The sequence below is a fragment of the Lentzea miocenica genome (genome assembly GCF_033949945.1).
GTDB classification, from domain to species: Bacteria; Actinomycetota; Actinomycetes; order Mycobacteriales; family Pseudonocardiaceae; genus Lentzea; species Lentzea miocenica.
Genome location: NZ_JAXAVW010000018.1, coordinates 1 through 56,159 on the forward strand (window position 1 = coordinate 1; position 56,159 = coordinate 56,159).

The following is a 56,159-nucleotide window of genomic DNA, read 5'->3' on the forward strand; positions in this document are numbered from 1 at the left end:
CAAGCCAAGGACGCCTCGCCTCGTCCCCTGCGCGAGCCTGCGTTAGAGGTGTTCCTTGGTCAGCTTGCGCCACAGCGCGGGGAGTGCGGCTTCTGTCTTGTGCGCCAGCTCCACTTCCTTGCCGTACAGCAGGCCGAACGTGAAGCCGTTCTCGTCGCCCCGGCCCAGTTCCAGCAGGACGGGGCGTGCCACCACGGAGTCCTGGTGGTCGCCGAGGAGGGTTTGCACGTCCTTGGCTCGCTTGCGCAGGTGGGTGGCGTGGGAGCCGAGGGCTGGTTCGGCCACTTCGGCGCTGTAGCGGAGGCGTTTGGCTGCCTTGCGGGCTTCGTGGAGGGGTTCGTCGTTGTTGTTGGCTTTCAGCGCGGCTTCTACGCGGACGTCCAGGCGGTGGCGGGCCTTTTCCACGAGTTTGGGCAGGACGTCCTTGGCCTTGCCGGATGCCAGTTTGGTCAGTGGGGGTGAGGTCAGGAGCGTGTCGATCGCGTTGAGGAGGTCGAAGTAACGCCTGTCGTCCAGGGCGGCCACGGAGTCCTTGTGCGCCTTGGCTTCCAGCGGGGCGAAGTGGCGGGTCATGCGGGCGGCGACGTCGCCCAGGGCCAGTTCTGGGGGGAGGGTGTGCAGGGCGTCTTCGAAGCGGGTGCGGAGGACTTCCAGGTCGCGGGAGGTGCCGAGGACTGAGGCCAGCCACTTGAGTTCGTCGGTCAGGGTGCGGGTGGCGTCGCGGTCGACGATTTTGCCGAAGGCTTGGAGGGCTGAGCGCATTCGGCGGGTGGCCACGCGCATCTGGTGGACGGCGTCGTCCTCGTTGCGGCGGACGCGGGGGTCCTGGTTCTGCAGTGCTGCGCGTTGTTCGTGGAGGTAGGCGAGGACTACTTCGCCTGCGCTGGACTTCTTGGTGATGGTGGGGATGGCGTCGCGTTTCACGCCGATCACCTGGGACAGCTTGGACTTCGAGGAGGACGGGTGGATTCCTGCCTCGCTGAGGTGTTGTTCGACGGTGTCCAGGAGTTCGCGGTCGCCGCCTTCGCCCAGTTCGACTTCGATCTCACGCCAGGAGGTGGTTGTCGTTGAGGAGCCCATGGTTTGGGCGGTCACCACGTCGTCTACGACCTCGGCGAGGAGTTGGCCGTTGTTGTTGGTCAGTTGCCAGCGGCGGCGGTTGGTCCTGATCTCGGCCACCGGGCCCAGGCCGTTGCCTCGGGTGTGGGCTCGGACCAGGGAGGAGAGGTCCTTCGGGGGGTGCTTCACCGCGCGGCCAAGGGGGACGCGGACCTCTTGGCGGGTGTCTGCTTCGCCTGCTGGGAGTTTGAGGTGCCAGCCCTCGTCGTCGCCGCCCACGCGGCGGCGCAGGGTCACGCCGGCGCGGGCCAGGCGGTAGTCGTCGGTGTCGAAGTAGGTGGCTTCCAGGTCGAAGACTTCCGGGCCGGTGGCCACGCCGGTGATGTCCGTGAGGTCCGGCAGACTCGCGTCCGATGGTGCCTCGTACTTGCGTTCGGTCTCAGTAACGGAGGTCGCCATTTTCTATTAATACCTCGTTTCGTCGCAGTTCACCCAGTGCGGTGACGGTGCGTGAGGGGTGGATGCCACGGGCGGGCGGAAACCTCGCCTCGAATGCGTGTAATTGGTGCGGGGTGTCTTGGCGGGGGTGGGTCTGTCCGGTTCGCTGGTCGCGTGCCCACGGAGAAGGAACGGCTTGACCTGGTCGAGCCGCAGGTCGCCACGCTGATCAGTCATGTCGGCCAGCTGACTGCGGAGCTGGAACGCGTCACGGCGCGGCTGACGGTGCTGGAACGGCGGCTGTCCGGCGCCGGTGACGGGCCGCTGGCCGATCTCGACGCGGTTGCCGGGGACATCGAGCCGTTGGTCGAGGCGTTGCGCAAGGCGTGGGACGCCGAGCAGGAGATCCTCGCGGATCCGGCCCGGGTCGAGCTGCGGCAGGAGGTGCTGGAGTTCGACGGGCTCAAGGCCAGGCGGGACGAGGCTCGGTCCAAACTGGACGGTGGCAGGGTGCCGCGGTTCGAGCGGGACGCGCTGTCGCACGAGGTCCGCCAGATGGAGTGGCTGATCAACGCGAACGAGGCGAGCGCGAAGCGGGCGGCGGAGCGGTTGGACGCCGACGAGGACGCGACCGCCGAGGAGTGGCGCACCGAGGCCGTGCTCGCGGGGGACAAGGCTCGCGGCGAGATCAAGGACGCGGCCGCGCGGCGCATCTCGGCGGCGCTCGGGCAGTACGCGCGCATGCCCGTGTGGTTCCGGGTCGGGCTGGGGGAGATCCCGACGCCTGATCCGTCGTTCTGGCTGGAGTCGGCGATCGCCGTGCTCGCGTACCGGCTGGAGTACGGCGTCACGGACGCGGTCTCGCCGCTGGGCGCGCCGCCGTCGGCGTCGTCCGGGAGCGAGAACTGGGTCCGGCGCACGAACGTCCACGCGGACATCACCGACCGGCTCACGACGCTGGCCGCCACGTTCCACCTGCAGTAGTCTTTCTGCAACCGATGGGTTGCAGGAGGTGTCAGTGGACCGGATCGAACGTGACGTGCTGATCAACGCGTCGCCGCAGCGCGTCTGGGCCGCGCTGACCTCGGCCGAGCACCTCGGCACGTGGTTCGGCGACGCCGGGGCGACGGTGTCGAAGCTCGAGCCCGGCGGTGAGGTCACGCTGACGTGGGCCGAGCACGGCACCGGGCGTGCGATCATCGAGAAGGTCGAGCCCGAGTCGTTCTTCTCGTGGCGCTGGTCCGGGCCGCTGGGGCCTGATCCGGTGCCCGGCAACGCGACGCTGGTCGAGTTCACGCTCACACCGACGGACGGCGGCACGCTGCTGCAGGTCGTGGAGAGCGGGTTCACGCAGCTCGACCTGCCGCCGGTGGGCCAGGAGAAGTACGCGTCCGGCAACGTCGGCGGCTGGGGCCACGAACTCGACGAGCTGCGGGAGTACCTGGAGAAGTGAGTCAGGTCGACGATGTGCTGGCCGCGCTCGCTGATCCCATGCGGCGCCGGGTGCTCGATCTCGTCGCGGCGAAGGGGCCGGTCTCGGCGTCGGCGCTCGCCACCGAGCTGCCGGTGAGCCGGCAGGCGATCGTGAAGCACCTGGGAGTGCTGGAGAAGGCCGAGCTGGTGGCGTCCGCGCGGGCCGGCCGGGAGAACAACTTCTCCGTCCGGTCCGACGCGCTGGACGCCACCGCCACCTGGATGGCCTCGCTCGCCTCGCAGTGGGACAGGCGGCTGGCCGCGCTCAAGAAGATCGCAGAAGGCTAGTTCAGCGCTGCGGCAGGAGGGTGCCGCCGACCATGGTGGCGAGCACCGGGATGTCCGCGATCGCGTCGCTGGTGCGCGGGTCGTCGCCGAGCACCACGAGGTCCGCGAGCTTGCTGGGCGTGATGCTGCCCAGCACGTCCTCCTTGCGGCACGCGTAGGCGCTGCCGAGCGTGTACGCACGGATCGCCTCCTCGACGGTGATCGCCTCGTCCGGTCCGACCGCCCGGCCGCCGGAGGACCTGCGCCGCACCATGAACTCGATGGCGCGCAACGGGGCCCCGTCCGCGACCGGCCGGTCCGAGCTGCCCGCGACGGTGATCCCGTGATCGAGGAACGACCGCCCGCGGTACATCCAGGGTGCCCGTTCCTCACCCATGATCACGCTGTAGTCGTCACCGTACGAGAACAGAAATGTGGGCTGGACAACAGGAATCAGTCCGAGGGCCGCGATTCGTCCCAGTTGGTCCGGCCGAACCAGGCCGCAGTGCTCGATCCGGTGCCTCGCGTCGGCGCGCGGTCGTTGCCGTTGTGCCTCGGTCACCGCGTCCAGCGCGAAGTCGATCGCGCGGTCGCCGATCGCGTGGATCGCGAGCTGCCACCCGGCGTGATGGCCGTCGATGATCGCCGCCCGCATGAACTCCTCGGACTCCGCGAGCTGGCCGATGTTGCCGGTGCCCGCGTAGGGCTCGGACAACGCCGCCGTGCGCGCGATCATGCCGCCGTCGGTCCACAGCTTCATGGCGCCCAACGAGAGCATGTCGTCGCCGAACCCGGTGTGCAGGCCGAGGTCGATCGCCCGCGCGATGCCGTCCGCGGGATCAGCGGCCACCTCGCCCAGCACGTACGCGGAAACCATGAGCTGTACGCGGATCGGCAGCTGAGCGCGCTGGTACGCGGCCGCCTCCAGCGGGCTGCTGGCGATCAGGCCTGCCCCGATGCCCGCCTCCGCGCACATCGTCACGCCCTCGGCCAGCACCCGCCGCGCGCTCTCGTGCAGGTCGGCGGTGATCTCCTCGATCGAGTAGGGCAGCCGCAACGACCGTGCGGCCAGCTGCTCGTTCTCGGTCAGCCAGCCGTCGCTGGTGATCTCCGGAAGCTGGTTCAGCACGGCGGAGTTCACCACGCACGCGTGCCCGGAGATGTCCGCGAGGTAGAGCGGCCGGTCGCCGGTGACCGGGTCCAGGTCCGCGGCCGTCAACGGGCGGTCCATGATCCGCCGGTCGTAGCCGGACGCCTCGATCCAGCCCTCACCCGGTGCGCCGGACAGCCGTTCGCGCACCTGGGCCGCGGTGGTCAGCCCCGTCACGTCGACGGTCCGGCGCGAGCGGCCGTTCCACGCGAGGTGCGTGTGGGCGTCGATGAAACCGGGCAGCACCACGGCGTTGCCGAGATCGACGGTCTCGGTGGCGGGCAGGTCCGCGACCTGCTCGTCCAGCCCGGCTATCCGGCCCTGCCAGATGCCGATCGTGTGCGCGGCGGGGCGTGCCGGGTCCATCGTGATGGCCCGGCAGCCCGTCAGTTTGAGATCGAGTTTCACGCGGTCGCGAGGACCGGCACGGGGGTGTTGGTCAGCACGGACGTCAGGATCTCACCCGAACGCACCGCGACGTTGGACAGGAGCGACGACGTGATGCCGTGCGAGTGCTCGGTGCCGCCCTGCAGGTAGATGCCGCCGCGCAGGGAGGACTGCACGCGGTAGTCCCGGCCCACGACCAGACGGCCCGCGTCGTCCCGTGCGCAGGCGTCGTCGAGCGAACCGAGAAGTGGCGCGGCCTCGTCGTAGCCGGTCGCGAGCAGCACGAGGTCCGTGTCGACGTACTCCTGCTCACCGGTGACGAGCGACTGGATCACCGCTCGCGCCCCGGTCGCGGACTCCTCGACGGCGACGAGCCTGGTCATGTTCATCATCTTCAGCCGCTGCGTGCCGAGGACCTTCTCCTGGTACTCGGTGCGGTAGAGCTGCGTGATGAGGTCGATGTCGACCACGGAGTAGTTGGTGTTGCGGTGGTAGTCCATCAACCGCTGCTTCACGGCGTCCGGCGCGTCGTAGTAGTGGTCGACGGCCTCGGGGTCGAAGATCCGGTTCGCGAACGAGCTGTCGTCCGCCGGGCTGTAGCCGTAACGGGAGAACACCGAGCACACCTCGGCGCCGGGGAACTCGCGGTGCAGGTACGCCACGGCCTCGGCGGCGCTCTGGCCCGCGCCCACGACGACGCAGCGCTTCGGGTCGCTCAACTCGCCGACCCGGTGCAGGAACTGGCTGTTGTGCCACACGCGGTCCGACAGCGCGATGCCCTCCGGCACGGACGGGCGCAGTCCGGTGGCGAAGACGAGGTTGCGGGCGTGGTACACGTCACCAGTGGCCGTTGTCACCTCGAAGAGGTCGTCCTGGATCGCTTCCACGCCAACGGCTTCGGTGTTGTAGGCGACCACGTCGTCGACCTGCGCCGCTGCCCACTCGAAGTAGTCGTGGAACTCGACCCGCAGCGGGAACAGGTTCTTGTGGTTCACGAAGTCGACCAGCCGGCCGCGATCCCGCAGGTAGCAGAGGAACGAGAAGCGGCTGGTGGGGTTCCTGATGGTGACCAGGTCCTTGAGGAACGAGACCTGCATGGTGGCGTCGTCGAGCAACATGCCCCGATGCCAGCCGAACGCTTGCTGGCGTTCGAGAAACACCGCGGTGACAGGGGTTTCGGCCTGCTCGTTGTGCTCGGTGAGAGCGATGGCGAGCGCCAGGTTCGAGGGACCGAACCCGATACCGACGATGTCGTAGATCGGATGCATGAGCACCTAACTTAGGGAAGCCTAAGCTCACTTGGCAAGTCGCAGTTAGGTTAGCCTGACCGTATCGCACCGGAGTAGAGGAGGGCACCCCCATGAGGGTCGTCATGTTCGGGTTCCAGACCTGGGGTCATCGCACCCTGCAGGCACTTTTGGCGTCCGAGCACGAGGTCGTCCTGGTGGTGACCCACCCGAAGGGTGAGGGCGCGTACGAGAAGGTCTGGAGCGATTCGGTCGAGGAGCTGGCGCGCGAGAACGGCGTCGAGGTCCTCATCCGCGAACGCCCGGAGGACCAGGAGCTGCTCGACCAGCTCAAGGCCGCCGACCCGGACGTGATCGTCGCCTGCAACTGGCGCACCTGGATCCCGCCGCAGGTCTTCGCGCTGCCCAAGCGCGGCACGCTGAACGTGCACGACTCGCTCCTGCCGAAGTACGCGGGCTTCTCGCCGTTGATCTGGGCGCTTCTCAACGACGAGAAGGAAGTCGGCGTGACGGCGCACATGATGGACGACACACTCGACGCCGGCGACATCGTGCTGCAGCGCTCGGTTCCGGTCGGCCCGCGCGACACGACGGCCGACCTGTTCGCCAAGACGCTGGAGCTCTTCGGCCCGATCACGGTCGACGGCCTAGCCGAGATCGCGTCCGGCCGCACCGAGTTCACGAAGCAGGACCGTTCGCAGGCCTCGTTCTTCCACAAGCGCGCCGAGGAGGACCTGCGGATCGACTTCACCTGGACCGCCGAGGAGCTCGACCGCCTGGTGCGCGCACAGTGCGCGCCGTACCCGAGCGCGTTCTGCTTCCACCGCGGCCAGCGCCTGGAGATCATCGAGGCGGAGGTCTCCGCCGAGGTCTACGGCGGCACCCCCGGACGCATCTTCTACCGCGAGGGCGACGGCGTGGCGATCGTCGCGGGCGCAGAGGCCCGGCGCGGCCGCAGCAAGGCGTTGCTGGTCAAGAAGGTTCGTACCGCCGATGGCGCCGAGCTCAAGGCGCACGAGTACTTCAAGCACATGGGCGGTTACCTCACCTCCCGACCGTAACAACGACATGCCGATCACGGGCCGGTTGATCGGTCCGTGATCGGCATGCCCGATCATGAGCGCATGAATCGCGCGGCGGTGACGTCACTGGTGGTCTTCGTGCTGCTGGTGGCAGTGGGCTGGTACCTGACGAATCTCCAGTCGTCCCAGGAGAAATCGCCCACGACGCCCGCACCCACCGGACCCGCTCCCGCCGGCTCGTCCGACCTGGGCGCGGTGCAGATCGCGCCGGAAGGCAAGATGGCCGGCTACAGCCGCGACCGCTTCCCGCATTGGGCCTCGCAGGGAAACTCCTGCGACACCAGGGAGATCGTGCTGCAACGCCAGGGCGCCGAGGTGAAGTCGGACAAGGACTGCAAGGCCGTGTCCGGCACCTGGAACAGCGTCTACGACGGCGTGGCGATCAAGGACGCCGGTGAGGTCGACATCGACCACACCGTGCCGCTGGCCGAAGCGTGGCGTTCCGGCGCGGACAAGTGGACCGACGACGAGCGCAAAGCGTTCGCCAACGACCTCGGCGGCATCCAGCTGATCGCCGTGACGGCGAAGTCGAACCGTTCCAAGGGTGACCAGGACCCGGCGAAGTGGAAGCCGCCGGTGCAGACCTACTGGTGCACCTACGCGCAGCACTGGATCTCGGTGAAGATCACCTACAAGCTCACGGCGGACCAGCCGGAGCACGACGCGCTCGCCGTGATGCTCAAGGCCTGCTGACCGAACTACCGCGGCCAGAACGCGGTCGCCGGACCGTCGTACTCCTCCCACCGGGAGAAGGGCCGGTGCGGCGACTGGCGAGGTCACGCCGACCGCGTGGTCGGAGACCCGGTGCCGTAGGCCGACACCAGATCCTTGCAGTCGCTGGGGAACGTGACGCCCAGGTACTCCTCGGCCGTGGCCCAGGGCAGTTCGGGCGCCTTCTTCCGCTCCCACCTCAGCAGTGCGATGAGGTCGGCGGTCCGCGACAACGGTTCTCCCTCGTTCGTGCCGGCGACGCGGCCCGACCCCCCGGACGGGCCGCGTCGCCTTCGCGCTAGACCGCGTGCACCGACTCGAACAGCCCGGACAGCTTCCAGTGCGTCACGTAGCCCATCGCCTCGGCCGCGATCAGCACGTCCAGCTTCCCGAGGTTGGTGCGCACCGGCATCTGGTACGCCTTGCCCCGCCGCACGTCGAGCACCATCGGTGTGGCGCCGGGCAACGTGTCGGCGATCGTGTGCTGCAGGATCCGCAGCCCGACGTTCGCCGCCTCCCTGGTCAGCGGCAGCTCCTTGGCGTGCACGAGCACCGCGTAGGTCGACCCGTCCTTCTTGCGCAGCCCCAGGTGCGGGCGGACCTTCAGGGTCAGCTCGCCGGCGCGGTAGGTGGCAGGCTCGACCGGGACGCCGGTGGCCTTGAACGACGCCAGCCAGGGCAGGAAGCCGTCGGCGATCTCCTCGAACGCCCGCGGCTGGCCCGTGCGGTTGGCGTTCATGACCGCCTTCTTCAGCTCCAGTTCAGGTTCGGTGGAGTTGACCGCTCGTCGCATGGCGTCGCGGATCGGGTTGTAGAACCCGCACACCTTGGTATCGGAGGCCAGGTACATCCCCCGCTGTTCCGACACGATGTTGATGCGTCCACGCTGGCCGCTCATGACGTACTCGGTGAACGACAGTGCGGTGACGCTGACGTTGTTGTCCGGCAACGCTTTCTCCCCTCGTACCGCCTTCTTCACCTGACGTTATCCGAGGGGTCTGACAAAAACCGCGCTGCTCCAAACGGTGTAACGGCTACACAGAGTAGAGCGACTACCCGTGTGGGCTACACGCAAAGTTGCGACGTGGGCCTCAATCGGTAAACGGACCGTGACGGACTGGCGACCGATCATGACGATGACCGTTCGTCTGCCGTTCGCCGACGCTCACCCAACGCTCACCGCACGACAGGCGGAAGTCACCCTGCGTAGAAGATCAACTTAGGAGAATAGGTCCCACAGGAGGAATCACGGCGAGGGAGCACGATGGCGGTAAAGGCGGAGCGTTCACCCGATAGAGCGGGTGACGTGGAGGTTCCGCAGCCGCGGCAGCCGACGAGGTGGCTGGTCCACCCCGACCACTGGCCGCACGCGATGCAGATGACGGTCATCCTCGTGCTGATCGCGCTGCTGCTGTGGGCCATCGCCGTCACGCTCGGCCCCGACCAGGCGTTCATCGTCGGGTCCGCGGGTATCGCCGCCAAGCTCATCTGCATGTACCTGGACACCCGCGACCGGAACTAACGCCCGTACCGTTCTGCCGATCGCGCCTTTGCCTTCGCCGCCTCGACCTCACGGTCCTTGGGCGGCGCCGTGGTCACCAGCGCGTCGAGCAGTTCCTGGGTCGCCGCCGCGACCGCCGCGACCGCCTTGTCGAACGCGGCCTGGTTCGCCGCCGACGGTTTCGCCGCCCCGCTCACCTTGCGCACGTACTGCACCGCGGCGGCCTGCACCTCGTCAGACGTCGCCGGCGGTTCGAAGTTGTGGAGCACCCGGATGTTTCGGCACATGACTCCACTATGACCTGTTCGGTGGCGCGGCGCGGGTGTGGATGCGTTCCCCCTGCTTGCCGAACAGGCTGATGATCTCGGCGGGGTTGCCGTCCGCGCTGCTCAGGGCGTGCGGCTGGCGGCAGTCGAACTCGGCCACCTCGCCCGCCCGCAGCACGACCTCCTTGTCGCCGAGCCGCAGCCGGATGCGTCCGCTGAGCACGTAGAACCACTCGTAGCCCTCGTGCACCCGCGGCTCGTGCAGCGCGGTTTCGGTGATGATCATCTTCCACGCCTGCATCGGCCCTGTCGACCTGGTCAGCGGAATGCCGATGCGGCCGTGGTCGAGCTCGCGCGGCTTCATCGTGACGCGCGGATCGCCCACCTCGGGCGCGCCCACCAGGTCGTCCAGCGACACCTGGTAGGTCCGCGACAACGGCAGCAGCAGCTCCAGCGTCGGTTTGCGCTGGTCGGACTCCAGGCGGGACAGCGTCGACTTCGAGATGCCCGTCATCTCGGACAACGTCGCCAGCGTGAGGTCGTGCTCGGCGCGCAACGCGGCGAGCCGCTGTCCCAGGGTCGCGAAGTTCGCCGTTGTTGCCATAACAGCAACTTACTTTGCCAAAACTGGACTGTCGACCGCACTGTGGAGCCATGGGACACGAAGTGGTGATCATTGGTGGGGGAGCGGCCGGACTGAGCGCCGCTCTGATGCTGACCAGGGCGCGTCGAAGCGTGCTCGTGGTCGATGGTGCCGAGCCGCGCAACAAGCCGGCCGCGCACATGCACAACTACCTCTCTCGTGACGGGCTTTCGCCGTTGGACCTGCTCAAGCACGGTCGCGCCGAGGTCGAGGGCTACGGCGGAGAGATCGTCAACGACCAGGTCAAGAGCGTGACGAAGACCGGCGACGGGTTCGCGGTCGAGCTGTTCGGACGGACGGTCCACGCGCAGCGCCTGCTGTTCGCGACCGGTTTGGTCGACGAGGTGCCGGAGAACCTGCGTGACCGCTGGGGCCGCGACGTCTTCGGCTGCCCGTACTGCCACGGCTACGAGGTTCGCGACCAGAAGCTCGTGGTGTTCGGCGAGGAGATGAAGGTCGCGCTGGTCCGGCAGTGGTCGGCGGACGTCACGCACGTGCCGACGGTGGACGGCATCGAGGTGGAGGACGACCGGCTCGTCGCGGTGATCTCCGGCTCGGACCGGATCCCCGCCGACGCGCTCGTGTACTCCGCACCGGTCAAACCACGCGACGAATTCCTGCTGGCGTTGGGTGCCGAAACCGCGGAGACCATGGCTGGTCCGTTCGTGCGCACGGACGACAAGGGCCGCACGAGCGTGCCGGGTGTCTACGCAGCAGGCAACGTCACGGACCCGACGGCCATCGTGATCGTCGCCGCCGCGCAGGGTGCGCAGGCGGCCGGAATGATCAACATGGACCTGCTGGGCCTCATGCCAGCGGCAGGCTGATCCGGAACGTCGAACCGCGGCCGGGCACGCTGGTCGCCGACACCGTGCCGCCGTGCGCCTCGACCAGGTGCCGCGTGATCGCGAGGCCGAGCCCGCTGCCACCCGTGCGGCGGCTGCGGGACTTGTCCGCGCGCCAGAACCTGTCGAACACGTGCGGCACGTCGTCCGGCGCGATGCCGGTGCCGGTGTCGCGCACCTCGATGATCGCGTTCTCGCCTTCCTGGAACAGCTTCACGACGACCTCGCCGCCCGGCGGGGTGTAGCGGACGGCGTTCGCGACGAGGTTGCCGAGCGCCTGCCGCAGTCGCACCGGGTCCGCGCTGATGTGCACCGGCGTGATCTCCGCTCGCAGCAGGATCTCGCGGTTCTGCTGGGCGTTCACGACCTGGTCTACCACGTCGTCGAGCGTGATCGGCTCGGGGTGCAGCCGCAGCGTGCCGGCGTCGGCCTGCGCCAGGTCGTGCAGGTCGTCGACGAGTCGTTGCAGCAGAAGGGATTCCTCCAGCAGCATGTCGACCAGGTGCGGGTCCGGTTCGGCCAGCCCGTCCTGCGTCGCCTCCAGCCAGCCGGTGATGTTGCCCAACGGCGTGCGCAACTCGTGCGCCACATCGCTGACCATGGCTTGGCGCTGCCGTTCGGTCTCGGCGAGCTTCTCGGACATCGCGTTGAACGACTTGGCCAGCTCGCCGATCTCGCCCGCGCCGCCGTCCACGCGCACGGCCCGATCGCCCTCCGCGGTGCGTTGGGTGGCGGCGGTGAGAGCGCGGATCGGCCGCACCAGCTGGGTCGCGGTGAGCCACGACGCGAACCCGGCCAGCGCGAGGATTCCCAGTGCCACCAACGTGATCCGGGTGGTGCCGGTCGTCGACAGGTCGATCGCCATCGGCTCTTCACCGGTCGGCGAGGTCAGGAAGAGGTAGGTGGGAGGGGCGACGTACGGCCGGAGCTGATCGCGACGCGCGTTGGTCATGCAAGTCACCGCCTCCGGCGATGAGTCCCGGACGGTGGTGACGTCCCAGTCGAGCGACACCCGGCCAGCCGCCTTGGCCAGGGGCTGCAGGCCAGGAGCGAGCCGGTCGAGGCACTCCGCGAACAGTTGCTGGAGCTTTTCGTAGGCGGCCTGCTCCGTCGCCGTGATCGTGTACAGCTGGTAGCCGACCTCGCACTCCTCCCACCTGGAGAACTGGCCGGGTTCGAGGTTGGAGAGTCGCGGCCTGCCGTTGGGAGCGTCCACGATCTGGATCTTGTCGTTGCACGCGGCGAGCTCCGTGGCGTAGAAGTGCAGCTTCTCCTTCTCCGCGTCGCTGAGCTGGAACGGTCCGACCGCCCTCGGGTCGATCTTGCCGCTGACGTTGAGCGGGTCGACCGTGGCCTTGGGCGTGATGGGCAGCCGCGGTGAGTTCTCGTTGCCGGTGTCGACCAGCTTCTTGCCGTTGAGGTCGGTCAACGCGATGCGGCGGTTGTACTTCCGGGCGAATCCGTCCACTTCGGACTGAGCGGCCGTCCAGTCCTTGTGCTTGGCCGCGTAGTTCACCAGCTCGTCGAGGATCTGCGCGTCCGTCTCGAGCGCCTCACCCTGCTCCTGCCGGATCGTGCCCGTCGTCGCCTGGCTAGCGAGCCACGCCGTGACGGCGATCGAGCAGGCCGCGATCACCAGGGAGAACAGGAAGAACCGAACCAGCAGGCTGTTCATACGAGCTTGTACCCGATGCCGTAGACGGTCAGCAGTCGCTCCGGCCGGCGCGGATCCCGCTCGATCTTGCGGCGCAGCTTCATCATGTGCACGTCGACAGTGCGCGCCGTGATGAAGCCGTCCTCCAGCAACTGTTCGCGGGTGAACACCCGTTGCGGCTGCGCGGCCATCTTGGCCAGCAACCGGAACTCCGCCGGCGTCAGGCTCACCAGTTCGTCGTTGATGCGCACCTCGTGCCGGATCGGGTCGACCATCAGGTCGCCGACCTTGAGCACCGTGGCGCTGGTTTCGCGCGCACGCCCCGTGCGCCGCAGGATCGTGCGCACCCGCGCCACCATCTGCCGCGGCCGGAACGGCTTGGTGATGTAGTCGTCCGCCCCCAGGTCGAACCCGAGCAGCACGTCGTCCTCAGTGGATCGTGCGGTGAGCAGCACGATCGGCACGTCCGACTCGGTCCGGACGGCGCGGATCACGTCGATGCCGTCCACCAGCGGCATCATCACGTCCAGCACCAGCAGATCCGGGTTGCGGCGCCGCGTCTCGTCGATCGCCGCCCGTCCGTCGTGGACGACCACCACCGAATGCCCGTCGTGCTCGAGGTACCGGCGCACGAGTTCCGCCTGGTTGAGGTTGTCCTCGGCCACGAGGATGTGGGCGCACACAAATGCAGTATGCAGGCCTTCACGACGCGCAAGCGGAACGCAAACAGGTTCTTCATCAGTTCCGGCGAGCCTCGTCGTCATGAAGGTGCATCTCGTCCTGGGAGCCGTCGCGTTGACGGCGCTGCTGCTCACCGCCACCCAAATGGCAGGCGAGACGTCGCCCGCGGCCGCCCCGACCACGGCGCAGAGCACGCCGCCCGCCGCGCCCTCGTCCGTCGCACCTTCCTCGCCCGCGCCGCCACCCCGTGTGTACGCGTCCAGCTCGGACCTGCCCGACGGCCCTGACTTCCCGGCCACCGGCGCCGGCACGTTCCACGTGGTCGCGGGCACGGGCGACGTCGTGGGCACCGGCCCGTTGCGCACCTACGCCGTCGAGGTGGAGGACGGCGTCACCGTCGACGAACAGGCCTTCTCCGCCTTCGTGGACGCCACCCTCACGGACCCGCGCGGCTGGACCGCGGGCGGCGCGCGCTCGGTCCGGCGGGTGCCGGGCGCGGCGTCGGTCCGCATCAGGCTCGCTTCGCAACAGACCGCGCGAGCCGTCTGCGGCTACGAGATCCCGGTCGACGTCTCGTGCCGCGACGGCAACTTCGTCGTCCTGAACGCCGCCCGCTGGTTCCGCGGCGCCGTCGCCTTCCTGCCGGACCTGACCTCGTACCGCCAGTACATGGTCAACCACGAGGTCGGCCACGCGTTCGGGCAGAACCACCGCCCCTGTGAGGTGGCGGGCGGCCCGGCGCCGGTGATGATGCAGCAGACGTTCAGCGTGTCGAACGACGAAATCGTGCGCATCACCAACGGCGTGCCTCAGGGCGCGTTCATCCCGCAGGACGGGAAGGTGTGCAGGCCGAACGGGTGGCCGAACCCGTGATCGGTGGTCGCACGCATCGGCTTGGCGCACCTCGACGGGTCGAGTTGGTCGATCGCGGACGCGGCAGAAGACTTGCTGGATCATCAACTCACGCGTCTGCTCACCTGTGGTTGATGTCCTCCTCCATAACCTGACGGGATGGATGTGGACACGAGGCTGCTGCGGTACTTCGCCGCCATCGCTCAGGAGGGCAACCTCACGCGCGCGGCGCACCGGCTGTTCGTGTCACAACCATCGCTGACCAAACAACTCAAGCACCTGGAATCGCAGCTGGGCGTGCGGTTGTTCACCAGGTCCAGCACCGGCATGACGCTGACCGACGCCGGTCATGCCCTCGCCGCGCGGGTGCCGCCGGTGCTCGCGGGCTGGGACACCGCCGTGAGCGAGACCCGCGGCGCCGCCCGTGTGTTGCGCGTCGGGTTCCTGGCCAGTGCGGCGAACGACGCGACGCAGGACATCGTCGCCGCGTTCGGCAGGCTCCGGCCGGGCTGGCGGGTCGATCTGCGGCAGGCGCCGTGGTCGGATCCGACGGCGGGGCTCGCCGCGGCGGAAGTCCCGGTCGCGTTGTTGCGCCTGCCCTTTCCTGGCGAGGAGTCGTTCGGGGTGCGGGTGCTGTTCAGCGAACCTCGTTGCGTGGCCCTGCCTTCCGCTCATCCGCTGGCCGGGCGGGACGAGATCGTGTTCCCCGAACTGTGGGACGAACCGGTCATCGTCGCCCCTGCCCTCAAGGGAACCTGGCGCGATCACTGGCTGGCACTGTCCGAAAGGGACGGACGGGAGGTGCGCGTCGGCGCGGTCACGGAACGGCCCGACGAGTTCCTCGGCGCGATCGCGGCCGGCCACGGCATCGCGCTGGTTCCAGCGTCGACGTCCCGCTTCTACGCCCGGCCGGACGTCGTCTACGTACCGGTCCGCGGTGTGAGCCCCAGCGAGGTCGGCGTCGCGTGGCTGCCGGACGCGGGGGAAGCGGCGGCCGACTTCGTCCGCTGCTGCCTGGACGTCACGCAGTCGCGGCGCACCGGCTGCGGCACTCGCTCGGGCTGAACCCGTGCACGCGCTTGAACGCGGCACTGAACCCGAACGCGTCGGCGTACCCGACCTGACGCGCCACCGAGGCCACCGTCGCCGACGACTCGGCCAGCAGGTCGGCGGCCACAGCCATCCGCCAGTCCGTGAGGTACGTCAGCGGCGGCACCCCGACCAGCTTGGCGAACCTGGTGGCCAGCGTGGTCCGGGCCACCCCGGCCTCCTTGGCGAGCAACGCGAGCGTCCACGCCCGCGCCGGTGACGCGTGCATTGCCTGCAACACCGGCCCGACCACCACGTCCGCACGTGCGGCCATCCATCCGGTGCTGTGCGCGCGGTCGAACCACTCCCGCAGCGCGCACACCATCAGCCAGTCCAGCAACCGGTCCGTCACCACGCCCGGCGCACCGGTACCCACGGCGTCGTAGAACGCCGCGCACTCGTCAGATCCCGGCGCCACCAACGCGTCCGGCAGCACAGCCGTCAGCCGGCGCGCCACCGCCCCCATGGCGTCGTACGTGCCGCTGACCACCGATGCATGCCCCTCCGCGGCAACGGATCCCTGCACCACCACGATGTCCCCGGCCTTGGCGGTCTCACCCAGGACGCTCATCTCACCCGCCGCCACCGCGTACAACGTGAGCCCCGACAACACCTGCGTCCCGGACACCTCGACCCGACGCACCCCGGCACCATCCGCGCGCACCCCGCGCAACAGCTCGTCGAAAGCCTCCATGCCTCCAACATACGGGCGGAACGATCGAACATCATCGATGGACTCTCACCCATGTCCCCGGACGCCCCACGCGGGTTGGCTGGAGCCATGACACAAGAGATCCTGGTCCTGGGCGCGACCGGCAAGACGGGCCGCCGCGTGGTCCGCGCCCTCGAAGCCGCCGGGGCGAAAGTCCGCGCGGCCTCCCGTTCCAGCGCCCACCGCTTCGACTGGTCCGACGAGTCCACCTGGAAACCGGTCCTGGACGGCATCACCGCCGCGTACGTGATCGCGCCGGAAGACCCGTCCCGCGCAGCCCCGTTCGTGGAACTGGCCAAGACCTCCGGCGTGCAACGCCTGGTCCTGCTGTCCGGCCGCGGTCTCGACGAGACGCCACCCGAGTTCTTCCAGGGCATGCACGCGGCCGAGAAAGCCGTGCGCGCCAGCGGCCTGTCCTGGACCATCCTGCGCGCCAACAACTTCACCCAGAACTTCTCCGAGGAGGTCTGGCACCCCGAGGTCCAGGCCGGCCGTCTGTCCCTGCCGATCGACGACACCCCGGAACCGTTCGTGGACGTCCACGACATCGCCGAAGTAGCAGTCCTGGCCCTGACCACCGACGACCACAACGGCCAGACCTACAACCTCACCGGCCCCGAAGCGATCACCTTCACCGCAGCCCTGGCAAAGATCTCCGCAGCCACCGGCCGCCCAGCGGGACTGATCCGCCTGACCCCGGCCGAGTACCGCGAATCCCTGCTCGCCCAAGGCGTCCCCGACGAAATCGCCGCCGAACTGAACGGCATGTTCGACGGCATGCGCAACGGCCTGATGACCACCCCGACCGACGACATCCCCCGCCTGCTGGGCCGCCCGGCCACCAGCTTCGACGCCTACGTGGCCGAAGCCTGGTCCTGACGAGGCAACAACAGGTGCACGGCGAACCCGGCCGCCGTGGCCAGCACCGCCTGGTAGACGACCGACAGCTGATACCGCGCCCCCACCAGGAACGCCGCGTCCAGCCCGGTCGTCCACCAGCCGGCCAACTCACCAAGCCCCACCACATGCCACCCGAAGAACCCGGCGCACCACCCGGCAACCACCCAGGCCCCACGCCCACCCCGCCGCACGAACAACCACGTCGACACCGCGGCCACCGCGTTGAAGGCGAGCGCCACCCCGGTCAGCGTCGCGTCGGGACTCCACACGAGGCTGGCCAGCGTCTGCACGGCCAGCACTGCGATGACGAGTCCGATCCCCAGCCGAGTCTTGTCCACGCCGGGACCCTAGCCCGGCCCGTTCGCGGCTCTCGCGGTCAGTCCGAGCCGAGCACGAGCCGGATCAGCCCGGCACTGGCGAAGATCAGCACGAGCGCGAGCAACAGCCACCCCGCCCTCGCCCCGAGCAGCCCTGGGCTCGGCGACTCCATGCCGCGCGCCCTGGCGTTCAGCGCCTCCGCCCGCAACACGCACGCCAGCGCCCCGACCCAGATCAGGAACACCAGCAGGAACACCCAGTGGCCGAAGATCCCTCCGGCGAGCAGTCCGATGAGGATCGGAGCGAACACGACGATCCACAGCGTGCGGAAGAGCAGGCCCCATCGGTAGGTACCACTGACCGGCTGGTTCCGCACGTCCTGCCTCCACTCTGCCCACCCGGCGCACCATCGGCGGCCCGGCTACCTTACGTGGCCAGCCGGACACGCGGAGGTGGACACGATGTCGTTCAAAGCGAATCCCCCGAGCCTGGACGCGTTCGCGACCGTCCTGGAAGGACTCGGCGGCGACGTGAAAGCCGCGAAGGAGTACCTCCACCATGCCGGAGGAGGAACGCGCACGTCTGGCGGCCGAGGGGGAGCGCCAGCTGGACCAGCTTCGTGAGGAGCCGCGTAGGCCCACCTCACCGTCTCCGGACGATGACGACGAGGACTTCGGCGACACGGGATACCTGCAGCCGTCGAGGTAACCGCCCTGCTCGCGCCAAAAAATAAGGCCGCTGCTCCCCCAGCTCACGGAACGGGTGCCGCGAGATCTTGTCGCGACATCGTCATGGCGCTGACGACTTCCGGCAGTTCGTGATCCGCACGGCGTCGGTTTCCGTTAGATGACAGACCACGTGGTCGCCCTTCTGCACCTCGGTCTCGAACTCCGCCTTGTCGACCACCGAACGGTGCCAGTTGTCCGCGCGCAGGTCGTCTGGCCGGCCGCTGGTCACGTTGATGTCATACGTGGTTTCTCCGACGTCGATGACGAGGAACGTCGGATCGGCCTCGATGCGGTGAAAGGCGCACGCGGTCAGGGCGCAGCAGGTGAGCAACAGTGTGGTGATCGTGCGCATTCGTCCCCCAAGTCGATCTCGCCTTGTCGGACGTGCCGGATGCGAGGGGGTTGCTCCGGCTGTCCAGCCAGGTCGCCGCAGGCCGTCCTGGTTCGGTGCGGGGAAGGGCTGCACCCGCACGCGTTCCGGCACCTCGTCGCGACGCGGCCTGACCGCTCGGGAGATCGCCGACTACCGCAAGTCGGTGGGACACGCACTGGGCCGACCTCCGAAGAGATCGGCCCGCAACATCCATACCAGCGCTTGAGCGCCCCCGGCAGGATTCGAACCTGCGACCTCGGGATTAGAAGTGATCCATACGGGCATCCAAGCTGTGTCTACCAGCACATATAGTGTGGTGCGGCGTTCGTCGTGGGTCTCTGTGGTCACAGTTTCAGCACGGTTCGCACCACGACCGGCACCACGTCGCGATGAAGATCCATGACACAGCAGCCCGTGTCGTAGGTCACTCTGTTCGGTCTCCTGTCACATACTGTGACTAGGCGTCGGGGCCCGGTCGACACGAGTGAAACGCGAGGCGAGCGTAGGTGGCAAAGTCCAGTTCCTCTGTGCCTAATGAGGTTCTACTACTCGACACCAGACTGCTGCAACGCAAGACGGATACGTACCCTGATCTTTCGAACGACGAGTACTTCCTCATCAGCTCCGTTGACACCTTGCTTCGACCTAGGGGGCTATCGAGTCGTCAGATAGAAGACGGAATTGTCGAAGGAACCAATGACGGTGGGGTAGATGCCGTTTACGTCTTCATCGACGGACACCTGGTCGAGGATGTCTCAGACATAGTTGCAGGTGAAGCGCCTCGAATTGAGCTAGAGATAATCCAAGCGAAAAACGAGAGCGGCTTCAAAGAGACTTTTGTTCAGACCCTTCTTGATCACCTTCCGCTTCTGCTTCAGCTTGACCGCGATGGCACGACTCTCGACGTTGAGTTCAATCCGCGTGTGCTAGAGCGCTTTGAGACGTTCCGTGCTACCTATCTGGCAGCCGCCGATAAGCTTCCGGACTTGACAATTACGGTTCGATATGCGACGAAGTCAGCGGAAGTGCCACACGACAAGGTTGAGGCGAAGGTCACGCGCCTCAAGGCAAAGCTGAACAAAGACTTTCCGAATGCTAAGATTGTCGTCGATTTGGTGGGTGCGGCAGATCTAAACGCGCGAGCGCGGGAACGGAAGTCAGCAACACTGAAGTTGAGGGTCAGTGAGGGGCCTATCTCTCCAGAAAAAGGCGGGCTCATCTGCCTGATTAGTCTTGCTGACTACTTCGACTTTATTACTGACGACGAGCACCGTCTTCGAGACGGGATTTTCGAAGAGAACGTTCGAGACTTTGAAGGTTTGACGGTTATTAACCGGGGAATCGCAGATTCGCTGCGTCAGGGTGACGACGCGACTGCGGACTTCTGGTGGCTGAACAACGGCGTCACGGTCGTTGCAAAGAGGTTGCAGCCTTCGGGTAAGCGTCTCGATATTGAAGACCCGCAGATTGTGAACGGCCTACAAACGTCGCGGAGTGTTTTCCAATACTTCCACACTCTCATTCGGCAGGGGGCGGATATTGGCTCTTCGGACGAAGGTAAGATCCGTCAACTTCTCGTTCGCATTATTGAGACACAAGACGAAGCAGTTGCGGCGCAGGTCATTAAGGCTACCAACAGTCAAAACCGCGTTTCGGCGGCAAATCTTCGATCGGCGGAGCCATTTCAGAGGTCGATTGAGGAGTACTTTCAAAAGCATGGCCTCTTCTATGAGCGCAAGAAGAATCACTACAAGAACCTGGGAAAGCCTAGGGCTGAGATCGTCGAGGTGCTCGAGCTTGCACAGGCTGTCGGGTCGATAATTCTTCATCAGCCGAATACTGCGCGCGGGATGCCGTCAGCTTTGGTGCGAGGCAAGCTCTATGAGAAGGTCTTTAGCTCGAACACTCCTCTGGAGGCATACTATAAATGTCTTCAGATCGTCAGAATAGTTGACAAATATCTCGCTGACGCGGGTGGTGTTGGCGGAAGGCACGAGCGATCGAACACTCGTTATCATCTGGCTCGCGCGGCAACCTCGTTCGCACTCGTGTCTTCTCGTCCGAGGGCAAACGCCGTTGCAAAATTGGACATCTCTGCCTTTGACGATACTTTCTTGCGGGTTGCTCACGAGTGGGTTATAACCGCACGGGAGGCTGCCGCGAAGACGGTTGGGACATCTGATACAAGCGTGTTGGCCAAGAGTGCCGAATGGGTCAACGAGATTGACAGGCGAATGAGTCGGTACACCCAAAAAGGCCGTTGGCCGAAGAAGCTCATTAGTCCGAGGCGCGTGTGAGGCCGTAACCTTGTCGACATTTGATCATTGGAGGATCCTGTCGTGACGAGCATGTCGGAGCTTGGTGTCGAACAGACGCTTGTTCTTCTGAAGCCCGATGCTGTTGCCCGCGGCCTGATGGGTCGCATTCTGTCGCGCTTCGAGGATACAGGGTTGAAGGTAGTCGGCGTCAAGATGAAGCATCTGGACGCTGATTTCACGAGCAAGCACTACTTCGACCTCGAAGGCCGGGCAGGTTCGGCGGTATACACCACTACTGCGAATTTCATGCAGAGTGGGCCTGTTGTCGCCCTGGCGCTTGAGGGTGTTGATGCTGTCTCCAAGGTGCGAAAGATTATTGGTCCGACCTTCCCGGATCAAGCTGCCCCTGGAACCATTCGTGGGGATTTCGCTCACCAAACCAAAGCCTCTTCGGAGGTGAGCGGTAAGGCCGTGATGAACCTTGTGCACGCCTCCGGCAATTCTGAAGAGGCAAAATACGAAGTCGAACTTTGGTTTGACGCTTCCGAGCGATTCCAGTACGAGACGGTTGCTGAGAGGTTCATGTACTAAGAGCAAGGGGTGCTTGATGTGGCAGGCCCACCTGGAAATTCGGCATCGTTGGGCGAGCTTGAAGCCTTGTTCAACCGCGAGGTTGAGGCAAGCAAGCGAGCTGCTGCCGAGACTGCGTACGCTCTTGCGTTCCGCTACCGCAATGAGGATGTGGAGGGGCGACGCCGTTTCGATATGGCAAAAGCCTGGGCAATCCGCGCGATCGAGATTCTCGATTCGCTTCCTTCGGATACGCTTGAACAAGTTGCTGCCACTCGGCCATCGGTGGGCGGCGTGGATTTGCCAGGGTTTTTGCACTCAGGCGTAGTGCGGGAACGTCTTGCGGATGTGCTGATCTAACGAGTTGTAGTCCAAAGCGCGCTCAATCCTGCCACTGGGCTCGCGTGCTGAAATTGAATATTGAACCGTCGTCGACGCCTAGCGCAAGGGCACTAGTTCTAAATGGGCAGTCCAGATTCCGATTTCGAGTATGACGTGGTGCTCTCCTTTGCTGGAGAGCACCGTGATTTTGTGGAGTCAGTGGCAAGTATTCTGCGCGCAGGCGGCGTGCGCGTATTTTATGACGCATTTGAGGAAGTTGCACTCTGGGGTAAGGATCTCTACGAACATTTGAACTGGGTCTATAGCAAGGCTGCCAGGCATTGCGTTCTCTTTTCCTCGGTTGAGTATCGCGACAAGCTGTGGACTAATCATGAGAGAAAGAGTGCGCAGGCGAGGGCATTTCAAGAGCACGCGGCAGACTATGTGCTGCCTGTTCGTTTGGATGACGCGGAGATCCCAGGACACTTTGCGACTGTCGGATACATGGATGCCACACTCGGCGAAAGCGGCGAGCGAAAGCGTTCTTCTGAGGAAATCGCCAATCTAATCGCGAAGAAGCTGCCACGGAAGCCCGTTCCTGAGCGCAAGAGCTTTATTCCTGCGGAGCGGATGAGCTTTATCGTGCGCTTGACGCGACCAAAAAGGCGCACAGGGTAGCTATCAAGTCGGTTTCGGGAACGTTCCTTGAAGCGCTCCAGCGGATGTCTATCGAAGAGCGAAAGCTTGTGCTACGCATCTTCGATGATGGTTGTCAATGTGAACTGCCGAGCAACGTTCATGTCTTCTTGGACATGATTCGTCGTGACTTTGGTTATCGGCCTGATGTCACTATGGACATTCTCTACGGATTGACGTCGCATGGTTTCATGGTTCATTTGAAAGAGCGTTCACGGGAACGTGGCGGTGACCTTGTTGCGCTCGGTTGGAGAGATCGCCACGGCTATCAGGACTCCACGGTCTATGACTACGTGATGCGGAACTCTCTTCTGATTGCGATGAACATGCTGGAACTCTCGCAGAGCAGGTTTTGCTCACATCATCGCGACAAGGTGATGGAAGATCTAGACTTTGTCGGACTCTCGACTGATATTCTCAAGGCTGAGCTTGAACATATCTCTCGAGCTGGCTAGCGCATGTAGATGCAAAGCGGCCCCGGCGTGCGCGCAACGCCGGGACCGCTCCTGTGCAGACGCTTCAGTTCGAGAGAGCTTCGTCCAGATAGTTCTGAACGGGGCCGAAGAACGGGTATGGAACGTACGTTGTCAGATCGCTGTGCTTGACCCATGCAAGCGAATCAAGCTCCTCGTCGTCTACAACGCGTGCTTCACCGTCGGCGGAGTCGAAGGCGACATAGATCATCGTTCGCCCTGTGTTGGGGTGAACTCGCTCACCGAGGTTCTTTCCGTTGGTGACCGTGACGCCGGTCTCCTCGTTAGCTTCCCGTGCCGCTGCGAGTTCGGGTGACTCGCCGGCCTCAACCTCCCCGGCGGGGAACTGCCACGAGAGGCTGCCCTCTTTGACTCGGCGCCTGACGAGCAGTACTGCACCATCCTGAGTGATAACGGCGGCCGCAATCGATGGCCGCTGACCGTCAGGTGCCTTTTCACTCACTGTTTCGTACCTCCAGGGCATCCAATATCGGAGGAAAGACGGTCTCTGCGGGGATAAATCGGGTGAGTCGGTCGCTGGGGGTCCAAATCACGCTGACGTTCTCCACTACGTCCATGTTCTGTGCCTCTCCACCTAGGTACTCGCAGAGAAGGTACTCACAGTACACCTGAGTGATTGGATGCAACCGGCTACCGAGGTGTCGTGTCACACGGCAATGAACGCCGGTTTCGGAAAGTGTTTCGCGGATTGCTGTGGTCTCTGCTGAAGCGCGAGGCTTGATCATTCCTGCGGGGAACTGCCAGGAACTAGAGCCGTTGTCTTCACGGCGCTGGACCATCAACACATCTCCGTCATTCACCACCACGGCGATCGCGACGCGCAGAGCGTAGCCACTGTCCGATGTGGCTGGTGGCTGCTCTGGAGGTTCCTGTGGTGCTAGCTCCACCGCGAACCGCGCTCGAACTGCGGCCGATGCCCGCTCAAGCACGCGGTCTAGGAGCTGCTGGGTCTCGTGGCGTGGCTGGCTGTTGGGCTCCGCATGCCACTTCGCGACCGTGCGCGGAGAGATGCCGAGTGTGGCGGCGAAGGTCTCGTTCGACTCGCGTAGTGCGCGCTGGAGTGCGGTCGCTGTGCGGCCGGTCCAGTCGTGCACCAGATCCACGCCTTACACCGCCACTCGCTGGCGAAGTGCAGTGGAGTTGCATGGAACTTGCAGTGGTTTTGCATAGGACTTGCATGGTTTGTGCGCGGTTTTCGACGTTGACTCATTGGCATGAGAAACAGCCATTCGAATCCCTCACCCCCGGTGTTACTTACGGTCGACCTCAAGGCTTCCGGAAATCTTTTCGACACTCTCGCTGATCTCTCGAACCTGATCAGCCAGAGCATCGATTCCGCCGAGTCTGGCGACGATTTCGCGCAACTGATGCTCGATCACGGCCAGCCGGCCGAGAACGTCATCATCGCGGGCAGCAGGTTCTCCGACCTGCGGCGGGGTGCGACCACCGAGTACTGCCTGCAAGTGGTTGGGGTGCCAGTCCAGGGCAACCGAGAGCGCTTCGAGTGTTCGTTCGCTTCGCCGGCGCTGAACGGTGTTGTTCTGGAGTTCGCCAACGATCGCCTTCGACACCTGCGAGCGCTCCGTGAGTTCTCGCTGATTGATGTCGAGTTCGGTCATGCGCTGGTTGATCGCTCTTGCGACCGCACTCCAGTCGTCCGCCACGTATTCCTCCGCGCTCCGCCTCGCTGCCGAGCGTAGCGCGGAGGCAATTCCGCGGTCCGCATAACGACAGCGTGGCTGCGGGTTTGGCTCCCTTTGCATCTGGACGGGATGAAATCATCCCGGATCTGTGGTCGAAATCATCCAGTCTTGCTTAGATGGGACCCAATCCATGAACGAGAAAATCGAGAACGCCCGTCCGGCGTTCTACACAGTCAGAGAGGCCGCCCGGATTCTGCGGGTTGCGCCTTCCACCCTCTACCGAGTGATCAGGGAAGGGGACTTCCCGGCGGTTCAGCTCCGTACTCGCTACGTCGTGCCCGCTGTTGCGCTTGACCAGTTACTCGCCGAAGCGACGGAGACCGGTGGCCTGGTCGACCCCTCGCGGATTGCGGCAGAGCGTCGTGCAGCCCGTGAGTTCGAGCGGAAGTCCGGGGGTGCGTGGCGATGACGACCCCGGAGAACTACTACATGGTGATCGCGGCCGAGCTCGACCGCTACGCGAAGGTCCCGGATGACGTGCTGATGGAGATCGTCACTCGCGACGGCACGTGCATGTGGTTGTGGGCCAATGAGGAAGACGGCCCGGAGTGGCAGGGCGAGGAGATCGCCGATCGGGAGCTGGCGGCTCGTCTGTGCGAGTCGTGCCCGGTGCGAGGGCTCTGCCTTGAGTGGGAGCTGCGCAGTGCTGGTGAGCACCAGTTCGGCGTGTGCGGCGGACTGACCGGAGAGGACCGACGCGCGCTGTACCTCGTGTGGCGTGCCCGCCGCGACCGGATGAACGAGGACCAGGACGGAGGGCAGTTCCGTGACGATTAACGTGACACCTACGCAACTGCTCGCCGCTCTGGGCGTGGTCCTGCTGGTGTTGTGGGTCTGGCGGGCGAGTTCCCGCCGGGCGAAGGCAGCCGCCGACACAGCCCGCAAGGGTGCTCGTCTGCTCTCACTGACTGGGCGCGTGCTGATGATGGCTGGGGTCATCGTGGGTATGCAGTGGATGGTGATTACGCATCGGCGCGACACTGTGTTGTTGCTCGTGGTGCTGGGCTTGCCCGCACTGTTCGCCGCGTACACGGTGACCCGTGCGCTCACGATCACAGCGTGGGACGACTCACCGCGCCGGAGTGGTCGGCGATGAACGCGCTCACGAGGGTGAAGGAAGGGGTGGTCGCCTTCGGGCGGCCACCCGCCGCCCCGGCAGCCGAGCGGCTCGCCGCCGACGCGGCGGAGGCGGCCGAGCTGCGCGCGTACGCCACGCACCCGGACGTGATCGCGCTGCGGGTCGAGCGTGTCCGGGCGGAAGTCGACCGGTTGTGCTGGACGGGGATCGTGCTCGGTCTCGGGTTCACCATGACCAACGTGCAGTCGTTCGCGGCAGCGGGCACGCCTGCGTGGTCGCTGCCGTGGCTGGCGGCGTGGCTGCTCGATCCCACGGTGTCGCTGGTGCTGCTAGCGATCCTGCGGGCCGAGCAGGTGACCGCGCGATACCAGGTGCGTACGGGTGCGTGGACGCGGCGGGCGAAGTGGTTCACGCTCGCCGCCACCTACGTCATGAACACCTGGCACTCGTGGGCCGCCGGTTCGGTCTCGGGTGTGGTGCTGCACTCCGTTCCGCCGCTCGTGGTGTTCGTCGCGGCGGAGGCCGTCACCGACCTACGGGACAAGTTGACGGAGGCAGTCACAGCCGCCTTCCTGGAGGCGCAGCAACGTACGCCGCAGGTCACCGCGGATTTGCCCAAGAAAGCCACTGCCAAGCCTGCGAAACCCAAGCAGCGCAACAGGAAACGCTCTGGACAGCGGGTGACGTTCGCCGACTATCTGGCGGTGGCGCGTGAAGCGTGGACACCTGGTGCCGTGGTGAGTCCAGCGTGGGTCCGTGAAGTCACCAGGTGCTCGCGTGGCCTGTCGTCACGGCTCGCCGCAACGCTCGCGGCCGAACGGAACGACGCAACCACATCGGACGGAGGTGACGCGCGATGACAACCAACGATCGGGACGTGGCTCGCGTGGACTCCTCCCTGCCGGTGCGGGCGGTACTCGAAGGCGAGTTCGTGAACGACGTCCCGCCGGTCGAGCGGACGTCGTGGCGTCGGCGGGCCGTGAACTGGTGGCGGCGTTCACCGCGCGTGCCGCTGTGGGCGAAGGATCGCATTCACGCGGTGCAGGCCGTGAAGGATCTCGTGGTGGCCGTGGTGCGTTCACCGTTCCGGTTCATGGGCGCGGTCGTGCGCGGCCTGGCGGTCGCGGTCAGGTGGTGGCGTTCATGGGTCACCGTGCGGGACTACCGCGAGGCAGCCGAGCAGTCCGAGAAGCTCGCGGACAAGTTCACCGACATCCGAGAGCTGACGTTGTTCCGGTGGAAGGTCACCGGAGCGAGCACGGTCGCCGTGACGGTCGTCGTCGCGGTGCTCGATCTCGTGTACGGGCATCGGATGTTGTGGATTGCTGGCGTCGTCGGCGCGGTGACGCTGGCGATCCTCGGCAGGCGTAAGGACGGCAGCCCTGGACGGAAGGCGGTGCTCGCCGGTCCGCGCACGCTGACGTGGACGATGGACCCACAGGTCCTCGTGGACGCGTTCCGGGACGCCAAGCTGATCGGGAAGGATGAGACCCTGCGCTTGGTCGACCGGGCCACGCGCAGGGGTGAAGGATGGGCGGTCACCGTCGACCTGCCCGCCACGCGCAAGGCGGCCGATGTCGTCAAGCATCGGGAAGCGCTCGCGTCCGCGCTGGCGGTGGATGAGATCCAACTCAGCGTGGAACGAGTACGCGGCAACGGAGGACACGCAGGACGGGTCGCCATGTGGGTTGCCGATGAGGACCCCTACGCCACGCCGCCCATCCGGACGCCGTTGCTCGGGGTGCAGCGGTGGGATGCGTGGCGGCCGGTGCCGTTCGGCACCGACGCGCGCGGGCGCCGGATCGATCTGCCGTTGGTATGGACGTCGGTGCTCATCGGCGCAATCCCTAGGCAGGGCAAGACAATGGCTGAACGGCTGGCGGCCGCGGGCTTGATCTTGGACCCGCACACCAGGTTGTACGTGGCGGACTTCAAGAACGGCAAGGATTGGAAGGCCGCCGAACAGGTCGCGCACCGGTTCATGTCCGGCGACGACAGCGAGCACGTGTTGACGTTCTTGGATTGGCTCGTGGAACTGGTCGCTGACGTGCAGGGCCGTTACAGGCGGATGCAGGATCTTGATGATCTGACGTGCCCGGAGTCGAAGGTGACGCCGGACATGTCGCGTGATCCGGCGTCGGACATGCCGATCACGACGTTGGTCGTGGACGAGGTGCAGATTCCGCTGGAGGACCGTACTCCTGTTGAGGTGCAAGGGAAGAAGCTCACGGCGGGGGAGTACATCGGTGAGTTGCTGACCTGGTTGGCGAAGAAGGCGCCGGCGGCCGGGGTGATCCTGGTGCTGGCGACGCAGCGGCCGGACAGCAAGACGATCCCGTCCAGTCTGCGCGCGGTGCTCGGGTCGCGGTTCGCGTTGCGGGTGATGGACTGGCGCGATAGCAACATCATCCTCGGCGAGCAGATGAACACACGCGGGTACGACTCCAGTCGCCTCTTGCCCTCCCACAAGGGCGTGGGCATCCTGAGGCCGGACGGCGAGACCCAAGCGGGTGCGGATGTGCTCGCGCTGACCGTGCGCACGTTCTACATGCCCAATGAGGACTGGAGGGAGATCTGCCGACGCGGGCGAGCGTTGCGTGAGGCGGAAGGCACGCTCACCGGACACGCCGCCGGGCAAGCGGCGCAACCAGTGCTGGACCACGCGGCTGTGGCGAAGGCCATCGGTGGTAGTGCACCCGCATCCGCTGCCGCCGAGCGGGTGGACGAGATCGAGCTACCGGAGCCGCTGGCGTCCGTTGTGGACTACCTGGCCGATGATCTCGGCAGCGACGATGGACGGGACTTCGTGCCTACGGCCGAACTCGTGGAGGCGTTGGGTGTCGAGCCCAAGGGGTTCGGGCTCGACATGGCCGAGTTCGGCTGTAGCCCCACTCGTGACCGCGTGCCCACAGAGGACGGCGTGAAGCAGGTACGCGGCTACGCCGTCGCTGATATCCGCGCGGCGATCCAGCGTGCTCGCGACGCCGCAATGATCGAGGCAGAGGTGATCGACGATGATCGCTGACCCGTCACACCCCGTCCCATCGGACCCGTCACCCGTCACACTCCCTGTGACGGGTGCCAAACCAGCGCTCATCAGCGGAAACGGGCCGCCGTGACGGGTGTGACGCGTGACGGATGACCCGTCACAACCACGGGAAAACGGCTGTGTGCTGCGCCATCTCGACACAGGCGCGGCACACGGCCGACCCGTCACTACGTGATCGTGCGCCGTCGTGGCCGCGCTGCGGCACGCTGGTAGCCGTCCACCAGCCGGGCCAGAGCTTCCGTCCCGTTTCGCCACAGGCCACCATGCACGCGCGTCAGGCTCGTGGTCTGCGCCTCCCCGCGACTACTACGCCGACGGGGTCACAGACAACACCGGTTCCAGGAAGCCCACCAGGACCGGAGCGTCCTCCGTACCTGCCAGCACCCGGCACCCGGTTCGGCTCCGTGGCCGTGTGGAGGTCGACCGGTCCGTTTTTGTCGGTGTCGCCCGTCATGATGGACGCGAGGGGCTACACGGTAGGAGACTCAGTGTCCGAAAAGCAGTATCGCGACCAGATCGACCGACTCACCACTGAGTTGGCGAAACTGCGATCAGACGAGGGCAAGGCGAAGGCTGCGGCCTCGAAGGCGCGAAGCGATGCGTCCTCCTACCGCGCCAAGATCAAGCCGACGACCAGCTCCTCTATGGCGCGGTCGCACGAGAGCTCAGCCAGAAGCGCAGATAAGCGAGCAGAGACCGAAGACACCAAGGTTGCTGGCTTTGCCAGCAAGATCGCTGACAGGACCAAGAAGCTCAACACCGCTGAGACCAACCTGGCACGTGAGCGCCAGGCTGCGGCGCGGAAGGAAGAGCAGTTCACCCAGCGGCGCCGGCGTGAGGAACTTGATCACGCGAAACGAGTTGCGAGGCTGTCGCGTCCGGTCGTTCGCCATGTGCACGAGATCCAGCAAGTGCCAGCGCCGAAGACAGAAGAGTTGCGGCTTCTCTACTTGACGTCGAACCCAGGTATGAACCTGCGGGTCGATGCAGAGGTGGGGAGGGTTCAGCGGGCTGTCCGCGGAACTCTGCATCGTGACTACGTGGAGATCGAGTTGCGTCCCGCCGCGACTCCTCAAGACCTTCTCGACGGCCTCAATGACTTGCGTCCTCACGTCGTCCACTTTTCTGGTCACGGTGGCGATGGCGCTGTCGTGATGGATAACGGAGACGTTGCTGAACCGCAAGAGCGGGAGGTCAGCATCGATCGCCTGGGCAGGGCGCTCGGTGCTGTTGATCGCCCTCCGGTGCTGTTGGTGCTCAATGCCTGCGACACGGTCGACGGCATCAGCGATGAGGTGCTGTCCGCTGTGCCGCTCGTCATCGCTATGGCGGACTCTGTCCTGGATGAGGCTGCTGCCCTCTTCGCCACACAGTTCTACACGGCGGTGGCGTCTGGCCAATCGGTGCACAACGCATACAAGCAAGGTGTGCTTGCGGTGGAGATGGGCGGACTCGATGACGAGAGCTGGATGATCAAACTTCTCAATCGGGATGACGTCGATCCAGCCGATGTTGTTCTCGTCCGTCCGCCAGCAGACGTCCTCTAGCAAGGAGACTGCCGCTTCAGGATGATCTGCGTGGGCCGTCGCAATCCCGCTGCTATGCCCGTTGGCAAGGCGGCGGAGCCGCCGCGGCAGTCGAGTGCCGTGCCCAGCAAGTCCGCGGTGACCATGCTGGTGCTCGTCGGGAGCTGCTGGCCGGCGTGGCTCTACGAGCAGGCTCGTCGATTGAGGTGAGGCCGGAGTGCGGCGCGCCGCCCGGCCGACCGGCGCAGCGAAGCGGATGCCGGGAGTGCCGGGATGGAAGGTGTTCGCCGTACGCGCGGAACGTGCCGCCAGCGGCGGCCTAGATCCCGTAGAGCGGAATCGTCAACCATCACCTGAAGCCCGACACAACAGCGGCGCGGCACGGCTGCACCCGAATTTTCTTGGCAGCAGAGGCATAATGGCTGGATGAAGGTCTTTGACGAGATCGTTCGCCACGATGCTAGCGAGCAGGGCAACTCTGAGTCGTTTGCGGTGTTCTTGAACCGTGTTAAAGGAGAGTATTGGGACCAAGTCAGGGTTGTTATAGAGCGCTGGCTACTACGGTTTCCTGCTGGAGATCGAAAAGACATTCGGTCCCGTATTCGTGACAAAAATACCGATCGCAATGTTCATGCCGCACTGTGGGAGCTGTACCTACACGAGATGCTCCTCGGCTTGGGTTATGAGGTCGAATGTCATCCGAGTGTCGCGGGCACGTCTAGAAAGCCAGACTTTCTGGCGGTGGGGAACGGTCACTCGTTCTATGTAGAAGCATGTAGGGTTTTTGATCGTGACGCGGGAACTCCGGTAAGAAATGTTAAAGGCGTCGTGCTGGACGCGATCAACAATCTGGGCGTTTCTGAGATTTTTCTTGCGGTCAATATCGAGAGGGCCGGTTCGGGAGCTCCCCCTATTAGGGCGATGAAGCGAGACATCCTTACCTGGGTTACGGGATTGGATGTCGACGAGATCAATGCGTACAAGATCGGCGGCAATGACAGGAGGGGATCTCCGTCGATGGTGTGGAGGCGTGACGACTGGGTCGTCTATATTCATGCGCTTCCAAGAAGTCAGAAAAGTCGTGAGAGGGCAAGCGGTGGAACGCTTGGTGTGATCATGGAAGGCTTCAGAATCTCTGATGACGTCAGGCCGATCTTGGTTGCGCTGAAAGGAAAGGGCTCTGCCTATGGCAAGTTCGACCGGCCTTACCTTGTAGCGGTGGGGACTGACAGCTGGTCATATAGTGAGGAGGATATGGAGCACGCCTTGTATGGCGCTATGCATGAGGCGGGAGAATTTGACGAAAATAAGGTTTGGCGCTCGTGGGAGGTGAGAGGGGAAGACGGATTCTGGGGTGGACCTCTGAACCCTAGATACACTGGCGTTGTTGGAGTTCTGGCCGTTCACGCCTGCCATCCATGGAATTGGGCGGACCGCACTCCAACCTATTGGGGCAATCCGTTCGCCGTCGGGTCCATTCCGGTGCCGAATTGCTGGAGGAATGTCAGTTTTTTGAACGGTGCGGTAGCGCTCAATGAGGCTACCGAGCCTGCACGTTTGTCACTGGGTCTTCCTAGCCCTTGGCCACTCGGTGAACCGTTTGCGAGGTGAACCACGCGAACGGTTGAAGGGTTGCTCAGGATCTAATCCTTATTGCTTCAAGCTGGGGTGGTTCCAGGGGAAATCTCCGGATGTCCGATGAGGGATGATCGAGGTGATGAGATATATGCCAATACATACTGGTAGTGCAGCTCTGAGAGTAGCGCCACACGTTGCGTTCCTGGCTGTGCTCCCGCCATCATCGGATTTGAGAACAGGCTTGGTCCTGAGTGTACTGGTGTTGATCGAAGATCGTATACCTTGTCGAGAAACGCCTTGCGCTTCTTCTGGGCGCCTCCCCGTAGGGTTATGCCAAAAGCGGTGCCGAAGTTCAGGTGGGCAATGATTGCGTCGATGACGCTTGGGCATAGGTCGTTCACCGCCTGAACGAATCGGGCAACCGGCCGTTGTCGGCGCCATTCGGTTGCTGGAATGGTGAGCGCCTCCATGCCGGCGACAAATAATATGGTCGCCACGTCAGGGTTTGTCTGTCGGATTGCGGCGTCGTAAGAGATAAGAGAGCTTCGTACTTTTTGCATCACCTCTGGACTCGCTGTGCCGGCGAGTCCGAAGATGTCGAGAGGTACGCCGTTTCGTGCGAGGGTTAGTACGGCTGGATCGAATCGGATTTCGGTGGCGTCTCTGGCCTCGTCTTCTGTTGCGCGAACAGAAACCGCAGTGGACCAATCTACTGGGCGTCCCATGGCAAAAGTGCTGATCAGTCTGATCGTCTCGATCAGATCTGTGGCGATCTTGTCGCTGAATGGGCTGACACAAGGTGCTGGCACGAACATATGGACCGAGATTATCGTTCTTGGAACGTGGAAGGGATTGTCGTCGGCTGGCCCTTCTGGCTTGAAGGTAAGAATTGCGATGTCGCCAAGTCTTCTCCTTCCTTCGATGTAGACCTTCTCGCCCATTAGTCGCATAAACTGCGATGTTAGTAGCTCTCTAACTCCTGGTATGTCGGATGTGAGTTCCGCTCTATAGCACTGCACGTCCCCGAATTCCTGTCTGGAGGCAGCGTTGACGGCGCGCTCGATAATCGATCCAACTTTGGATTGATTCAGGTCGGGGTCGACGACGGTGATCCACGTTGAATCGTCCGCTGACCGCTGGACCTTAAATCCAACTCCATCGGCTCGGGTGAATTTCCATTGATTCGAAACGCCGGTAGAAGGTGATGTTGTTCCTGACTGCTCGCCGTTTTCTACTTCTAGTTCCTTGGTGGCGAGAGCTTGGACCCATGACATGACTAGCATGTTGAAAGCCTGGGGCGGGAGATTTACTAGTGCTGGGGACGACGGCGTCATCCGAGCGATTCTAGATGTTCCAGCGAGTTTGTGCTTCAGGATTCCGCCTGGGCATCCGCTGACCAAGATCGGCGGTCGTGTTGGCGCAGTAGATGTCACTGAGGAGCCAAGTCGTCGCTTGGGGCGAGGGTGGTCTCGTCGGGAACGCCAGTCCGTGGTGAGTCCGTAGACGGCGGCAAACAGGGGCAGGTTCCCGCTGACGGTGACTGACCAAAAAGATCAAGCCTGACCGCGTTGCTGCTGGTCACAGCTTGATTTCACCGGGCGAAAGGTGGTGCCCCAGGCAGGATTCGAACCTGCGACACACGGTTTATGTGATTGTGTGTCGCCGTGGCCGCGCCGTGGCACGCTGGTAGTCGTCCACCAGACGCGCCAGAGCGTCCATCCGATTGCGCCACGGTCCACCGTGCACGCGAGTCATGCTTGCGGTCTGCGCCTCCCAGCGGCTACTACGCCGCCCTGTCACCGACAACACCGGTTCCAAGAACCCCACCAGGACTGGCGCGTCTGTCTTCCCGGCCAAGACCCGCCAACCTGTCCGCGTCGGATCTGATGAGCGTTCGAGTCGCACGGTGTCCAGGTCCAGTGGAGCAGGTCGCGTCGATCGCGGGGAGCGGCTCGTTCGCGGCTGCACTTCCGTGACAGGTTTCGTGACAGCGGGTGCGGGCGGTTCGGCTGTCTCGGCGGCGGGGGCAGGTGTCACGAGCCGAGCGAGTTCGGCAACGGCACGCGTGAGCTGACGGGCGGCCTGGTCCGCGTCGCCGTCTGTCAGTACCGCGTGACGCACCTCGGTAGCCGCAGCCTCGACAGCGGCCACGGCCGCCAAGATATCCCCGTGACGGGTGGCGACACGGGCGCGGCGGGCACGCTGCCGACATGCCGCGTTGTGATAGCGGGCCGGGCGCCCGCGCTTCGGCCCTGCCGTCAACGGCTGTCCGCATCCCGCGCACTTCACGACGCACCACCCAATTCGTGACTAGTTTCGTGACGCACCGCGAGCGTAGCAGGTCGTGTCACGAAACTAGTCACGAATCTTCGGCGACGACCGGTCAGCGGGCTACGTCCTTGAAGTGCTGTGCGGCCTTGACGATCGCTCCCGTCGTCACGGCGGCCGGAAGCGCTGCCAACATCAGCCGCTCAAACGTGTCCACGTAGGGCCGCCGCTCAGCTTGGTTCTCGAGCCACGTTCCGCCGTGCGGGCAGTCGAGGTGCACCACGTCGTCAAACTGCGCCTCTCGGAACGAGAGCACGGAGAACGAGGCCATCGGTGCAAGCTCGCCAACCCTGTCCGGCACGAGGAACACCCGCACGCCGGCGAGCTGAGCGAAGGACGCGAGCTGGAACAACTGGTCCGCGATCACCAGCGCACCGCCGACCGGACGTCGCAACGCCGCCTCGCCCAGAACGAGATCCATCCGGAGTGACGGACCGTCGCTCAGCTGCTCCACCACCTGTTCGCGGTGCTTGTCGGGGTAGAAGCGGTGCCCCTGCTCGGAGACGGCTTCGACCTGCACGCCCCTGATCGCAGCCGAGTACTCGGGCGTCCAGACCAACGGCGGCAACGCGTCCAGCGCCACCGTCCGTACGTAGTTCGCCTCGGCTTCTACCTCGGAGTAGGTCCACTGGACGCATGACGCCGTGCCGCCGGTCACAAGGTCGAACATCCGGGGATCACGTGTCCGCTGCGCACCCCAGAACACCGGTTCCCGCCGTACGTCGTCGATCTCATAGACCAGGGCAAGCGCCATGACGTCGGCATCGGTGATCGGGACCAAGCCGTTCTGCAGCATCGACGTCTTGGCCGGTGACCAGTGCACGCGCTTGGTCACCTCGGTCAGACTCAAACCGCTTTCCTTGCGCCACAAGGCAAGTGCACGCGCGACCGCGCGGTTCTGAAGGTTGGACTTGAACCCTTTGGACATCGTTCGGCTAACTCCGTGGTGACGCGATGAAGAGGGAAGCCGACGCGGCTGCGCGCGCCGCGTCGACTCCCACACCAGCCTCATTCGGGCTGGTGGCCTTGGTCCGGGTGTTCCGGGAGGTCGAGGAGTGAACCGGTGTTCGGGTCCATGCCGAACTGGTGCAACACGGTCATGCGGTACGCGACGAACCCGTACTTGACTAGCACTGCCAACGCCTCGTCCGGCGAGAGGTTCGCGTACCGCTGAACCCGCGTCAGCATCTCGTCGGTCAACGGGGCGAGCTTGAACTGTCGCTCAACGATCACTGGATCTCCTTGACCGGAGCGAGTGGGATGCGGAGAAGGCAACTGACGCACGGCATCCCGTCCGGCGCGCTGAGCAGGTCCGCCGTACCGGGCTGGATCACGAGACCGCAGTACGCGACAAGAGATGTCGGCATCACGTCGTTGGGCGGCGTGGGTACGAGATGACACGCCCGCTGCGTCTCACCGACCACTCCGGGCCGGAGGCGTACGAGGAGAACTGGTTGATTCACCTCGGGCACGACGCCACCTTCGGCGCGAGCCTCGAAGGATCGAGGCGGTGCTTTCCAGCGCGCTCTGGCGGCTCGACTGGTGGAAGCCGCCAGGTGTCCTCTTCCGTCCGGGCTGCCGGAACGGTGGGCTGAGTGCATTCCTGGGGAGTCTGGGTGGCGTACAGGTCGTCCAACGCTTCCTGAACCTCCTCGTTCGCGCACGTCGCTTCCTGTGCTGCATCTCGGGCCTGCCGGACGTACCTGCGACCGAGCGCAACCACGTACACGAGCGGCAGCACGAGCCAGATCAAGAAGAGGACGATTCCGCCCGCGTCCTTTGCCAGTTCGCTCCACATGTCATCCACCCGCCTCTGTCCGCGTGAACGAGGCACTCGAAAGACCCACTGGGAGAGGGTCTGTGCCAGACTGAAATCAAGCCTGACGTTGATCCGGGCTGATGAACATGACACGCGGATGCCATGAGTGCGCCGTTTGAGCGCCACAAGTGGTGGGGAGGTCGGGATGACCGGGGAGACGTTGACGGCGACACCCGCCCGCACGGTGCTCGAAGAACAGATCAAGGTGCGGCAACTGACCTATGAGGAGTTCGTGGAGTTCACGATGGACTTCGCGCGCGAGCACAACGAGCCAGGCACGCTCAGCGTCCGCCATCTTCTGCGGTTGGTTGCCGGGGTCCGGAAAGACGGAACGCCACTGGGGCCGGTGCGTCCGGCCAACGCTCGGTTGCTCGAACGCATCTTTGGCCTGTCGATCGCTGAACTGCTCTCGCCGCCCCAACGGCCGGACTCGCCTGCTGCGGCGCATCCGTTGCGAGTTGCGATAGCGGTAGTGCTGCGAGGATCAGAAGTCTTGGTCGTGCGCCGCCGTGGTGGCGATGACGATTCGACGGCGTGGCAGTTTCCAGCCGGCATGGTCAAGCCTGGCGCGGCACCAGAAACCATCGCCGTCCGCGAAACGCTCAGCGAGACTGACGTTCATTGCGCTGTTCGCGGCGGGTTGGGGACTCGGCTGCATCCAGCGACTCGCGTTCTCTGCGACTACGTGCTGTGTGACTACGTCGCTGGGGTGGCCAAGAACGTCGACGCCTTCGAGAACGCCGATGTGATGTGGGTGGACAAGTCGCGTCTTGTCGGCCTCATACCGGCCGAACGCATCTATCGGCCGGTGCTGAAGGCGTTGGACCTGTAGCGCTACTTCGTTCCGCGCTTCGTGTTCAGGCTGACCACGTTCGCGAACTTCGAGCCTTCCAGCGGAGCAACAACAGCGCGCTTTCCGCGACTGGCTGTGACAATCCCGGCTGACTTCAATTCGGCAACTGCGCGGTTTGCGGTGCCCGCGGCCACGTTGTAGCGCTGGCAAAGCTCGACCACAGTTGGAAGCTTGTCGCCCGCTTTCAGTGCGCCGCACACGATCGCGCCACGGAGATCAGCGGCGATTTGCTGATAAGGGCCGCGAATCTCAGGCTCGACTGTGGTGGTTGCGCTGCCGTCCGCGTTGAACGAGATCGGCGCGCTCGGCATTCTGCCGCTCAGATTCCCTGCCGCACGCTGATCAGCCTCTGACACCCAAGCTGAGTACACGCGAAGCGTCGTCGCGCCACCGCCGCCGTGTCCGAGGCGTCCGGCCACGGTGCGTGGGTCGACGCCGGCTGCGATGAGTTCGGTTGCCGAGTAGTGCCGCAGAGCATGCAAGCTCGTCTTGATCTCTAGCTTGTCGCACATGCGGGAGAACCGCTGTGAGACAGAATCCGGCTTCAACCACGTGCTGTGGTCGGTCGACGTAGAGAAGATCCGGCCGTCACGCTCGATCTCCTGGCCCATCTCCTTGGCGAGTTCCTCGCAGTGCTGCCGGTACGCGCGCAGAAGGCCAACGGTTTCTTGGTCAAGCGCGATGCGGCGTTGCTGGTGGGTCTTCGTGTCCTTCTCCCATGTCCTACCGCCCTCTTGGCCGATGCTGGTGCGAATCCTCAGCACGGCTTTGTTCAGGTCGAGCCAGTCCCACCTAAGCGCGCACAGTTCGCCGCGTCGCGCCCCGGTAATCATCGCGAGCCATACGAGCGTGCCCCAGGCGAAGTCTTGGAAGGCCGCGTTCACGATGGAGGCCGCTTCTTCCGGCTCTGGTGGATGCGGGTTTGGCGTCGGAGTCTTTGGTGGTTCGGCTTGCTCGATTGGGTTGACCGTGATCCAGCCCCATCGAATCGCGCGCTCAAGTGCGCCGCTGAGGATCGAATGGATCTGTCGGATCGTGGAGTCGGCCAAACCCTTGCATGCGTGTGGCTTGCACCGATCGTCGCACGCGTTCTTGTCGTGCGGCTTCTTGCGATGCTCGATGAACTTGCCCTTGCCACCGCAATGAGCGCGGCACGTGCGCAAGGTTGTGTAAAAGGAGTCGAGCGTGTGGCCGTTCAGCTTGCCTACCTGCAAGCTACCCAAGAGCGGGAGAATGTGGTTACGGGCAGACCGCTCGTAGCCGATCCGGGTGCTCGTGTCGATGTCTATCTTTGCCAGGTACTCGTCAATGAGCTGATTGACGGTGGCCTTCGTTCGGGGATTGCGCTGCTCGTCAACCTCGTTGAGCAGGCTCGTCTTTACGCGTTCGGCTTCGTCCCACAGGTCGGGTGTGTCCTTGGGAATCGTCTTCTGGCGGTAGTTCCGGAGCCCCGTCAACGGGTCGACACCCCCGTAGACGACCACCCGCAGCGACCCGCTTGGCAGGGTCTCGATCCTGCCGCGATCGCGCTCCTTAGGACCCGCCTTACGCCGCGTCATGGTGCGACGGTAGCCCGTTCGCACCACGTACGGCACCACGAACAGCCGTGAAGATCAACAAGGCATTGATCAAAGAGAAGGGCCTCTGACCTGTCTTTCCAGGTCAGAGGCCCTGCATCACTGAGGCGCCCCCGGCAGGATTCGAACCTGCGACCTCGGGATTAGAAGTCCCTCGCTCTCTCCACTGAGCTACGGAGGCTTGGGAGCTGAAGCGGCCACGAAGTGTGGTCGCCGGTGCCCCCACCGGACACATCGTCCGGAGTCGATCGACTGTTTCCGCCCTACGTCCGAACGGGTGACGAAAACTGTCTAAACGTGACATGTATCACGTTCGTGGGGCCGTTGAGGCTCTCTCCACGAGGGAAACGTCGAGTCTCGTCGGCCTTGGGGGTCTGCCGCCGGCCAGTAACTTCAGCGCCAGTTCGCCGGCTCGGCGGCCCTTGTCGGCCAGGGGTTGACGCACCGTAGTCAGGGGTGGGTCGCTGTAGGTCGCTTCGGGGACGTCGTCGAAGCCGACCACGGAGATGTCGCGGGGGACGGTCAGGCTCAGGTCGCGGGCTGCCTGGAGGGCGCCGAAGGCCAGTTGGTCCGACGCGCACAGCAGAGCGCTCGGGCGTGGCGTGCGGGTGAGCAGCCACCGCGCGCCTAGACGTCCGAGTTCGCGATCACTGCCGCGCGCCTCCCACACCGGGACATTGTCCGGTTGCACCCCGCCTTTTTCCAAAGTGTCGAGGTAGCCGCCCAGCCGGTCGCGGCTCACGCGGAACGGCACGTCCGAACGGCGCTCGAAGGTGACGGGGCCCGATGCTCCGTCCGGGTGCAGCGAGAACGTCAGGATGCCGAACGCGGAGTGTCCTAGCGCCAGCAGGTGTGAGGCGGCTGACGTCGCGCCTGCGTAGTCCTGGACCTCCACGCGTGCTGAACCTGGGAGCACCGGTTGGTCGATCACCACCAGCGGGAGTCCGCGGGCGGCCACTGCGTCGAACGCCGGTGCGGAGTCCGGTAGTGAGTAGGCCACCATCACGTCCGCTTGGGCGCGCGACACGATCGAGGGGCGCGGGCCGCCGGTGGCGTCGCCGGGCATCAGGACCAGGCTGTGGTCGTGGCCGTCCACGGTCGAGGCGAGGCCGTCGAGCACGATCGACAGCGCGGGATCCGAGAAGGCGCCGGACAGTCCTTGCGGCAGCATGAAACCCACGGCCGCTGAGGAACGGGTGGCCAACGAGCGTGCGACTGGGTCTGGGCCCGCGTAGCCCAGGGAGCGGGCCGTCTCGAGGATGCGTTCGCGCAACGACGACGAGAGCTGGTCCGGGCGGTTGTACGCGTTCGAGACCGTTGCCCTGGAAACCCCTACCGCGGCGGCGACGGTGTCCAGCGTCGGCCTGCGTCGGCGGTCGGAGTCCACGGACAGCATCGTAGGCGAGATGCCGGTCCCAAATCGCTGGCGGGACTGAAGCGCTTCAGTCATGCTGGGGCGCATGTCTCCACGCTTGGCCACGTTCGTCGTCTTCCTGTTGAACGGCGCCGTCTTCGGCACGTGGGCGGCCCGTGTGCCCGCGCTTGCCGAGCAGATCGGCGCGGACGTGGGCAGCCTCGGGCTGGCGTTGCTCGGGGCGAGTGTCGGGCTGGCTCTCACGGCACCGTTGGCGGCGCGGATCTGCGCGGTTCACGGGTCGCGCGGGGTGCTGATAGCGAGCAGCCTCCTCAGTCCGTTGCTTCTGCCCGTGCTCGCGCTCTCGCAGTCACCAGTGCAGTTCGGTCTGACGCTGCTCGCACTGGGAGCGAGCATCGCCGCGATGGACGTGTCGATGAACATGGCCGCGGTCGTCGTCGTCCGCGATCTGCAGCGGTCGTTGATGCCGCAGTTCCACGCCGGCTTCAGCGTTGGCGGCCTCATCGGGTCGTTGGGCAGCGCCGCCGCCGCTCAGGCGCACTGGTCGCCGATGAGGCATTTCCTCGTGGCGGCTGTTGTCGGCGTTCTCGTGACCGCGCTCATCGCGAAGAAGGTCCCCGGAGGGGTAGGGGAGCGCCATAGGGAAGAAGTCACCGAACGCAGCAACGTGCTCAAGCGACCTGTCCTCTGGCTGTTGGCGAGCGTCGCGCTGTGCAGTGCCATCGCGGAAGGGGCGGCGGCGGACTGGTCGGCGTTGTTCATGGTGCGTGAACGCGGAATGGGTGACGCGGCCGGCGCGTACGCCTATGCGGGCTTCTCCGTCGCGATGGCGCTCGCACGGTGGTTCGGCGAACCGATCCAACGCAGGCTCGGCCCGCATCGCCTCCTCGCCGCGGGTGGTGGCCTCGCCGCGACGGGGCTGGCGCTCACGGTCCTGGTGCCGTTCCCGGCCGCCGGGTACGTCGGGTTCGGCATGGCCGGACTCGGGCTCGCGTTCTCGTTCCCCGTGGTCATGGACCTCGCGAGCGAGACCGGCAAACGGGAGGACGGCAGCGGCGGCGAACGTGAGCTGGGGCTCGTGACGACGATCGCCTACACGGGGTTCCTCGCGGGCCCGCCGATCGTGGGTGGCCTCGCGCACGTCAGTTCGCTGGTCGTGTCACTCGGGTTCGTGGCACTGGTCACCGCGCTGATCATCCCGGCGACCTGGCTGGCCAGGCGGGCCGCTAGGCAGCCGGCACGCGTTTGAGCGCTTCCTGACCGATCGGCTCCAGCGCGTCCCGCGCCTTGGTCTCGGTGCCGCCGGCGATGCCGATGGCGACCAGCAGCGACTCGTCACGCGTGACCGCGATGGTGGCCGTGCACACCATGTCCTTCTCCTGCTGGCCGCAGCTCAGCCACGTGGCGTGCTTGGCGGTCGCGACCTCACGGCCCGACTTCTGCGTCTTCTTCGACTCGTCGAACGACCGGTAGGGGACCGCGACCAGCACGTACGCGTTCTCCTTCAGCGTGAACAGGCACGAGTTCGCCATCTCGGCTCGCGGCACGGGCTGGAACTTGAGCGTCCCGATCGGCTTGAGGTCCTTCTCCGTGATGAGCGCGCACGGGTCGACGCCCGCGGTCTTGCGCGGCGTCGCGATCGCCAGGGGCGGCAGCGGCGCCGAGATGGGTTCGCCCTGGATGCGGTAGGAGCAGCCGGCCACCGCGAGCAGGGCGAGCAGGAGGAGGAGAGAACGTCTCACACGGCGCAACACTAGAGGGTCGTAGGCTCCGGGGCGTGGCAATCGAACGCTCCACCAGAACGGGTTTGGTGCCCCTCGTCGTCATCGGCTTCGCGGTGGCGGCCGCTGTCGCCGTCGCGTTCAGCGCGCTCTCGGGCAACCCTCCGGCAGGGCTGCTCGTCGTGCGCGTGCTGACGGAGACAGGCGCGGTGGTGACCATCGGCTCGTTGCTGCTGGCGGCATTCCTCGTGCCACCGCAGAAGTCCGGCACTCTCGCAGCAGACGGTTACGCGGCGATGCGCACCGCGGGATGGTTCGCGCTCGTGTGGCTGGTCGGCGCGGTGCTGTCGGTGCCGTTCACCACGGCGGCCGCGATCGACCGTCCGGTGAGCTCGTTCAACTTCAGCCAGATGATCGCGACGGCGATGTTGCTGGAGCAGTCCAAGGCGTGGCTGCTGACGGCGATCATCGTGAGCTTGCTCGCACTCGGCTGCCGGCTCGTGCTGTCGTGGGGCTGGACGACGGTGCTGTTGTTCCTGGCGATCTTCGCCCTGGTGCCGGTCGCGGTCACCGGCCACTCGTCGTCCGGCGGCTCGCACGACATGGCGACGAACAGCCTGTTGTTCCACCTCATCGCCGCGGTGCTCTGGGTGGGCGGCCTCATCGCGTTGCTCGCGCACGGCAGGCGTGGCGGTGCGCACCTTCCCCTCGCCGCGACGAGGTTCTCGAAGCTGGCGCTGGTCTGCTGGATCGTCATGGCCGTCTCGGGCGTGGTGAACGCGCTCGTGCGTGTCACCCCGACCGACCTCGTGACGTCGACCTACGGCTGGCTGACGCTCGGCAAACTGGCCTGTCTGCTGCTGCTCGGCGTCTTCGGCTACTTCCAGCGCGAACGCGGCGTGAAGGGCGTTGTCGACGGCAAGCCGCACGCGTTGCTCAAGCTCGCGGGCCTCGAAGTGCTGCTGATGATGTTCACGATCGGTCTCGCCGTCGCGCTGGCCCGCACGCCTCCTCCCGGTGGCGCGACCGAGTTGCCCAGCCGCACGGAGATCGCGATCGGCTACGACCTCGACGGACCGCCCACGCTGGCGCGCATCCTGTTCGACTGGCGCTTCGACCTGATCTACGGCACGGCGGCGCTGGCCCTGGCGCTGTTGTACGTCCTGGGCGTGCGCAGGCTCTCCCAGCGCGGGGACAAGTGGCCGGTCGGCCGTACCGTCGCGTGGCTGTGCGGGTGCTTCTCCCTCTTGTTCGCGACGTCGTCGGGCATGGGGCGGTACTCGCCGGCGATGTTCAGCATCCACATGGAAGCGCACATGGTGCTGTCCATGCTGACGCCGATCCTGTTCGTCCTGGGTGGACCGGTCACGCTGGCGTTGCGCGCGTTGCCGGTCGGCAAGGAGGTGCCGGGGCCGCGCGAGTGGGTGCTGGCCTTCGTGCACTCACCGGTCGCGCGCCTGCTGACGAACCCCTTCGTGGCGCTGGCCTTGTTCGTCGGTTCCTTCTACGCCTTGTACTTCTCGGGTCTGTTCGAGGCCGCGCTGCCGTTCCACTGGGCGCACCTCGCGATGAACGCCCACTTCGTCCTGGTCGGCTACGTCTTCTACTGGCCGGTGATCGGCATCGACCCGGCACCGAACAAGCTGCCGCCGCTGGGCAGGCTGGGGCTGCTGTTCGCGTCGATCCCGTTCCACGCGTTCTTCGGCATCGTGCTGATGAGCTCCGCGAACGTCATCGGCGAGCAGTTCTACCGCGGCCTGTCGCTGCCCTGGGTGCAGAACCTGCTGGAGGACCAGCGACTCGGCGGCGGCATCGCGTGGGCGGCGGGGGAGATCCCGTTGCTGGTGGTGATGGTCGCCCTGCTCACGCAGTGGGCGCGGCAGGACGGCCGGGACGCGAAGCGGTACGACCGCAAGGCCGATGCCGATGGGGGCGCCGACCTCGAGGCCTACAACGCGATGCTCCGCAAGATGGCGGGCAAGGACTAGATCGACAACGGGCGACGGAAGCCGCGGACCGCGAAGAACGCTCCGACCGCTGCGATCGCGCCGCTCGTGGCCAGCGCGCCGGCCACTCCGGTCACCGGGTGGGCCAGTGCCAGGCTGCGGGCGGCGTCGACCGCGTAGGTCAGCGGGTTGACCTTCGCGATCGCCTGCAGCCAGCCCGGCAGGCCGCTGACCGGCACGAACGCGCTGGACGCGAACATCAGCGGGAACATCGCCAGGAAGCCGACGGTCTGCATGAGTTCCGCCTTGCGCACCCACGCGGCGATCGCGATGAACACCCAGCTCAGCGCCCAGCCCACGATCAGCGCGAGGCCCAGTGCGGCGAGCGTGCCGAGCATGCCGCCGTCGGGCCGGAACCCGAACACCAGCACGCCGAACAGGATCATCAGCACCAGCTGGAACGCCGTGCGAACCGCATCGGAGAGGTTGCGCGCCAACAGAACCGTGCTCGGCCTGATGGGCAGCGAACGGAACCGTGCGAGCACACCGTTCGACATGTCCTGCACGAGTCCGATGCCGGACGCGAGAGAGGACTGCATCGCGGTGTTCACGAGGATCGCGGGCAGCAGGTAGTTGATGTAGCTCATGCCCGGCGGGAAGTTCGCGGTGGACGTGATGCTGCCGAAGATCTGGCTGAACAGCGTCAGCATGATCAACGGCTGCAGGATGCTGAAGAACACCAGCGCGGGCGTGCGCAGCAGTGCTCGCAGCGAACGGCCGGTCAGCACCAGGACTTGCGTCGGGTAGCTGCTGCCGTGCCAGGTCAAGGTCGCCATGATGTCCCCCTAGTTCGCGGCGAGAGTCAGGTAGACGTCGTCCAGCGTGGGCTCGGCGAGGCCGATTTCGTGCGCCTCCAAGCCGTTGTCGTCCAACGCGCGCACGACCGTCGCAAGGTCGCGTGACGCGCTGACGGGCGTGGTGAGCGTGAGGCCCTCCGTGACGGGGTGGAGTCCCACCGCGTTGATCGCCTTCAGCGCGATGTCCACTTCGGACACCGTGTCGAGCGTGACGGTCACCGTGCGCTGGCCGACCTGCGCCTTGAGTTCGGAGCTGGTGCCGGATGCGACGACCTTGCCGTGGGACAGCACGGTGATCGTGTCCGCGAGCCGGTCCGCCTCGTCCAGGTACTGCGTCGTGAGCAGGACGGTCGTGCCGTCGGCGGCGAGCTTCTCGACGATCTCCCACATCGCCAGGCGGCTGGCCGGGTCGAGGCCGGTGGTCGGCTCGTCGAGGAACAGCACCTCGGGGTTGCCGACCAGGGACGCCGCCAGGTCGAGCCGGCGCCGCATGCCGCCGGAGTAGGTCTTGGCGTTGCGCTTGGCGGCGTCGGTGAGGTCGAACTGCTCCAGCAGGTCGTCGGCGCGCTGGTGGGCCTGCTTGCGGCTGGCGCCCAGCAGCCGGGCGATCAGCACGAGGTTGTCGTGGCCGCTGAGCTGTTCGTCGACGGCGGCGAACTGACCGGTCAGGCCGATGCGCCTGCGCACCTCGTGGCTCTGCTTCGAGACGTCGAAGCCGGCGATCCTCGCGCTGCCGCCGGACAGCGGCAGCATCGTGGTGAGGATGTTGATCAGCGTGGTCTTGCCGGCGCCGTTGTGACCGAGGAGGCCGAGCACAGAGCCCTTCTTCGCGGTGACGCTCACGCCGTCGAGGGCGTGCACGTCACCGAACTTCTTGCTCACGTCCGTGGCTTCGATCATGAGCTCAGACATCTCTACCCCCTGATGTGAGTGCTCCGTGCAGGAACAGTTCGACGAGTTGTGCCGGTTCGACGGTCGTCTCGCCGAAGCCCTTGCCCTGCAGGCGGTTGGTGAAGACGAAACCGAGCAGCAGGCGGGCGGCGTGCTCGGGGCTGGTGCGCAGGTCCGCGTCGCCGAACAGTTCGGCGATCGCGTTCGAGACGCGCTGCATGCCGGCCTGTGGACCCTTGTGCTTCTCGTGGTCCTCCTGGCTCGGCTGGTAACCGGACTCGCGCAGCGCGCCCATGACGCTCCACATGCGATCGAGGTAGCCGGTCACCGTGCTGGTCGCCTCCACGAGTCGCTGCTCGATCGGCAAGTCGGTGGGCACCGCTTTGATGCGGGCCACTTCGTCGTCGGAGAGCAACGCGCGCTGGATGACCGCGTCGAGCAGCTCGGCCTTGTCCTTGAAGACGCGGAACACCGTGCCCTCGGCGATGCCGGCGGCCGTGGCGATCTGGCTGGTGGTGACGTTCGCGCCGTCCTTCATGACGAGCGGCAGCGTGGCCTGGACGATCGCTTCGCGGCGATCTTCCGGGCTCATCGCGGGGGCGCGGCGGCGGCGTGGTTCCTCTGACACGTCCGCAACTGTATGAGTGAGTACTCACTCATGTCAATGAGTGGGCGCTCACTCACTCGCGCGGCTCCAGCGCCGCCCTAGCACGCAGGTACGACAATTTCGCGGTTCGAGGTGCTTCAAGATCTCGACCTGTCCACAACCCGCGAGTAATCCACAGATCCGCGTCCGCCCCGCCCGCGCCACCCGCCTCCGGAGCAACCTGGACCCCGAACCCCGCGACCTGGAGGCAATCCGATGGCCTGGAATTCCACCTTGATCACCGTTGTTGGAACGGTGGCGAGCGAGATCTCGTACAAGCACGGTGAGGACGGCAAGACGAACGCGTACTTCCGCATCAGCTCGACCGAACGCCGGTACAACACGGCGATGGGCGACTGGGAGGACGGCGAGTCGTTGTGGCTCGGCGTCTCGTGCTGGCGCAAGCTCGCCGACAGCGTGAAGACCACGCTGTCCAAGGGTGATCCCGTGATCGTCCAGGGCAAGCTGCGCATGCGGCACTACGAGAAGGACGACCAGAAGCGAACGGCGTTCAACCTGGACGCGCTCCACGTCGGGCTGGACTTGAGCCGCGTGCAGTCACTGGGCTCCGCCCCGGTCGTTGAACCGCGCGTCGGCGAAGATCTCGCCGAGGAACCCGTCCCGTTCTGATCCGGGTTTGCGCCGTTCGGGGCAAACGAGTTCCGGGTGTTCGGGAACCCACCCGATCCGGCCGTGCCGCCGGAGAGGATGTACGTACCGCGATCCATGAAGAAGGAGGGAAGCTCGTAGATCGGGGCCGCTGAGGACCGATCGCCGACAGTCGTTCACGTTCGAACGGAACGGGCAGGTCACCGAGTCGCGTGACGCTCGATCCGGGGGCGAACGCGTGCTTGTCGGCGACCGAGGTCAGGAGCCTCTGAGCACCGCTCTACGATCGCCGCCATGGCCGAGTTCATCTACACCATGAAAAAGGTGCGCAAGGCGCACGGTGACAAGGTCATCCTCGATGACGTCACGATCATGTTCTACCCCGGCGCGAAGATCGGTGTGGTCGGTCCCAACGGCGCCGGCAAGTCGAGCGTGCTCAAGATCATGGCGGGGCTGGACACACCCGGCAACGGCGAGGCCTACCTTGCCCCCGGTTACACGGTGGGCATCCTGCAGCAGGAGCCGCCGCTCAACGAGGAGAAGACCGTCCTCGGCAACGTCCAGGAGGGCCTGGGCGAGATCAAGGTGAAGCTGGACCGCTTCAACGAGATCGCCGAGCTGATGGCGACCGACTACAGCGACGAGCTGATGGAGGAGATGGGCAAGCTCCAGGAGGAGCTCGACCACGCGAACGCGTGGGACATCGACTCGCAGCTCGACCAGGCGATGGACGCGCTGCGCTGCCCGCCGCCGGACGCCGACGTCACCAAGCTCTCCGGTGGTGAGCGCCGCCGTGTCGCGCTGTGCAAGCTGCTGCTGAGCAAGCCCGACCTGCTGCTGCTCGACGAGCCCACCAACCACCTGGACGCGGAGAGCGTCCTGTGGCTGGAACAGCACCTCGCGCAGTACACCGGCGCCGTGCTCGCCGTCACCCACGACCGGTACTTCCTGGACAACCTCGCCGAGTGGATCCTCGAGATCGACCGCGGCAAGACCCACCCCTACGAGGGCAACTACTCCACGTACCTGGAGAAGAAGGCCGAGCGTCTCGCGATCTCGGGCAAGAAGGACCAGAAGCTGCAGAAGCGGCTGAAGGACGAGCTCGAGTGGGTGCGCTCCGGCGCCAAGGCCCGCCAGGCGAAGTCCAAGGCGCGTCTCGACCGCTACGAGGAGATGGCGGCCGAGGCGGAGAAGACCCGCAAGCTCGACTTCGAGGAGATCCAGATCCCGCCGGGCCCGCGTCTGGGCAACGTCGTGGTCGAGGCCGACAAGCTGAAGAAGGGCTTCGGCGACCGGGTTCTGATCGACAACCTGTCGTTCACGTTGCCGCGCAACGGCATCGTCGGCGTCATCGGTCCGAACGGCGTCGGCAAGACGACGCTGTTCAAGACCATCGTCGGTCTGGAGGAGCCGGACGCCGGCAACGTGAAGGTCGGCGAGACGGTCCTGCTGTCTTACGTCGACCAGAACCGCGGCGGCATCGACCCGAAGAAGAACGTGTGGGAGGTCGTGTCCGGCGGACTCGACTACATCCACGTCGGCAACGTCGAGATGCCCTCTCGCGCGTACGTCAGCGCGTTCGGCTTCAAGGGTCCGGACCAGCAGAAGCCCGCGGGCGTGCTGTCGGGTGGTGAGCGCAACCGCCTGAACCTCGCGCTCACGCTCAAGCTCGGCGGCAACCTGATCCTGCTGGACGAGCCGACCAACGACCTGGACGTCGAGACCCTGGGCTCGCTGGAGAACGCTCTCGAGCAGTTCCCCGGCTGCGCCGTCGTGATCTCCCACGACAGGTGGTTCCTCGACCGCGTCGCCACGCACATCCTCGCGTGGGAGGGCACGGACGAGGACCCGTCGAAGTGGTACTGGTTCGAGGGCAACTTCGAGGGCTACGAGAAGAACAAGCTCGAGCGCCTGGGTGCCGACGCCGCGAGGCCGCACCGCGTCACGTACCGCAAGCTGACACGGGACTGAGAGGGCAACGGCGACGTCGTGGCGGCGAGGGGCGAGACGCAGGCGAACGTCGAGGTGAGCACGCTGGTCGTGCCCGCCTGGATGCTGCGTTGGCGGGCACCGGAGCTCGCTCTGGTGCTGGGCGAGCGCGCGGCCGCGCTCGCCGCCACCCGCCGCGACGAAGCCGATCGCCTGCGGGCGGAGTCGCTGGTGGTCTTCGCGGGCAACCGCGTCGGCCGCGGCGTCCGCGTCGCCGACCGCGCGATCGACGCGTTGAAGGCGGCCGAGGCCGCCGGTGAACACGAGACCGCGTGGCTGCTGCGGGTGGAGCTCGCGGCGTGCGCGCGGTCCGTGGGCGCCCCGCTGACGGGGTTCGCCGCGGTGACCCCCGTGCTGGAAGCGCCGGACGTGCCCGCGGAACTGCGGGCCTCAGCTCTGGTGCAGGCCAGCGAATGCCTCGTCACGGTCGGCCGTGGCGACGAACCCACGCGGGCGCTCGCGGAGGCGGACCAGCTCTACGTCTCCGACGCGACGCTCGACGAGGACACCCGCCTGCTGCTGCGCGGTCTGATCCGCGCGGTGCAGGCCGCGCAGCACCGGCGGTGGGGCGACATCGCCGCCGCCATCGGTGCCGCGCGGGAAGGCCTGGATCTGCTGAGCAGGTTCTCCGACCCGTCCGCGGACAGCGGCCAGGGCCTCGGCCGGCTCACGCTGGAGCTGGTGCTCGCGTTGATGGACGCGAACCGCCTGCTCGACGCGAGCGAGGTCGGCAGCCCCATGCTCGACCGCCCGGTCCGGGCGCCGTCGGCGTCCACGACGGGCTGGTTGCGCCTGGCCCTGGCCACGCGCGTGCACCTGCCTGCCGGCCGGGTCGCGCTGGCCCGCGAGATGCTGCGGGAAGCCGCGGCGAGCGCCGAACGCCACCAGCTCGACACCCTGCTGGCGGAAAGCCTGCTCGCGCTGGCCCACGTGCACGAGGTGTCCGGCGAACTGGCCGACGCGCTCACGAACCTGCGCGCCGCCCACGCCGCCGAACGTCGCCGGGCTCGCGCCGTCTACGCGATGCGCGCGCGACTCGCCGCCGAGTTCTCCGGCGTGCACCGCCAGCCGGCAGACCTGCACCAGCAGCTGGCGAGCGTGCTCCGCCCGGTGAAGGGCATGCCGATCGTCACCGACGGCGTGCTGTCCGCCGCCCTGAAACAGCAGCTGCGCCAGTGGAGACCTGTCCAGGTCCGCAAAGGCGACGGCCTGATGGTCAAGCGCGTCCGCCGCGCTGCCGAAGACATGACCGTGGAGGGTTTGTCCGCGGCACGCCAGCACGCCGCCGACCGGTGGCGCATGGTCCAGCCGTTCGGCGAGCCCGACGACAAAACCCCGGAGCCCGTGGAACCGCCCCCCGCAACCCCGTCCTCCGACCGCACCGTTCCCGCCTCGGGCCTGATCGCCTCCGCGGGTGCCATGGTGAGCGGTCGCCGCCGCGCTGCCCGAGTGGCCGCGGGCGAGATCGACGACGACGAGCCGAACACCCTCGCCGACACCCCTGCCGCTCCCGAACCGCAGACGCCGCAGTCCTTCGGATCGCAGTCCTTCGGATCGCAGTCCCTCGGATCGCAGTCCTTCGGGTCGACTTCCTTCGGATCGCAGTCCTTCACCGCGCAGCCACCAGCAGCACAGCATCAGGCACCGCGGCCCCCGGCAACGCAGGGCTCGGCAGCGCAGCCACAACCGCCGGCAGCCCAGGCCCCGGCATCGCAGTTCCAGGCTTCGCGGTTCCAGGCGTCGGAGCCGCCGGCGTCGCAGCCGCAGCTCAGCCCGGAGCAGGAACGCAAGCGCAAGGTCGAACAGCAGCTCATGGAGTTGCAGCGCGAGGCCCGCCGCCAGATCGAGGCGGAGCGCCAAGCCCGCGAGGAACAGCGCGCCCAGGCACAACGCGAAGCTCAGGCAGCGGAGGAAGCCGCGCGCCAGGAGGCCGCCCGCGAGGAGGCCGCCCGCCAGGAGGCAGCCCGGCAGGAGGCAGCCCGGCAGGAGGCTGCTCGCGAGGAAGCGGCCCGGCAGGAGGCAGCCCGGCAGGAGGCTGCTCGCGAGGAAGCGGCCCGCCAGGAAGCGGCCCGCCAGGAAGCTGCGCGGCAGGAAGCCGTGCGGCGGGAAGAGGCACGTCGCGAGGCTGCCCGCCTGGAAGCGGTTCGCCGGGACGTCGCGCGGCAGGAGGCGGCCCACCAGGAGGTCGCCCGCCAGGCCGCGGAACGGGAGGAGGCGGCCCGCGCGGCTGCCGCCGCCCGTGAGGAAGCGTCCAGCTCCCAGCCGGAAAGCGTCCTGGACATGCTCAAGGCCCAGGGCCTGCGCGCAGGGGGTCGCCGCCGGCGCGCCGCCGAGTCGGAACCCGGGCCAGAGCCCAAGCCGGAGTCCGAAAGCCCGTCGTGGCGGGTGGAACCGCCGTCCGGTCTCCGTGAGGACGACTCCACCGGCTCGCACTCCGCTCCCGCGGACCACCCCGACCGTCCGAACTACTTCGCGGACCCGGCCTCCCCGGACATGCCGGACCATCCCGCCCGCTCGGGTCTCTCGGCGGCGTTCGGACGTCCGCCGGCGGCCCCGGACTTCGGCCCGCACCTGGACGAACCGGCCTACCCGCTGCAGACCCCTGCCTCGGGCTTCCCGTCCGGCCACGCCGACTCGGACGACGAGCGCAAGCTCCCCGACCTCGACTTCAGCTCGCTCGACTTCGGCACGCCGAGGTCGCAGCGGTCGTCCGCCTCCATCCCGTCGGTGCCCGAACCGGACGTGGAGCCCGAGCCGGAGCCCGGCGGCAAGCCGCTGCCGTCCGTCCCGGACCCGATCCCGTCGGTGCCGACGCCGGACGAGATCCCGCGGTCCCCGGAACCGGATCTGCTGTCGAGCACGTTCCTGAGCTCGGCGGACGTGGAGGACGACGCCTCGGACGTCCCCACCGTCCCGGTCCGCCTGCCCCGCGCCGCGGACCAGCCGGCGCCCGACCAGACCACCCAGCCCGGCTTCGGCGGTCAGTCGAGCTTCGGCACGCAGAGTTTCGGGACGCAGCCCACTTTCGGCACTCAGACGAGCTTCGGGGCCCAGTCCGGTTTCGGGACCCCGGCAGGCTTCGGCGGATTCGGGGCGCAGTCAGGTTCCGGCGACCAGCCGGACCCGGTCGCACCTGCTGCCCAGCCCGGCTTCGTCGCCGACGCCGGATCGGGCACGGACACCCAGCCCGACGCGACCCCGGAGTACGACTTCTTCGCCGCGGAGCCCGAGTCCCCGGCCGCGCAGGCGTCCCCGGCGGACGCGGTAGCCGAGGCCGGTCTCACCACCGCGGCCGACGGTGAACCGGCGGGGGAGAAGACCGGCACCGAGATCGACGGTGAGTCCGGCGTGCGAGCAGGTCGCCCGAGCAGTCGTCGCAAGCCCAGCGACCTGAGCCTCGCCGACCTGCTGGCGGAGGCTCTCGTCGCCTACGAGACAGGGCGCCGCTCCGACGAAGAGCAGGTCGACGCCATCGACCTGAGCGTCCCGGAGTGGTCAGCCGATGCCGGGGTCACCACGGAATCCGCCATCGCCCCAGAAGGATCCGGTGCCGAGGGATTCGGTGCTGCAGGATTCGGTGCTGAGGGATTCGGTGCCGAGCGATCCGGTGCCGAGGAGGAGCAGCAGCCCTTCACCGCGGACCCGCTCTTTCGTCCAGGGGAGTCGTTCGGTTCGCAGCCGTCCCCGGCCGAGGCGCCTGCGGAGACCGGCGCGGACTCCTTCTTCCGTCCGGGTCCGCCCATCGGTGTGCAGCAGGACCTGGCCGCGGAAGCCTTCCCCGGCGCCGGCTCGTATTCGTTCGGCACGCAGCCGGCGGAGTCCGAGCAGGAGAAGACCGGCCCGATCATCCCCGTGGGCACGGCGCCGGACAGCGAGACCACCGGGCCCATCCGCCCTGTCGGGTTCGGCGGTCCCGCCGGTTGGACTTTGCCGGGGACGTGATGGTGGCCAACACCACACCGCCCGGCATCGCACCACCAAGTGCCTAGCCCGTCCGCCGACGCGGATCTCACCGAGGAGAGACGACGTTCTGGCGGCGGGCAGGCGAATGTCGCCGGTTCGGCGGTCGTTCCCAGACCGCCGGGCCCATGATCGATCGTGTGCCGCGGAACCGCCGGACACCGGGTCTGGCCCGCTCGCCGGGTGCGCCTGTGCCCAGTCGCGTCCACGATGCGGAATGCGTGGTCACCACTGTTCTCACCACTGATGACGTGACTCGATTCAGCCCTCGATTCAGTGGTCCGTCAGTGCCCCTCCTGTTGCCGGTGACGGCCGCCACCCCATCTAGGGTGGTGGCGAACCCGGCACACAGAGGTGCCGGATAGCGTGGAGTCGCCTGAAGATGACCTCGACTGGAGCCCCGACCCGTACCGACGACGCCACCGCGGTGACCCCCGCGGACGGCGACAGTCCGACGGCCAGTCCTGAGCAGGTCCGTGACGAGCTGATCGAACGGGCCGCCGCCAATGCCCCCGAACTCGCTGATCTGATCCGCCTCTTCTACCGGCACGTGCCCGCCGAGGAAGTCAACGACGACGACCCGGTGGATCTGGTCGGAGCGGTGCGGTCGAACTACCAGCTCGCCGAGAGCCGCGTGCCAGGACGCGCCGCGGTGCGCATCCTGAACCCGACCCGCGGCAGCGACGGGTGGCAGTGCCCCGTCACCGTGGTCCAGGTCGTCACGGACGACATGCCGTACCTCGTGGACTCGGTCGCGTCCGAGCTCACCCGCGGCGGTGTGCAGGTGCAGCGCGTCGTGCACCCCATCGTCGTCGTGCGGCGTGACCCGGTCACCGGCGAGCGCACCGAGGTGCTGCCGACGGCCGATCCGGCGGATCCGCCCGCGGACGCGCTGGCCGAGTCGTGGATGAACATCGAGGTCGACCTCATCACCGACCCCGATCGTGCCCGCGAGCTCGAGTCCCGGCTGCTGACGGTGCTGACCGACGTCCGCGAGGTCGTCGAGGACACCGAACGGATGGTGTCGACGGCGCTGCAGTTGGCGGAGGAGCTGGGCAAGGACTCGGCAGAGGACAGCACCGACGGCTCGAAGCTGCTCAAGTGGCTCGCCGACGGCCACTTCACCTTCATGGGCTACCGGCAGTACGAGCTGGTGCAGGAGGACGGCGAACCGGCACTGCGGGCCGTGCTCGCGAGCGGTCTCGGCGTGCTGCGCCAGGACAGCCTCGCGGCGCGCAGTCTCACCGCGGGGCCGGACAACGGCGCGCAGGCGCTCAGCCCCGACCTGCTCGTCCTCACCCAGGCGAGCGCGCAGAGCAGCGTGCACCGCAGCGTCTACCCCTACTACGTCGGCGTGAAGACGTTCGACGGCGAGGGCAACGTCACCGGTGAGCACCGGTTCCTCGGCATCTTCAGCACCACCGCGCTGCACGAGGACGTGCTCGACATCCCGGTGATCGAGCGCCGGGTGCGCGACGTGATCCACCGCGCGGGTTTCCCGCTGCAGTCGTACTCGGGCCAGCGGATGCTCGAGGTGATCCAGAACTACCCGCGCACCGAGCTGTTCTCGGTCGACGCCGACACGCTGTACCAGACCACGACGGGCGTCATCGCGCTCGCGGAACGCCGAAGGCTGCGGCTGTTCCTGCGCCGCGACCCGTTCGGCCGCTTCTTCTCGTGCCTGGTCTATTTGCCGCGCGACCGCTACACGACGACGAGCCGCCTCGCGATGCAGGAGGTGCTGCTCGCCGAGCTCGGCGGCCTGAACCTCGAGTACAGCGCGCGCATCGGCGAGTCCGCGCTGGCCCGCGTGCACTTCATGGTGCACACGGACCCGGCCCGCGTCGTGGAGCCGGACGTCCACGCGATCCAGGCCAAGCTGGCAGAGGCCGTGCGCAGCTGGGACGACCGCATGGTCGAGGCCGTCGTCGGTGACGACGGCGAGCTCGGTGCCGAGTCGGCCACGGAGCAGGGCCAGCGGTTCGCCGCGGTGTTCCCGGAGGCCTACAAGGAGGACTTCCGCGCCGCCACGGGTCTCGAGGACTACCGGCGCATCGAGGCGCTCGTCGAGGGCGACCTCGACATGGTCTTCTACGTGCCAGAGGACGCCGAACCGGGCGAACGGCGGTTCAAGCTGTTCGTGACCGGCGACGGCATCACCCTGTCCGACGTGCTGCCGATGTTGCAGCGCATGGGCGTGATCGTGGTCGACGAACGGCCGTACGAGATCGCCCGCGAAGACGGCGTGCGGTGCTGGATCTACGACTTCGGCCTGCGCATCGACGCCGCGGCGCTCGCCCAGCTGTCCGAGTCCGACCTGGACAACGTGCGCGTGCGGTTCCAGGACGCGTTCGCCGCCGTGTGGCGCGGTGAGGCCGAGGTCGACAGGTTCAACTCGCTGGTGCTGCAGGGCGGGCTCACCTGGCAGCAGGCGGCGATGCTGCGCGCGTACGCGAAGTACCTGCGTCAGGCGGGCACGCCGTACTCGCAGGACTACATCGAGGACGCCGTGCTCGGCCACACGAGCGTGGCGATCGCGTTGGTGGCGTTGTTCGAGTCCCGGTTCGACCCTCGGCTCGACGACGCCACGCGGGCCGACCGCACCGAGACGATGGTCGTCGAGACCGGCAAGCTGATCGACGACGTGACGAGCCTCGACGCGGACCGCATCCTGCGCAGCCTGCTCACGCTGATCAACGCCACGCTGCGGACGAACTACTTCTTCCGCGACGCGAACGGCAACGGCCGCCCGTACCTGTCGGTCAAGCTCGACCCGCAGGCGATTCCCGACCTGCCGGCGCCGCGGCCGAAGTTCGAGATCTTCGTGTACTCGCCGCGGGTCGAGGGCGTGCACCTGCGCTTCGGCAGCGTCGCGCGCGGTGGTCTGCGCTGGTCGGACCGTCGCGAGGACTTCCGCACGGAGGTGCTCGGCCTGGTCAAGGCGCAGGCCGTGAAGAACGCCGTGATCGTGCCGGTCGGCGCGAAGGGCGGCTTCGTGGTGAAGAAGCCGATCCCGCCCACGGGCGACCCCGGCATCGACCGCGAGAACTTCATGTCCGAGGGCATCGCCTGCTACAAGATGTTCATCTCGGGCCTGCTCGACCTCACCGACAACCTGATCAACAACGAGGTCGTGCCCGCGCCGCAGGTCGTGCGCTACGACGGCGACGACACGTACCTGGTCGTGGCCGCGGACAAGGGCACCGCGACGTTCTCCGACATCGCGAACGGCGTGAGCCAGAGCTACGGCTTCTGGCTGGGCGACGCGTTCGCGTCCGGTGGCTCGATCGGCTACGACCACAAGGCCATGGGCATCACGGCCAAGGGCGCGTGGGAGAGCGTGAAGCGCTCGTTCCGCGAGCTCGGGCTGGACACGCAGACCGAGGAGTTCACCGTCGTCGGCATCGGCGACATGTCCGGTGACGTGTTCGGCAACGGCATGATGCTGTCCGAGCACATCCGGCTCGTGGCCGCGTTCGACCACAGGCACATCTTCATCGACCCGAACCCGGTCGCGGACACGTCGTTCGCGGAGCGGGTGCGGCTGTTCAACGTGCCGCGCTCGTCGTGGGACGACTACGACCGTTCGCTGATCAGCGAGGGCGGCGGCATCTTCCCGCTCACGTCCAAGTCGATCCCGGTCTCCGAGCAGGCCCGCGTCGCGCTGGGACTGCCCGAGGGCGTGGTGAAGCTGTCGCCGCCGGAGCTGAAGAAGGCGATCCTGCTCGCGCCGGTCGACCTTTTGTGGAACGGCGGCATCGGCACGTACGTGAAGGCGTCGACCGAGTCGCACGCCGACGTCGGTGACAAGGCGAACGACTCGATCCGCGTCGACGGCAACGAGCTGCGGGTCAAGGTCGTCGGTGAGGGCGGCAACCTGGGCCTGACCCAGCGCGGCCGCATCGAGTTCGCGCGCAGCGGCGGCAAGGTCAACACCGA

Annotated in this window: 58 protein-coding genes and 1 tRNA gene (1 of these 59 running past the window's edge); 31 read left to right on the forward strand and 28 right to left on the reverse strand. The window is 66.3% G+C overall.

The features are described 5' to 3' along the window. Positions 1-42: 42 nt before the first annotated feature. On the reverse strand, positions 43-1,518 hold the full coding sequence (locus tag SK803_RS22165; RefSeq protein ID WP_319967967.1) for a CYTH and CHAD domain-containing protein: 1,476 nt from the start codon (positions 1,516-1,518) through the stop codon (positions 43-45). Between the two features lie 153 nt (positions 1,519-1,671). On the opposite strand from SK803_RS22165, the gene SK803_RS22170 reads away from it, so the two are divergent. From SK803_RS22170 to SK803_RS22180, 3 genes are read left to right on the forward strand one after another with little or no spacing between them, the layout of a single operon-like run. Beyond that, entirely contained in the window at positions 1,672-2,481 is an 810-nt protein-coding gene (locus SK803_RS22170) for a hypothetical protein (RefSeq protein ID WP_319967968.1), read from the forward strand. A 34-nt stretch (positions 2,482-2,515) separates the two neighbouring features. Then, positions 2,516-2,950 (forward strand): SRPBCC family protein, encoded by a 435-nt coding sequence (locus SK803_RS22175; protein ID WP_319967969.1) that lies wholly within the window; start codon positions 2,516-2,518, stop codon positions 2,948-2,950. Continuing rightward, positions 2,947-3,258: an ArsR/SmtB family transcription factor gene (locus SK803_RS22180; RefSeq protein WP_319967970.1), complete on the forward strand. Its 312-nt coding sequence runs from the start codon at positions 2,947-2,949 to the stop codon at positions 3,256-3,258. Before SK803_RS22175 ends, SK803_RS22180 begins: the two co-directional genes overlap by 4 nt. Before the next feature lies 1 nt (position 3,259). On the opposite strand, the gene SK803_RS22185 is transcribed toward SK803_RS22180, so the two are convergent. Then, positions 3,260-4,795 (reverse strand): amidohydrolase, encoded by a 1,536-nt coding sequence (locus tag SK803_RS22185; RefSeq protein ID WP_319967971.1) that lies wholly within the window; start codon positions 4,793-4,795, stop codon positions 3,260-3,262. Beyond that, positions 4,792-6,042 (reverse strand): lysine N(6)-hydroxylase/L-ornithine N(5)-oxygenase family protein, encoded by a 1,251-nt coding sequence (locus SK803_RS22190; protein ID WP_319968139.1) that lies wholly within the window; start codon positions 6,040-6,042, stop codon positions 4,792-4,794. Before SK803_RS22190 ends, SK803_RS22185 begins: the two co-directional genes overlap by 4 nt. A gap of 92 nt (positions 6,043-6,134) precedes the next feature. Here SK803_RS22190 and SK803_RS22195 point away from each other — a divergent pair, with 92 nt between their 5' ends. Further along, a complete protein-coding gene (locus SK803_RS22195) occupies positions 6,135-7,082 on the forward strand; it encodes a methionyl-tRNA formyltransferase (protein ID WP_319967972.1) in 948 nt (315 codons plus the stop codon). Positions 7,083-7,145: 63 nt separating this feature from the next. Next, positions 7,146-7,796: an HNH endonuclease family protein gene (locus SK803_RS22200; RefSeq protein WP_319967973.1), complete on the forward strand. Its 651-nt coding sequence runs from the start codon at positions 7,146-7,148 to the stop codon at positions 7,794-7,796. A gap of 83 nt (positions 7,797-7,879) precedes the next feature. On the opposite strand, the gene SK803_RS22205 is transcribed toward SK803_RS22200, so the two are convergent. Then, positions 7,880-8,047, reverse strand: a complete 168-nt coding sequence (locus SK803_RS22205) for an SMI1/KNR4 family protein (RefSeq protein WP_319967974.1) — start codon at positions 8,045-8,047, stop codon at positions 7,880-7,882. A 65-nt stretch (positions 8,048-8,112) separates the two neighbouring features. Continuing rightward, entirely contained in the window at positions 8,113-8,793 is a 681-nt protein-coding gene (locus SK803_RS22210; protein WP_319967975.1) for a hypothetical protein, read from the reverse strand. A 327-nt stretch (positions 8,794-9,120) separates the two neighbouring features. On the opposite strand from SK803_RS22210, the gene SK803_RS22215 reads away from it, so the two are divergent. Then, entirely contained in the window at positions 9,121-9,336 is a 216-nt protein-coding gene (locus tag SK803_RS22215; RefSeq protein WP_319967976.1) for a hypothetical protein, read from the forward strand. On the opposite strand, the gene SK803_RS22220 is transcribed toward SK803_RS22215, so the two are convergent. Both SK803_RS22220 and SK803_RS22225 read right to left on the reverse strand, forming a co-directional pair. Next, the gene (locus tag SK803_RS22220) at positions 9,333-9,602 is read right to left on the reverse strand and encodes a DUF2277 domain-containing protein (RefSeq protein WP_319967977.1); all 270 of its coding nucleotides are present in this window, start codon (positions 9,600-9,602) and stop codon (positions 9,333-9,335) included. The genes SK803_RS22215 and SK803_RS22220 overlap by 4 nt on opposite strands. A 7-nt stretch (positions 9,603-9,609) precedes the next feature. Further along, complete coding sequence (locus SK803_RS22225; protein WP_319967978.1) at positions 9,610-10,185, reverse strand: helix-turn-helix domain-containing protein; 576 nt, start codon at positions 10,183-10,185, stop codon at positions 9,610-9,612. A 50-nt stretch (positions 10,186-10,235) separates the two neighbouring features. On the opposite strand from SK803_RS22225, the gene SK803_RS22230 reads away from it, so the two are divergent. Continuing rightward, positions 10,236-11,051: an NAD(P)/FAD-dependent oxidoreductase gene (locus tag SK803_RS22230; protein ID WP_319967979.1), complete on the forward strand. Its 816-nt coding sequence runs from the start codon at positions 10,236-10,238 to the stop codon at positions 11,049-11,051. Here the strand turns inward: SK803_RS22230 and SK803_RS22235 are convergent. Together SK803_RS22235 and SK803_RS22240 are read right to left on the reverse strand one after the other, a co-directional pair. After that, positions 11,032-12,744: a sensor histidine kinase gene (locus SK803_RS22235; RefSeq protein ID WP_319967980.1), complete on the reverse strand. Its 1,713-nt coding sequence runs from the start codon at positions 12,742-12,744 to the stop codon at positions 11,032-11,034. The two genes, SK803_RS22230 and SK803_RS22235, sit on opposite strands and share 20 nt — an antisense overlap. Next, on the reverse strand, positions 12,741-13,406 hold the full coding sequence (locus SK803_RS22240) for a response regulator transcription factor (protein ID WP_319967981.1): 666 nt from the start codon (positions 13,404-13,406) through the stop codon (positions 12,741-12,743). The genes SK803_RS22235 and SK803_RS22240 overlap by 4 nt, the downstream gene beginning before the upstream one ends. 79 nt (positions 13,407-13,485) lie before the next feature. Here SK803_RS22240 and SK803_RS22245 point away from each other — a divergent pair, with 79 nt between their 5' ends. Together SK803_RS22245 and SK803_RS22250 are read left to right on the forward strand one after the other, a co-directional pair. Beyond that, positions 13,486-14,277 (forward strand): DUF3152 domain-containing protein, encoded by a 792-nt coding sequence (locus SK803_RS22245; protein ID WP_319967982.1) that lies wholly within the window; start codon positions 13,486-13,488, stop codon positions 14,275-14,277. 138 nt (positions 14,278-14,415) lie between these two features. Then, entirely contained in the window at positions 14,416-15,321 is a 906-nt protein-coding gene (locus tag SK803_RS22250) for a LysR family transcriptional regulator (RefSeq protein WP_319967983.1), read from the forward strand. On the opposite strand, the gene SK803_RS22255 is transcribed toward SK803_RS22250, so the two are convergent. Beyond that, positions 15,278-16,039 (reverse strand): AraC family transcriptional regulator, encoded by a 762-nt coding sequence (locus SK803_RS22255; protein WP_319967984.1) that lies wholly within the window; start codon positions 16,037-16,039, stop codon positions 15,278-15,280. The genes SK803_RS22250 and SK803_RS22255 overlap by 44 nt on opposite strands. 87 nt (positions 16,040-16,126) lie before the next feature. Here SK803_RS22255 and SK803_RS22260 point away from each other — a divergent pair, with 87 nt between their 5' ends. Next, positions 16,127-16,936 carry an NmrA family NAD(P)-binding protein gene (locus tag SK803_RS22260; RefSeq protein WP_319967985.1) on the forward strand — a complete coding sequence of 270 codons (810 nt, stop codon included), beginning with the start codon at positions 16,127-16,129 and terminating at the stop codon, positions 16,934-16,936. Here the strand turns inward: SK803_RS22260 and SK803_RS22265 are convergent. Together SK803_RS22265 and SK803_RS22270 are read right to left on the reverse strand one after the other, a co-directional pair. Continuing rightward, positions 16,912-17,295 carry a hypothetical protein gene (locus SK803_RS22265; protein WP_319967986.1) on the reverse strand — a complete coding sequence of 128 codons (384 nt, stop codon included), beginning with the start codon at positions 17,293-17,295 and terminating at the stop codon, positions 16,912-16,914. The genes SK803_RS22260 and SK803_RS22265 overlap by 25 nt on opposite strands. Before the next feature lie 38 nt (positions 17,296-17,333). Then, the gene (locus tag SK803_RS22270) at positions 17,334-17,651 is read right to left on the reverse strand and encodes a hypothetical protein (protein WP_319967987.1); all 318 of its coding nucleotides are present in this window, start codon (positions 17,649-17,651) and stop codon (positions 17,334-17,336) included. A 182-nt stretch (positions 17,652-17,833) separates the two neighbouring features. On the opposite strand from SK803_RS22270, the gene SK803_RS22275 reads away from it, so the two are divergent. Further along, positions 17,834-17,983 carry a hypothetical protein gene (locus SK803_RS22275; RefSeq protein WP_319967988.1) on the forward strand — a complete coding sequence of 50 codons (150 nt, stop codon included), beginning with the start codon at positions 17,834-17,836 and terminating at the stop codon, positions 17,981-17,983. Between the two features lie 81 nt (positions 17,984-18,064). Here SK803_RS22275 and SK803_RS22280 read toward each other — a convergent pair whose 3' ends face one another. Beyond that, entirely contained in the window at positions 18,065-18,355 is a 291-nt protein-coding gene (locus SK803_RS22280; RefSeq protein WP_319967989.1) for a hypothetical protein, read from the reverse strand. Between the two features lie 527 nt (positions 18,356-18,882). Here SK803_RS22280 and SK803_RS22285 point away from each other — a divergent pair. The 5 genes from SK803_RS22285 (at position 18,883) to SK803_RS22305 (ending at position 22,676) form a co-directional block, all read left to right on the forward strand. Further along, complete coding sequence (locus SK803_RS22285; protein WP_319967990.1) at positions 18,883-20,673, forward strand: AIPR family protein; 1,791 nt, start codon at positions 18,883-18,885, stop codon at positions 20,671-20,673. A gap of 51 nt (positions 20,674-20,724) precedes the next feature. Further along, positions 20,725-21,225, forward strand: coding sequence for a nucleoside-diphosphate kinase (locus tag SK803_RS22290; RefSeq protein WP_319968140.1), 501 nt, complete (start codon positions 20,725-20,727; stop codon positions 21,223-21,225). Positions 21,226-21,273: 48 nt separating this feature from the next. Further along, positions 21,274-21,564 carry a hypothetical protein gene (locus SK803_RS22295; protein ID WP_319967991.1) on the forward strand — a complete coding sequence of 97 codons (291 nt, stop codon included), beginning with the start codon at positions 21,274-21,276 and terminating at the stop codon, positions 21,562-21,564. A gap of 102 nt (positions 21,565-21,666) precedes the next feature. Further along, entirely contained in the window at positions 21,667-22,203 is a 537-nt protein-coding gene (locus SK803_RS22300) for a TIR domain-containing protein (RefSeq protein WP_319967992.1), read from the forward strand. Between the two features lie 44 nt (positions 22,204-22,247). Continuing rightward, positions 22,248-22,676: a hypothetical protein gene (locus tag SK803_RS22305; protein ID WP_319967993.1), complete on the forward strand. Its 429-nt coding sequence runs from the start codon at positions 22,248-22,250 to the stop codon at positions 22,674-22,676. A gap of 64 nt (positions 22,677-22,740) precedes the next feature. Here the strand turns inward: SK803_RS22305 and SK803_RS22310 are convergent, their stop codons facing one another. From SK803_RS22310 to SK803_RS22320, 3 genes are all read right to left on the reverse strand, one after another. Then, a complete protein-coding gene (locus SK803_RS22310; protein ID WP_319967994.1) occupies positions 22,741-23,157 on the reverse strand; it encodes an NUDIX hydrolase in 417 nt (138 codons plus the stop codon). Next, complete coding sequence (locus SK803_RS22315; RefSeq protein WP_319967995.1) at positions 23,150-23,818, reverse strand: NUDIX hydrolase; 669 nt, start codon at positions 23,816-23,818, stop codon at positions 23,150-23,152. Before SK803_RS22315 ends, SK803_RS22310 begins: the two co-directional genes overlap by 8 nt. Before the next feature lie 147 nt (positions 23,819-23,965). Continuing rightward, complete coding sequence (locus SK803_RS22320) at positions 23,966-24,379, reverse strand: helix-turn-helix domain-containing protein (RefSeq protein ID WP_319967996.1); 414 nt, start codon at positions 24,377-24,379, stop codon at positions 23,966-23,968. 169 nt (positions 24,380-24,548) lie between these two features. On the opposite strand from SK803_RS22320, the gene SK803_RS22325 reads away from it, so the two are divergent. The 8 genes from SK803_RS22325 to SK803_RS22360 all read left to right on the forward strand — a co-directional run bounded on the left by SK803_RS22325 (position 24,549) and on the right by SK803_RS22360 (position 31,682). Next, complete coding sequence (locus SK803_RS22325) at positions 24,549-24,827, forward strand: helix-turn-helix domain-containing protein (RefSeq protein ID WP_319967997.1); 279 nt, start codon at positions 24,549-24,551, stop codon at positions 24,825-24,827. Continuing rightward, positions 24,824-25,195 carry a WhiB family transcriptional regulator gene (locus tag SK803_RS22330; protein ID WP_319967998.1) on the forward strand — a complete coding sequence of 124 codons (372 nt, stop codon included), beginning with the start codon at positions 24,824-24,826 and terminating at the stop codon, positions 25,193-25,195. The genes SK803_RS22325 and SK803_RS22330 overlap by 4 nt, the downstream gene beginning before the upstream one ends. After that, positions 25,185-25,514, forward strand: a complete 330-nt coding sequence (locus SK803_RS22335; RefSeq protein WP_319967999.1) for a hypothetical protein — start codon at positions 25,185-25,187, stop codon at positions 25,512-25,514. The genes SK803_RS22330 and SK803_RS22335 overlap by 11 nt, the downstream gene beginning before the upstream one ends. Then, positions 25,511-26,356 (forward strand): hypothetical protein, encoded by an 846-nt coding sequence (locus SK803_RS22340; protein WP_319968141.1) that lies wholly within the window; start codon positions 25,511-25,513, stop codon positions 26,354-26,356. Before SK803_RS22335 ends, SK803_RS22340 begins: the two co-directional genes overlap by 4 nt. Continuing rightward, a complete protein-coding gene (locus tag SK803_RS22345; protein ID WP_319968000.1) occupies positions 26,353-28,521 on the forward strand; it encodes an FtsK/SpoIIIE domain-containing protein in 2,169 nt (722 codons plus the stop codon). The genes SK803_RS22340 and SK803_RS22345 overlap by 4 nt, the downstream gene beginning before the upstream one ends. 512 nt (positions 28,522-29,033) lie before the next feature. Continuing rightward, complete coding sequence (locus tag SK803_RS22350; protein ID WP_319968002.1) at positions 29,034-30,092, forward strand: CHAT domain-containing protein; 1,059 nt, start codon at positions 29,034-29,036, stop codon at positions 30,090-30,092. A 30-nt stretch (positions 30,093-30,122) separates the two neighbouring features. After that, positions 30,123-30,281 (forward strand): hypothetical protein, encoded by a 159-nt coding sequence (locus SK803_RS22355; protein ID WP_319968003.1) that lies wholly within the window; start codon positions 30,123-30,125, stop codon positions 30,279-30,281. 216 nt (positions 30,282-30,497) lie between these two features. Continuing rightward, positions 30,498-31,682: a hypothetical protein gene (locus SK803_RS22360; RefSeq protein WP_319968004.1), complete on the forward strand. Its 1,185-nt coding sequence runs from the start codon at positions 30,498-30,500 to the stop codon at positions 31,680-31,682. Positions 31,683-31,729: 47 nt separating this feature from the next. On the opposite strand, the gene SK803_RS22365 is transcribed toward SK803_RS22360, so the two are convergent. The 5 genes from SK803_RS22365 to SK803_RS22385 all read right to left on the reverse strand — a co-directional run bounded on the left by SK803_RS22365 (position 31,730) and on the right by SK803_RS22385 (position 35,775). Then, complete coding sequence (locus tag SK803_RS22365; RefSeq protein WP_319968005.1) at positions 31,730-32,923, reverse strand: hypothetical protein; 1,194 nt, start codon at positions 32,921-32,923, stop codon at positions 31,730-31,732. 1,109 nt (positions 32,924-34,032) lie between these two features. After that, positions 34,033-34,989 carry a helix-turn-helix domain-containing protein gene (locus SK803_RS22370; RefSeq protein ID WP_319968006.1) on the reverse strand — a complete coding sequence of 319 codons (957 nt, stop codon included), beginning with the start codon at positions 34,987-34,989 and terminating at the stop codon, positions 34,033-34,035. Beyond that, entirely contained in the window at positions 34,986-35,210 is a 225-nt protein-coding gene (locus SK803_RS22375; RefSeq protein ID WP_319968007.1) for a hypothetical protein, read from the reverse strand. The genes SK803_RS22370 and SK803_RS22375 overlap by 4 nt, the downstream gene beginning before the upstream one ends. Continuing rightward, positions 35,207-35,449 (reverse strand): hypothetical protein, encoded by a 243-nt coding sequence (locus SK803_RS22380; RefSeq protein WP_319968008.1) that lies wholly within the window; start codon positions 35,447-35,449, stop codon positions 35,207-35,209. The genes SK803_RS22375 and SK803_RS22380 overlap by 4 nt, the downstream gene beginning before the upstream one ends. Next, a complete protein-coding gene (locus tag SK803_RS22385) occupies positions 35,437-35,775 on the reverse strand; it encodes a hypothetical protein (RefSeq protein ID WP_319968009.1) in 339 nt (112 codons plus the stop codon). The genes SK803_RS22380 and SK803_RS22385 overlap by 13 nt, the downstream gene beginning before the upstream one ends. 166 nt (positions 35,776-35,941) lie before the next feature. Here SK803_RS22385 and SK803_RS22390 point away from each other — a divergent pair, with 166 nt between their 5' ends. Continuing rightward, entirely contained in the window at positions 35,942-36,628 is a 687-nt protein-coding gene (locus tag SK803_RS22390) for an NUDIX hydrolase (protein WP_319968010.1), read from the forward strand. Between the two features lie 2 nt (positions 36,629-36,630). Here the strand turns inward: SK803_RS22390 and SK803_RS22395 are convergent, their stop codons facing one another. The 3 genes from SK803_RS22395 to SK803_RS22405 all read right to left on the reverse strand — a co-directional run bounded on the left by SK803_RS22395 (position 36,631) and on the right by SK803_RS22405 (position 39,613). Continuing rightward, complete coding sequence (locus SK803_RS22395) at positions 36,631-38,208, reverse strand: tyrosine-type recombinase/integrase (protein WP_319968011.1); 1,578 nt, start codon at positions 38,206-38,208, stop codon at positions 36,631-36,633. Between the two features lie 126 nt (positions 38,209-38,334). Next, positions 38,335-38,407 (reverse strand) — tRNA-Arg (locus SK803_RS22400). Positions 38,408-38,533: 126 nt separating this feature from the next. Beyond that, positions 38,534-39,613: a LacI family DNA-binding transcriptional regulator gene (locus SK803_RS22405; RefSeq protein ID WP_319968012.1), complete on the reverse strand. Its 1,080-nt coding sequence runs from the start codon at positions 39,611-39,613 to the stop codon at positions 38,534-38,536. Between the two features lie 73 nt (positions 39,614-39,686). Between SK803_RS22405 and SK803_RS22410 the strand changes: the two genes are divergently transcribed. Next, positions 39,687-40,850 carry an MFS transporter gene (locus tag SK803_RS22410; RefSeq protein ID WP_319968013.1) on the forward strand — a complete coding sequence of 388 codons (1,164 nt, stop codon included), beginning with the start codon at positions 39,687-39,689 and terminating at the stop codon, positions 40,848-40,850. Here the strand turns inward: SK803_RS22410 and SK803_RS22415 are convergent. After that, positions 40,828-41,343, reverse strand: coding sequence for a lipoprotein (locus SK803_RS22415; protein ID WP_319968014.1), 516 nt, complete (start codon positions 41,341-41,343; stop codon positions 40,828-40,830). The genes SK803_RS22410 and SK803_RS22415 overlap by 23 nt on opposite strands. A 35-nt stretch (positions 41,344-41,378) precedes the next feature. On the opposite strand from SK803_RS22415, the gene SK803_RS22420 reads away from it, so the two are divergent. Further along, a complete protein-coding gene (locus tag SK803_RS22420) occupies positions 41,379-43,310 on the forward strand; it encodes a cytochrome c oxidase assembly protein (RefSeq protein ID WP_319968015.1) in 1,932 nt (643 codons plus the stop codon). Here the strand turns inward: SK803_RS22420 and SK803_RS22425 are convergent. From SK803_RS22425 to SK803_RS22435, 3 genes are read right to left on the reverse strand one after another with little or no spacing between them, the layout of a single operon-like run. Beyond that, on the reverse strand, positions 43,307-44,104 hold the full coding sequence (locus SK803_RS22425) for an ABC transporter permease (protein WP_319968016.1): 798 nt from the start codon (positions 44,102-44,104) through the stop codon (positions 43,307-43,309). The genes SK803_RS22420 and SK803_RS22425 overlap by 4 nt on opposite strands. 9 nt (positions 44,105-44,113) lie before the next feature. After that, positions 44,114-45,037, reverse strand: coding sequence for an ATP-binding cassette domain-containing protein (locus SK803_RS22430; RefSeq protein ID WP_319968017.1), 924 nt, complete (start codon positions 45,035-45,037; stop codon positions 44,114-44,116). Continuing rightward, positions 45,030-45,644, reverse strand: a complete 615-nt coding sequence (locus SK803_RS22435; protein WP_319968018.1) for a TetR/AcrR family transcriptional regulator — start codon at positions 45,642-45,644, stop codon at positions 45,030-45,032. Before SK803_RS22435 ends, SK803_RS22430 begins: the two co-directional genes overlap by 8 nt. Positions 45,645-45,896: 252 nt before the next feature. Between SK803_RS22435 and SK803_RS22440 the strand changes: the two genes are divergently transcribed. The 4 genes from SK803_RS22440 to SK803_RS22455 all read left to right on the forward strand — a co-directional run. After that, positions 45,897-46,292 carry a single-stranded DNA-binding protein gene (locus SK803_RS22440; RefSeq protein WP_319968019.1) on the forward strand — a complete coding sequence of 132 codons (396 nt, stop codon included), beginning with the start codon at positions 45,897-45,899 and terminating at the stop codon, positions 46,290-46,292. 273 nt (positions 46,293-46,565) lie between these two features. Further along, positions 46,566-48,242 carry an energy-dependent translational throttle protein EttA gene (ettA, locus tag SK803_RS22445; protein WP_319968020.1) on the forward strand — a complete coding sequence of 559 codons (1,677 nt, stop codon included), beginning with the start codon at positions 46,566-46,568 and terminating at the stop codon, positions 48,240-48,242. An 18-nt stretch (positions 48,243-48,260) separates the two neighbouring features. Continuing rightward, positions 48,261-52,202 carry a hypothetical protein gene (locus SK803_RS22450; RefSeq protein WP_319968021.1) on the forward strand — a complete coding sequence of 1,314 codons (3,942 nt, stop codon included), beginning with the start codon at positions 48,261-48,263 and terminating at the stop codon, positions 52,200-52,202. A gap of 400 nt (positions 52,203-52,602) precedes the next feature. Next, positions 52,603-56,159, forward strand: the 5' portion of a protein-coding gene (locus SK803_RS22455; RefSeq protein ID WP_319968022.1) for an NAD-glutamate dehydrogenase. Its footprint extends 1,387 nt past the window's final position; 3,557 of the gene's 4,944 nt are visible here — the first part of the coding sequence; its start codon is at positions 52,603-52,605; its stop codon lies beyond the right edge, outside the window.

What these genes read in the sequence shown, in the direction of transcription:
- SK803_RS22425 (WP_319968016.1), bottom strand. Translation starts at nt 44,104, where the DNA reads ATGGCGACCTTGACCTGGCACGGCAGCAGCTACCCGACGCAAGTCCTG.
- SK803_RS22225 (WP_319967978.1), bottom strand. Translation starts at nt 10,185, where the DNA reads ATGGCAACAACGGCGAACTTCGCGACCCTGGGACAGCGGCTCGCCGCG.
- SK803_RS22235 (WP_319967980.1), bottom strand. Translation starts at nt 12,744, where the DNA reads ATGAACAGCCTGCTGGTTCGGTTCTTCCTGTTCTCCCTGGTGATCGCG.
- SK803_RS22365 (WP_319968005.1), bottom strand. Translation starts at nt 32,923, where the DNA reads ATGTCATGGGTCCAAGCTCTCGCCACCAAGGAACTAGAAGTAGAAAAC.
- SK803_RS22260 (WP_319967985.1), top strand. Translation starts at nt 16,127, where the DNA reads ATGACACAAGAGATCCTGGTCCTGGGCGCGACCGGCAAGACGGGCCGC.
- SK803_RS22195 (WP_319967972.1), top strand. Translation starts at nt 6,135, where the DNA reads ATGAGGGTCGTCATGTTCGGGTTCCAGACCTGGGGTCATCGCACCCTG.
- SK803_RS22360 (WP_319968004.1), top strand. Translation starts at nt 30,498, where the DNA reads ATGAAGGTCTTTGACGAGATCGTTCGCCACGATGCTAGCGAGCAGGGC.
- SK803_RS22430 (WP_319968017.1), bottom strand. Translation starts at nt 45,037, where the DNA reads ATGTCTGAGCTCATGATCGAAGCCACGGACGTGAGCAAGAAGTTCGGT.
- SK803_RS22345 (WP_319968000.1), top strand. Translation starts at nt 26,353, where the DNA reads ATGACAACCAACGATCGGGACGTGGCTCGCGTGGACTCCTCCCTGCCG.
- SK803_RS22230 (WP_319967979.1), top strand. Translation starts at nt 10,236, where the DNA reads ATGGGACACGAAGTGGTGATCATTGGTGGGGGAGCGGCCGGACTGAGC.
- SK803_RS22325 (WP_319967997.1), top strand. Translation starts at nt 24,549, where the DNA reads ATGAACGAGAAAATCGAGAACGCCCGTCCGGCGTTCTACACAGTCAGA.
- SK803_RS22385 (WP_319968009.1), bottom strand. Translation starts at nt 35,775, where the DNA reads ATGTGGAGCGAACTGGCAAAGGACGCGGGCGGAATCGTCCTCTTCTTG.
- SK803_RS22275 (WP_319967988.1), top strand. Translation starts at nt 17,834, where the DNA reads ATGCCGGAGGAGGAACGCGCACGTCTGGCGGCCGAGGGGGAGCGCCAG.
- SK803_RS22300 (WP_319967992.1), top strand. Translation starts at nt 21,667, where the DNA reads ATGGGCAGTCCAGATTCCGATTTCGAGTATGACGTGGTGCTCTCCTTT.
- SK803_RS22290 (WP_319968140.1), top strand. Translation starts at nt 20,725, where the DNA reads ATGTCGGAGCTTGGTGTCGAACAGACGCTTGTTCTTCTGAAGCCCGAT.
- SK803_RS22330 (WP_319967998.1), top strand. Translation starts at nt 24,824, where the DNA reads ATGACGACCCCGGAGAACTACTACATGGTGATCGCGGCCGAGCTCGAC.
- SK803_RS22395 (WP_319968011.1), bottom strand. Translation starts at nt 38,208, where the DNA reads ATGACGCGGCGTAAGGCGGGTCCTAAGGAGCGCGATCGCGGCAGGATC.
- SK803_RS22250 (WP_319967983.1), top strand. Translation starts at nt 14,416, where the DNA reads ATGGATGTGGACACGAGGCTGCTGCGGTACTTCGCCGCCATCGCTCAG.
- SK803_RS22410 (WP_319968013.1), top strand. Translation starts at nt 39,687, where the DNA reads ATGTCTCCACGCTTGGCCACGTTCGTCGTCTTCCTGTTGAACGGCGCC.
- SK803_RS22190 (WP_319968139.1), bottom strand. Translation starts at nt 6,042, where the DNA reads ATGCATCCGATCTACGACATCGTCGGTATCGGGTTCGGTCCCTCGAAC.
- SK803_RS22220 (WP_319967977.1), bottom strand. Translation starts at nt 9,602, where the DNA reads ATGTGCCGAAACATCCGGGTGCTCCACAACTTCGAACCGCCGGCGACG.
- SK803_RS22245 (WP_319967982.1), top strand. Translation starts at nt 13,486, where the DNA reads ATGAAGGTGCATCTCGTCCTGGGAGCCGTCGCGTTGACGGCGCTGCTG.
- SK803_RS22165 (WP_319967967.1), bottom strand. Translation starts at nt 1,518, where the DNA reads ATGGCGACCTCCGTTACTGAGACCGAACGCAAGTACGAGGCACCATCG.
- SK803_RS22200 (WP_319967973.1), top strand. Translation starts at nt 7,146, where the DNA reads ATGAATCGCGCGGCGGTGACGTCACTGGTGGTCTTCGTGCTGCTGGTG.
- SK803_RS22255 (WP_319967984.1), bottom strand. Translation starts at nt 16,039, where the DNA reads ATGGAGGCTTTCGACGAGCTGTTGCGCGGGGTGCGCGCGGATGGTGCC.
- SK803_RS22340 (WP_319968141.1), top strand. Translation starts at nt 25,511, where the DNA reads ATGAACGCGCTCACGAGGGTGAAGGAAGGGGTGGTCGCCTTCGGGCGG.
- SK803_RS22305 (WP_319967993.1), top strand. Translation starts at nt 22,248, where the DNA reads ATGTCTATCGAAGAGCGAAAGCTTGTGCTACGCATCTTCGATGATGGT.
- SK803_RS22280 (WP_319967989.1), bottom strand. Translation starts at nt 18,355, where the DNA reads ATGCGCACGATCACCACACTGTTGCTCACCTGCTGCGCCCTGACCGCG.
- ettA (WP_319968020.1), top strand. Translation starts at nt 46,566, where the DNA reads ATGGCCGAGTTCATCTACACCATGAAAAAGGTGCGCAAGGCGCACGGT.
- SK803_RS22370 (WP_319968006.1), bottom strand. Translation starts at nt 34,989, where the DNA reads ATGAGGCTGGTGTGGGAGTCGACGCGGCGCGCGCAGCCGCGTCGGCTT.
- SK803_RS22390 (WP_319968010.1), top strand. Translation starts at nt 35,942, where the DNA reads ATGACCGGGGAGACGTTGACGGCGACACCCGCCCGCACGGTGCTCGAA.